This window comes from Pseudomonas sp. DrBHI1 (genome assembly GCF_002205115.1).
In the GTDB taxonomy this organism is placed as follows: domain Bacteria; phylum Pseudomonadota; class Gammaproteobacteria; order Pseudomonadales; family Pseudomonadaceae; genus Aquipseudomonas; species Aquipseudomonas mosselii.
The window spans coordinates 1-56,725 of the sequence record NZ_NIBE01000102.1 but is presented as its reverse complement, the minus strand read 5'-3'; the positions used below and the strand labels follow the sequence as shown (position 1 = coordinate 56,725).

Genomic DNA, 56,725 nt, shown 5'->3' with positions numbered 1-56,725 from the left:
TCATGCAGGCCATAGGCCATGGCCGCGGCGGTCGGCTCGTTGATCAGCCGCTGGACCTTCAGCCCGGCCAGCTCGGCGGCGAAGACCGTGCGCTTGCGCTGCTCGTCGCTGAAATACGCCGGTACCGAAATCACCGCCTCGCTGACCGCGCAGCCCAGGTGCGCCTCGGCATCCTGCTTCAATGCGCCCAGCACCAGCGCCGACAATTCTTCAGGCGTGAATCGATGCTCGCCTAGCGCATAGCGCTTGTCGCTACCCATGAAGCGCTTGAACGCCGCCGCGGTGCGCTCGGGGTGCGTGGTCAATCGCGACCGGGCAGCCTGGCCGACCAGGATCGAGCCGTCGTCATCGACACTGACCACCGAGGGGGTGAGCACTTCACCCACGGCATTAGGGATCAGCCGAGCTTCGCCGTCCTGCCAGACGGCAATCAGGCTGTTGGTGGTGCCGAGGTCGATACCGAGCAGTGGCGTGGAATAGGTGGGGGGGTTGGAGAGGCTGGCATCCTGCATGATCGGTCTCTGGCTTGCGATAGGAACCGACGCGGGGCCTGCTGGCCACATGCGGCGGACAGGGGCATTCTGGCGTAATGCCAGAAACAAAAAAAGCGACCCTAAGGTCGCTTTCTCTGTTGCTTCCGGGTGTTCAGTGGGCCCTGGAAGCTAAATATGGCGCGGCGGACGGGACTCGAACCCGCGACCCCCGGCGTGACAGGCCGGTATTCTAACCGACTGAACTACCGCCGCGCTATACATCGAGTGGTGGGTGATGACGGGATCGAACCGCCGACCCTCTGCTTGTAAGGCAGATGCTCTCCCGGCTGAGCTAATCACCCTTCGTCTCGGTGTGGCGCGCATTCTACGGAGGACCTCCTACCCTGGCAAGCACTTTTTTCAAATTTTTTGAAAAAAAATTCCAGGCCTTTCAAAGACCTAGCCGCGCCGCGATTTTCTTCCTCTATATAGGACTGCTGGCCCTATGACAGGGTTGGCCTGGAAGCGCCCCTCGGAGAATAATGCCCGCCTTATGTATTAAGGAGAGATTCCCCCTCATGTGGTTCAAGAACCTGCTGTCCTATCGCCTGACCCAGGAAGTACCGTTCGAGGCCGAGGCGCTGGAGGCCGCCCTGGCCAGCAAGCCGGCCCGCCCCTGCGCCAGCCAGGAACTGACCACCTACGGTTTCGTCGCGCCGTTCGGCAAGGGCGAGGACGCGCCCCTGGTTCACGTCAGTGGCGAGTTCATGCTGATCGCCGCACGCAAGGAAGAACGCATCCTGCCCAGCAGCGTGGTCAACGACGCGGTCAAGGAGAAGGTCGAGGAGATCGAGACCGAGCAGATGCGCAAGGTCTATAAAAAGGAACGCGACCAGATCAAGGACGAGATCATCCAGGCCTTCCTGCCGCGCGCCTTCATCCGCCGCTCGATGATCTTCGCCGCCATCGCCCCGCGCCTGGGCATGATCCTGGTCAACTCGGCCAGCGCCAAGCGCGCCGAAGACCTGCTGTCGACCCTGCGTGAAGTGATCGGCTCGCTGCCGGTGCGCCCGGCCACCGTAAAGATCGCGCCAAGCGCGACCATGACCGACTGGGTCAAGTCGCAGCAGGCCGCCGAAGGCTTCTTCGTTCTCGACGAGTGCGAGCTGCGCGACACCGCCGAGGACGGCGGCATCGTGCGTTGCAAACGCCAGGACCTGACCAGCGAGGAAATCCAGCTGCACCTGAGCACCGGCAAGCTGGTCACCCAGCTGGCCCTGGCCTGGCAGGACAAGCTGTCGTTCGTGCTCGACGACAAGATGGTGATCAAGCGCCTGAAGTTCGAGGAGCTGCTGCAGGAGCAGGCCGAACAGGATGGCGGCGACGAGGCCCAGCAACAGTTCGACGCCAGCTTCCAGCTGATGATGATGACCTTCACCGAGTTCCTGCCGGTGCTGTTCGAAGCCCTGGGCGGCGAAGAGATCCCGCAGGGGGTGTGAGGGTCAGGCCGGCGCGGCCCAGCGGCGCCGGCTGAACTTCAGGCGCACCCGCAGTCGCCGGTGCGCCTCACGATCCAGTGCGTCCCTGGGGATGCACTGGCTCTGGCTGAACATGCGCCCCTTGCGCACGAACCGCAACACCACCATGGCCGGCAGGGCGACGCTGTCTCGGCACAGGCGCGCCGGCTGCCAGCCCTGGGCGCGGCTATAGAGGTGCCAGCCACGCAGGTCGCGGCGCAGGCCGGTGATGGCCTCGGGGTGGGTGAGCAGGACGCGCCGGGGAATAGCCCAGCAGGCGTGGGCAAGACAGACGACGGCCAACAGGCCGCGCAGCCACCCGGGCAGCGCCATCAGCGCGAGGGTAAGCAGTGCCAGCGCCAGGCTGGCGAGGTAGGCCGTCAGCAGCAGGCGCGAGCCTTGCCAACGGCACTCGAAAACTTCACTTGGGCTGAACACGGTCCAGGATGATGCGGACCATGCGCTGCAGTTCCGGATCCTCGGACTCGCTGCGCTCCATGAACCAGCCGAACATGTCCTGATCCTCGCAGGTCAGCAGGCGACGGTACAGCTCGCGGTCGGCTTCGCTCAGGCTTGGGTAGACCTCCTGGGTGAAAGGGACCAGCAGCACGTCCAGTTCCAGCATGCCGCGACGGCTATGCCAGAAAAGCCGGTTGAGTTCAGTTTGTTCGACCATGGGGCCCTCCTCGAGTGGTCGCGCAGTATACCGCGCAGCGAACGAAGCGGCACAAGGCGTTGGTCTAGTCACCTACCTATTTTGTTACCGGCGTTCTATGATGGCCGCCAGTCTTTAGCTACCGCGATGACCCATGGCCGATTCCGCTTTCTTCTGTACCCTCTCCCATGAGGGCATCCTCGCCGTCCGCGGCTCCGACGCCGGCAAGTTCCTGCAAGGTCAGCTGACCTGCAACATCGGTTACCTCAACGACGAGCACGCGAGCCTTGGCGCCCGCTGCATGGTCAAGGGCCGCATGCAGTCGAGCTTCCGTATCCTGCCCGAGGGCAATGGCTACCTGTTAGCCATGGCCAGCGAGCTGCTCGAGGCGCAACTGGCCGACCTGAAGAAATACGCGGTGTTCTCCAAGGCCACGCTGAGCGACGACAGCGCCGCCTGGACGCGCTTCGGCCTGCAGCAGGGCGACGCCGCCCTGCAGGCGCTGAGCCTGTCCGTGGCGGAAGAGGCCGGCGCGACCGCCCGTCATGAGGGTCTGATCGCCGTCCGCGCTTCGGCCGGCCGTGTCGAACTGTGGGCGCCTGCCGAGCAGGCCGCCGCCGTTACCCAGAAACTGGCCGCCTCGCTGCCCGAGGGCACGCTCAACGACTGGCTGCTGGGCCAGGTCCGCGCCGGCATCGGCCAGGTCATGGGCCCGACCCGCGAGCTGTTCATCCCGCAGATGATCAACCTGCAGGCCGTCGATGGCGTGAGCTTCAAGAAAGGTTGCTACACCGGCCAGGAAATCGTCGCCCGCATGCAGTACCTGGGCAAGCTCAAGCGCCGGCAATATCGCCTGGCGCTGGCCGAGACAGCGGTACCCCAGCCGGGCGCCGAGATCTTCTCGCCGACCCACGGCTCGTCGGTCGGCGAAGTGGTGATCGGGGCCAGCACCGGCAGCGCCGTCGAACTGCTGGCCGTGCTCAGCGCCGAGGCGGTGGCGGACGACAACCTGCACCTGGGCAGCCTCGAAGGCCCGCGCCTGTCGCTGCTCGACCTGCCTTACGAACTGGACCGCGACCGGGAAATCCAGCGCTGACCAGCCCGCCCCGGCGACATGCCGGGGCTGCACCACCTTTGCCGTAGAGAAGTCCATGAACAAGCTGGCCGAGAAGGTCCAAGCGCAACTGCTCGCCGCCATCGACCGGGACGACCTGGTCCTGCCGACCCTGCCGGAAGTCGCCCTGAGCATCCGCGAAGCCGCCGAAGACAGCGAGATTAGCGTTTCCGCCCTGAGCAAGGTGATCGGCCGCGACGCCGCGCTGTCGGCCCGCCTGATCAAGGTGGTCAACAGCCCGCTGATGCGCGCCGCCGTCGAAGTCACCGACCTGCACACCGCCATCACCCGCCTGGGCATCAACTACAGCTGCAACCTGGCCATCGGCCTGGTGATCGAGCAGATCTTCCATGCCCGCGCTCCGGCGGTGGAACACAAGCTGCGGGATATCTGGGCCAACAGCCTGGAAGTCGCGGGCATCAGCTATGAACTGTGCCGCCGCTACACCCAGCTCAAGCCCGACCAGGCCACCCTCGGCGGCCTGGTGCACCAGATCGGCGCCCTACCGGTGCTGATCTATGCCGAGGAGCACAACGAGCTGCTCTCCGACCCGATCTGCCTGCATTTCGTCATTGAGCAGATCCAGCCGGTACTGGGCGACAAGATCCTCAGCGCCTGGGAATTCCCCGAGCAGTTGGTCAACGTGCCCAGCCAGGTGCAGGACCTGGACCGGCGCACCGACCAGATCGACTACATCGACATCGTGCAGATCGCCCGCTGCATCAGCCAGCGCGAGCGCAGCCGACCGCTGGCCGCCCTGCCCGCCTACCGCCACCTGGGCCTGCCCTATGGCACCGAGCTGGATATCACCGAGCTGCTGGATGCGCGGGGCATGCTGCGCTGAATCGACAGGCCCCACGATGACCTTCAGTCCGCGATAAAACTCACCCGCACCTTCAGCCCGCCCCGCTCGCCGTCGTGCAGGCTGATCTGCGCCAGATGCGCCCGGCAGATCTCGCCGACGATCGCCAACCCCAGGCCGCTGCCCTGGGCGCTGCGTCGGTAGAAGCGCTCGAACACCCGCTCACGCTCGTCCTCGGGAATCCCCGGCCCGTCGTCCTCGACTTCGAGCACGGCCGGCGCCAATACCCGCAGGACCACATCGCCGCCGGGCGGGGTGTGGGCAAGGGCGTTGTCCACCAGGTTGCTGAGCAGTTCGTTGAGCAGGGTCGGCTCGCCCTTTAGCCACACCGGCGCCTCGGCCTCCAGCGCCAAGGCGACGCCGCGGGCATGGGCCAGGGGCGCCATGGCCATGCCCAGTTCACGGGCCAGCTGGCTCAGGTCCAGGCGCTGGGCGCCGCCCTCGGCGATGGCGCGGGCGCCGTTCTCCACCCGCGCCAACGACAGCAATTGGTTGGCCAGGTGGGTGAGCCGGTCCGTGCCCTGGGCGGCGGCTTCGAGGGTCTTGCGCCATTCGTCCGGCTCCCGTGAGCGCAGGCCCAGTTCCACCCGCGCCTTTAGCGCCGCCAGCGGCGTGCGCAGTTCGTGGGCGGCGTCGGCGATGAACTGCGCCTGGCGTTCGAACTGGCCCCGCAAGCGCTCGGTGAAGTGATTGAGCCCGCGCACCAGCGGCCCCAGTTCACGCTGCACCTGGACCACCGGCAAGGCGCGCAGGTCGTCCGGCTGGCGCTCCTCCACCGCCGTGCGCAAGCGCTCCAGCGGGCGCAGCGCGGCACTCACCGCGAACCACACCATCACCAGCGCGCCGAAGGCCAGCATGCCCAGGCGCAGCAGGGTGTCGGCCATCAATCCGCGGGCCATGCGCACCCGCGCCTCCTCGGTCTCGGCCACGCGGATCTCGGCCATGCCGTTCATGTTCGGTTCGCTCACCGCCTTGAGCAGGCTGACCACGCGCACGTCCTGGCCCAGGTAGGTGGCGTTGTAGAAGCGCGCCAGCGCCGGATAATCGTCGGTGCGCGGCGTGCCCGCAGGCGGAGGCGGCAGGTTCTCGTAGCCGGAAATCAGCTTCTGGTGAATGTCCAGCACCTGGTAGTAGATGCGCCCGGCGCTGTCGTAGGCGAACGTATCCAGGGCCACATAGGGCACGTCGGCGCTGAGGGTGCCGTCGCGCTGCGACAGGCCGGCGGCGATGGTCCGCGCCGACGCCAGCAGGGTCCGGTCATAGGCGGTGTCGGCGGCTTCGCGACCGTTCCAGTAGGCGCTCAGGCCGCTGGCCAGCATCAGCACCACCAGCAGCAGCGCCAGGTTGCCCAGCAAGCGCCCGCGCAGGCTGCCGTTGTCACGCATCGCGGTGCTCGAGCAGGTAGCCCAGGCCACGGAAGGTGACGATGGCCACCGGGTGGCCGTCGAGCTTCTTGCGCAGGCGGTGGATGTAGATCTCGATGGCGTCGGGGCTGGCCTCCTCGTCAAGGCCGAACACCTGGGCCGCCAGCTGTTCCTTGCTCATCACCCGACCAGGGCGAGCGATCAGCGCCTCTAGCACGCTCTGCTCGCGCTGGGTCAAGGTCAGCGGCTCGCTGCCCAGGCTGAAGCGCCGGGTATCCAGGTCGTAGACCAGCGGGCCGCAGCGCTGCTGGCGCTCGCCACCAAGCACGCTGCGACGCAGCAGGGCCTTGACCCGCGCTTCCAGCTCGGTCAGCTCGAAGGGCTTGGCCAGGTAGTCGTCGGCGCCGAGGTTCAGGCCGTGCACGCGGTCCTTCACATCGCTGCGGGCGGTGAGCATCAGCACCGGCAGGGTCTTGCCGCGCCCGCGCAGACGCGCCAGCACCTCGAAACCGTCCAGCCGCGGCAGGCCGACATCCAGCACCGCCACGGCGTAGTCCTCGCTGGCCAAGGCCAGGTCGGCGGCCACGCCGTCATGCAGCACGTCCACGGTCAGGCCCTGGCTCTTGAGGGCCTGGGCCACGCTTTCGGCCAGTTGCAGATGGTCTTCGACCAGCAGCACACGCATCGGATTCTCCCTGTTCGGCTGGGCTTTTTGCGCGGAGTGTAACGCCGTGGCGGGCGCTGTGAAGCCCTCGCCGGAAACCTTTCACGCTGAAAGGTTAGCGAAAGGTTGGTTGCCTAGCATCGCACCACGGTCGCCCCGTGCGCCGCAAAAAGCACCAGCAAGGTGCAACACATAAGAACAATAAATGGAGTCACCGACGATGCTGTCCATGCAGCCGCAGGCGTTCGCGCCTATCCGTTCGTTCGCCGCCCGACCTTCCGCCCTCGCCAGCGCCTTCGCCCTTGCCGGTGTCGCGCCCATCAGCCAGGCCGCCTTCTTCGAAGACAGCACGGCCACCTTCGAAACCCGCAACATGTACTTCAACCGCGACTTCCGCGACGGCACCAGCGCGCAGCAATCCAAGCGCGACGAATGGGCCCAGGGGTTCATGCTCAATTTCGAGTCCGGCTACACCGAGGGCACCGTGGGCTTCGGCCTGGACGCGCTGGGCATGGTCGGGGTCAAGCTCGACTCCAGCAAGGACCGCACGGGCACGGGCCTGCTGCCCACCCACGACGACGGCAAGGCCGCCGACGAGTACTCCAAGCTGGGCCTCACCGGCAAGGTCAAGGTCTCGCAGACCGAGCTGAAGATCGGCACGCTGATCCCCGAACTGCCGACCCTGCAGCCCAACGACGGGCGCATCCTGCCGCAGACCTTCGAAGGCGGTCTGGTCACCTCGAAGGAGATCAAGGGCCTGACCTTCACCGGCGGGCGCCTGGAAAAGGCCAAGGACCGCGACGACAGCAACTGGGAAGACCTGGCCCTGAACAACAAGAACGGCCGCTTCGGCGGCACCTTCAGCGCCGACAACTTCGACATGGGCGGCCTGGACTACCAGTTCACCGATCGCATCACCGGCAGCTACCACTTCGCCCAGCTCGACGACATCTACCGCCAGCACTTCATCGGCCTGCTCGCCACCCAGCCCTGGGGCCCTGGCACCTTCGGCGCCGACCTGCGCCTGGCGATCAGCGACGACGCCGGCGCGGCCAAGGCCGGCAAGATCGACAACACCACCGTCAACGGCATGCTCAGCTATACCCTGGGCGGACACAAGGTCAGCGGCGCCTGGCAGCAGCTGTCCGGCGACAGCGCCTTCCCCTACGTCGATGGCGCCGACCCGTACCTGGTCAACTTCGTCCAGATCAACGACTTCGCAGGCAGAGACGAACGTTCCTGGCAGGCGCGCTACGACTACAACTTCGCCGCCCTCGGCATCCCCGGCCTGACCTTCATGACCCGCTACATCAGCGGCGACAACGTCAGCCGCGCCGCCGGTGGCGAGGGCAAGGAGTGGGAACGCAACACCGAACTGAAGTACGTGGTACAAAGCGGCCCGTTGAAGAACGTCGCCGTGCGCCTGCGCAACGCCACCTTCCGCTCCAACTTCACCCGCGACGCGGACGAGGTGCGGCTGCTGGTGAGCTACAGCGTGGCCCTGTGGTAACCCATAACAACAACGCTCACGGAGATAGACGATGACCTTTTCACTGCGCCGCCTCGTCCTGGCCACCGGTTGCCTGCTGCTGGCCGGCAACGCCCTGGCCGCCGAACCGAAACGCCCCGAATGCATCGCCCCGGCCTCGCCCGGCGGCGGTTTCGACCTGACCTGCAAGCTGGTGCAGAGCGCCCTGGTCAACGAGAAGATCCTCAGCAAGCCCATGCGCGTGACCTACATGCCCGGCGGCGTCGGCGCGGTGGCCTACAACGCCGTGGTCGCCCAGCGCCCGGCGGATGCCGGCACACTGGTGGCCTGGTCCAGCGGCTCGCTGCTGAACCTGGCCCAGGGCAAGTTCGGCCGCTTCGACGAGAACGCGGTGAAATGGCTCGCCGCGGTCGGCACCAGCTATGGCGCCATCGCGGTGAAGAGCGACTCGCCCTACAAGACCCTCGACGACCTGGTCGCGGCGCTGAAGAAAGACCCGAGCAAGGTGGTGATCGGCTCCGGCGGCACCGTCGGCAGCCAGGACTGGATGCAGACCGCGCTGATCGCCAAGGCCGCCGGGATCAACCCGCGCGACCTGCGCTACGTGGCACTTGAAGGCGGTGGCGAGATCGCCACCGCGCTGCTGGGCGGGCACATTCAGGTTGGCTCCACCGACATTTCCGACTCCATGCCGCACATCCAGAGCGGCAACATGCGCATCCTCGCGGTGTTCTCCGACAAGCGCCTGGACGAGCCGGAGATGAAGGACATCCCCACCGCCAAGGAGCAGGGCTACGACATCGTCTGGCCGGTGGTGCGCGGCTTCTACCTGGGGCCAAAGGTCAGCGACGAGGACTATGCCTGGTGGAAGGCTTCGTTCGACAAGCTGCTGGCGTCCGAGGACTTCGCCAAGCTGCGCGACCAGCGCGAACTGTTCCCGTTCGCCATGACCGGCGAGGAGCTGGACGGCTATGTGAAGAAACAGGTGGCGGACTACAAGGCGCTGGCCCGTGAGTTCGGGCTGATCCAGTAAGCCTCCCCCGCTCCTACAGGGGGCCGCGCCGTGTCGAACATTACCGAGGATTCTCCCATGATCCTGCAACGCCTCTTCGCCCTGGTCCTGCTGGCGGTATGCGCCGCCCTGGCAGTCATGGCCTGGCCCTATCAGGCCGCCTTCTCCTATGAACCGGTCGGCCCGCGCGCCTACCCACTATTGATGCTCGGCCTGATGAGCCTGGGCCTGCTGTACCTGGCGATCCGCCCCACGCCCATCGTACGCAAGGACGACGAACCGGAGCTGGACCGCGAGACCCTGATCAAGATCGCCGCCTGCGTCGGCCTGCTGATCGTCTTCGCCAGCACCTTCGAAGCCCTGGGCTTCATCCTCAGCGCCATCCTGGCCGGCGTGCCCATGGCCCGCCTTTATGGTGGCCGCTGGCTGCACAGCGCCCTCGTGGTGGTGGGCATGAGCCTGTTCCTCTACTGGCTGTTCGACCGCGTGATGGACGTGCCCCTGCCCCTCGGCCTGCTCGACGTACTGGAGAACTGACATATGGATACCTTGAGCTACCTGGGCCAGGGCTTCGGCGTCGCCCTGAGCCCGTACAACCTGGTCACCGCCCTGACCGGCACCCTGATCGGCACCGTGGTTGGGCTGCTGCCGGGCCTGGGCCCGATCAACGGGGTGGCCCTGCTGATCCCCATCGCCTTCGCCCTCGGCCTGCCGCCAGAGTCGGCGCTGATCCTGCTGGCCGCGGTGTACCTGGGCTGCGAATACGGTGGGCGGATCAGCTCGATCCTGCTGAACATCCCCGGCGAAGCCTCCACCGTGATGACCACCCTCGACGGCTACCCCATGGCCCGCCAGGGCCTGGCCGGCGTGGCCCTGTCGCTGTCGGCCTGGAGTTCGTTCATCGGCGCCTTCATCGCCACCTGCGGCATGGTGCTGTTCGCCCCGCTGCTGGCGAAATGGGCGATCGCCTTCGGGCCGGCGGAGTACTTCGTGCTGATGGTGTTCGCCATCGTCGCCCTCGGCGGCATGGCCGGCGACAAGCCGCTGAAAACCTTTATCGCCGCGCTGATCGGCCTGTTCCTCTCGGCGGTGGGCATCGACGCCAACAGCGGCGTGTACCGTTTCACCGGCGACAGCGTGCACCTGGCCGATGGCATCCAGTTCGTGGTGCTGGTGCTGGGCCTGTTCTCCATCAGCGAGATCCTCCTGCTGCTGGAAAAGACCCACCACGGTCATGTGGCGGTCAAGGCCACCGGGCGCATGCTGTTCAACCTCAAGGAAGCGGCCTCGGTGTTCTTCGTCAACATCCGTTGCGGCCTGCTGGGCTTCTTCATGGGCGTGTTGCCGGGTGCCGGCGCGACCCTGGCCAGTGCCGTGGCCTATATGACCGAAAAACGCATCGCCGGCGACAAAGGCAAGTTCGGCAAGGGCGACGCCCGTGGCCTGGCCGCGCCTGAAACCGCCATCGGCGCTTCCTGCTGCGGCGCCCTGGTGCCGATGCTGACCCTCGGCGTGCCCGGCTCGGGTACCACCGCAGTGATGATCGGCGCGCTGACCCTGTACAACATCACCCCCGGCCCGCTGCTGTTCGAGCAACAGCCGGACATCGTCTGGGGGCTGATCGCCTCGCTGTTCATCGCCAACCTCATGCTGATCATCCTCAACGTGCCGATGATCCGTGTGTTCACCCGCATCCTCGCCGTGCCGAACTGGGCGCTGGTGCCGGTGATCGCGATCATCACCGCGATCGGCGTGTACGCGGTGCATGCCACCACCTTCGACCTGTTCCTGATGGTCGGTATCGGCATCATGGGCTACATCCTGCGCAAGCTGGACTTCCCGCTTTCGCCGATCCTGCTGGGCTTCATCCTCGGCGGGCTGATGGAACAGAACCTGCGCCGCGCGCTGTCGATCTCCAACGGTGAACTGGGCATCCTCTGGTCGAGCCCGATCAGCATGGGTGTGTGGGTGCTGGTGGTGTGCATGCTGAGCCTGCCGCTGCTGCGCAGCTGGCGCAAACGTGCCCTGCAACGCCGGGCCATGGCCGATGCCTGATCGCTCGGTGCCACTGTTCTGGGCCACCGGACTGGTCGGCCTTGCCGGCGGATTTCTCGCCAGCAAGGTCGGCTGGCCCTTGCCGTGGATGATCGGCTCGTTGCTGGCGATCATCCTGGTGCGCTGCCTTACCCCCTGGCAACTCAGTGAAATCCCCAATGGTCGCAAATGCGGGCAATGGATCATCGGCATCGGCATCGGCCTGCACTTCACCCCGGCGGTGATCGAACAGGTGGCCAGTCACTTCGCGCTGATCTTCTTCGGCGCGCTGTTCACCACCCTCTCCAGCGTGATCAGCGTGTGGCTGTTGCGGCGCACCGGTGAGGACCGCGCCACGGCGTTCTTCGCCAGCATGCCGGGCGGTTCGGGCGAGATGGTCAACCTCGGCGCGCGCAACGGCGCGGTGCTCAGCCAGGTGGCCGCGGCGCAGAGCCTGCGGGTGCTGGCGGTGGTGCTGTGCGTGCCGGCGCTGTTCAAGTTGCTGCTTGGCGATGGCGCGCCGCTGAACCATGCCGGCAGCGTGAGCTGGGGCTGGCTGGTATTGATCGCGCCGCTGGGGGTGCTGATGGCGCTGCTCTGGCAGCGTCTGCGCCAGCCCAACCCCTGGTTGTTCGGACCGTTGCTGGTGGCAGCCAGCGTGAGCCTGGCGGGCAACCTGCAGATCGGCCTGCCCAACGGCGCCAGCCAGATCGGCCAGTGGCTGATCGGCAGCGGCCTGGCCTGTCACTTCAACCGCGCATTCTTCCGCCGGGCGCCGTCGTTCCTTGGCCGGACATTGCTGGCCACGGCACTGTGCATGCTGATCGCCGCAGGCGCGGCCTGGGCGTTGAGCCTGCTGACGCACCTGGACCTGCGCTCGCTGACGCTGGGGATGATGCCCGGGGGCATCGCCGAGATGAGCCTGACGGCGGAGACCCTGCAACTGTCCGTGCCGCTGGTGACGGCGCTGCAGGTGATGAGGCTGTTGTTCGTGCTGTTCCTGGCCGAGCCGTTGTTCAGGCGCTGGGCCAGGACATGAAATCAAAGGGCCGCGAAGCGGCCCTATGATTTCATGTCACAACGGCGGCAACGCCCAATCGATCGGCGCCATCCCGCGTTGCTCCAGGAAGCTGTTGGTACGGCTGAAATGCCCGCAACCAAAGAACCCACGGTAAGCCGACAGCGGCGAGGGATGCACCGACTTGAGCACCAGGTGCTTGCTGGCATCGATCAGCTTCTGCTTGCTCTGCGCATGGGAGCCCCACAGCAGGAACACCACGTTCGGGCACTGCTCGCTGACCACCTGGATGATCCGGTCGGTGAAGAACTCCCAACCTCTCTTCGCGTGGGACGCGGCATTGGCACGCTCCACGGTCATGGTGGTGTTGAGCAGCAGCACGCCCTGCTCGGCCCAGCTCTGCAGATAGCCATGCGCGGGGATCGGCAGGTTGAGATCGCGCTGCAGCTCTTTGTAGATATTGACCAGCGATGGCGGCGTGGGGATACCCGGCTGCACCGAGAAGCACAGGCCATGGGCCTGGCCGGGACCGTGGTATGGGTCCTGGCCGAGGATGACCACCTTGACCTGCTCCAGCGGTGTGGAATTCAGGGCGTTGAAGATCAGCGGCCCAGGCGGGTAGATCTCCTTGCCGGCGGCGTGCTCCGCACGCAGGAACTCGCGCAGCTGCTGCATGTAGGGCTGGTCGAACTCGGCGCGCAACGCGGCCTTCCAGCTGGGTTCGAGTTTGATGCGATCGTCGTCGGTCATGGGGGCATCCAAAAGCAAAGTGCCGCGACACTAGGAAAGCCGGGCCGGCTTGTCAATCGATCCGACCGACGACCGGCAGCTTCGCCGCGGCAGGCCATACTGAGGGGATGACCTGCGCGAGGTAGTCCATGTCCATTCAATGCGAGGTACTGACCGGCGCCGACGGCGCCCGTATCGGCATCGCCACCCTGGATGCGCCCAAGGCGCTCAACGCCCTGACGCTGCCCATGATCGAGGTGCTCGACGAACGGCTGCGCGCCTGGGCCAGCGACCCCGGGATCGTCTGCGTGCTGCTGCGCGGCAACGGGCCGAAGGCCTTCTGTGCCGGCGGCGATGTCCGCGCCCTGGTCGAGGCCTGCCGCCAACACCCCGGCAGCGTGCCGCCGCTGGCCGCTGCGTTTTTCGCCAGCGAGTACCGCCTCGACCACCGCCTGCATACCTACCCCAAACCCTTGTTGTGCTGGGGCCACGGCCATGTGCTGGGCGGCGGCATGGGCCTGCTGCAAGGCGCCGCGGTGCGTATCGTCACCCCCAGCAGCCGCCTGGCCATGCCGGAAATCAGCATCGGCCTGTACCCGGACGTCGGCGCCAGCTGGTTCCTCGCCCGACTGCCGGGCAAGCTCGGCCTGTTCCTGGGGCTCACCGGCGCCCCGCTCAATGCCCGTGACGCACTGGACCTGAACCTGGCCGATCGCTTCCTGGGCGAGCACCAGCAGGAGGCGCTGATCGAGGAACTGCTGCAATTGAACTGGCAGGAGCAGACCACCCTGCAGCTCAACAGCCTGCTCAAGGCCGAGCAGCACCGCGCCTGCGCCGAACTGCCGCAAGGCCAGTGGCTGGCGCGCCGCGGCGTGATCGACGAAGTGCTCGACGTGGCCGACCCGGTAGCGGCCTGGCGGGCCCTGGCCGGCCTGGCCACGCACGCCGATCCCGTGCTGGCGGCGGCCGGCCAACGCCTGCACGAGGGCTGCCCGCTGACGGCGCACCTGGTGTGGGAGCAGATCCGTCGGGCGCGGCACCTTTCGCTGGCGCAGGTATTCCAGATGGAATACACCCTGAGCCTGAACTGCTGCCGTCACCCGGAGTTCAGCGAGGGGGTGCGCGCCCGTCTGTTGGACAAGGACAACACCCCGCACTGGCACTGGCCGGATGTGGCGCAGGTGCCGGCGGCGGTGGTGGAGGCGCATTTCAGCAAGGTCTGGGAGGGGCGGCATCCGTTGGCGGAACTGGGATGACGTCAGTGCCCTGTCACCGCGACCAGCCCCGCTCGCCACCGCGGCCCACATCGGGTCGACGGTCACGGTTGCCCTGCCCGTTGGAGTGCCAGCGATCGCCCCGACGGTCGTCATTGCGGTAGTCGTGGCGGTCGCGATCCCGACCGTAGTCGTAGCGCTGGCGGTTGCCGTAGTCATAACGCGGATTCCCGTGCCAGCGCGGTTGCATGCCGGGCGCCGGATAAGGGCGGTACTGTGGCACCGGCGCCGGCCCGTAGTAACGCGGCGCAGGCTGGTAGTAGTAGCGGGTCTGCGGTACCACGTAATAGCGGTCCTGGCGGTAATAGCCTGGGTAAACGTAGCGATCGCTGGTGTAGTAGTCGCTGCGGTAGTAGCCACCGCTCTCGTAGTAAGGGGCGCAGGCGGAGGTCAGCAGTCCGAGCAGGACGACGAGCAGGATTCGTGGGTACATGGCGGCCTCCTGGACCGCAGGGGTGCCCGGCACAGCGACGCTGGCGGGCGTCGACGACAAGCAGTTGGTCGACACAGGATAAGACCGTGGCAACAGGGTTCAGTGCCATTTGCGCAACAAATTGAAACAGGTCCTATAACCCTGAAAAACATGCAGTCATTTTTCGGTCATCTCACTAGAATGTGGCCACCGGCACACTTCACGGGAAGATCATGCCTTCGCCTTCCGCCCTGTTCTCGCAACGCTCGCTGCTCGTCGCCCTGCTGCTGCTGCTGGCCGGCGGCTTCCTGGCCACCTCGCTGCTCGGCTACTACGCCTCGCGCGGGGCGATCCGCGACGGCATCGTCAACACCGAGTTGCCGCTGACCTCCGACACCGTCTACTCCGAGATCCAGAAAGACCTGATCCGCCCGGTGCTGATCGCCTCGATGATGGCCCAGGACACCTTCCTGCGCGACTGGGTGCTGGCCGGCGAGCAGGACACCGGGCGCATCACCCGCTACCTGGGCGCCGTGATGGGCAGTCAGGCCACCTGCACCAGCTTCTTCGTCTCCGACCGCAGCCTCACCTACTACCAGGCCAAGGGCGTGCTCAAGCAGGTGCGGGCCGACGCCTGGCGCGACGCCTGGTACTTCCGCCTGCGCCAGTCGGGCAAGCCCTATGAGATCAATGTCGATGTGGACATGGCCAACCAGGACAAACCCACCGTATTCATCAACCACCGCGTGCTCGATTATCAGCAGCGCTTCATCGGTGCCGCCGGCGTGGGCTTGAGCGTGGAGTCGGTGGTCCGACTGATCGACGAATACCAGCGACGCTACCAGCGCTCGGTGCTGTTCACCGACGCCGGTGGAAAGGTTTTGCTGACCGGCTCCGACGGTGGCCCCCATGGCCTGCGCGCCGGCCAGCAACTGGCCGACAGCAGCCAGTGGCACGACCTGCTGGCACGCATGCCGACACCGGCCAGCGGCAGTCACGAGTACACCGACAACGACGGCCACAGCCACTTTCTCAATGTGCGCCTGCTGCCGGAACTGGACTGGTACCTGCTGGTGGACAAGCGCGAAAGCGGCGCCCTGGACCGCATCCGCCAGTCGCTGTACCTGAACTTGGCTATTTGCGCCATGATTACCCTGGTAGTCCTGTCACTGCTCAATGCCATGATCAAGCGGCACCAGGACAACGCCGAGGCACTGGCCACCCTCGACAGCCTCACCGGCCTGCCCAATCGCCGCAGCTTTGACCTGCTGGCCGGCCAGGCGCTCATCGAAGCACAGCGTGACAGCGCGCCGCTGGTCGCCCTGCTGATCGACCTCGACCACTTCAAGACCCTCAACGACACCCATGGCCACCTGGCCGGCGACGAAGTGCTGCGCCAGTTCGCCAATGTGCTGCAGGGCAGCCTGCGCCAGTCCGATATACTGTGCCGCTGGGGCGGCGAGGAGTTCATCGTGCTGCTGCGCGAAGCCGAAGGCCGCCAGGCCATCGAGGTGGCGGAAAAGATCCGCCGGCGCACCGAGCAACTGACCTTCAGCCACGCCGACCAGCCTCTGCGCCTGACCGTGAGCATCGGCCTGTCCGCCCTGCGGCGCGACGACAGCCTGCACAGCCTGCTGACCCGGGCCGACCATGCGCTCTATCGTGCCAAACAAGGCGGACGCAACCGCGTCTGCAGCGAAATGCCCGGACCCGACCATGCCTGAACTTCAACGCTGCCCCGCCTGTGGCGCCCTCAACCAGTGCGGCCTGGCCGACCCGCGCAACGCCGCGCAAGGCTGCTGGTGCTTCGACGTGGCCATCGACCCGACGCTGATCGAGGCCCTGCCGGCCGAGCTGCGCGACAAGGCCTGCCTGTGCCCGCGCTGCGCGCAGGTGGACGCGCAGCTCAAGGCAGCGCCAGCGCGCACGATCCGCTAGACTGCGCGCCGATTTCCCGCAAGCGACCCGCCCCATGCGCCTCGACCGATTCCTCGGCAACCTGCCCTGCTACAACCGCCAGCAAGTGCGCCTGCTGCTGGCCCAGCGGCGCGTGCGCGTGGATGGCCTGCCGACCGGCGACCCGCTGCTGGAGGTGCGCGAGTTCAACCGCGTCGAGGTCGACGAGCAGCTGCACCAGGCCGGGCGTCCAGCGCGCTACCTGATGCTGCACAAGCCCGCCGGGTGCGTCAGCGCCACCCAGGATCCGCAGCACCGCACCGTGCTCGACCTGCTGCCGGCAGCGCTGCGCGATGACCTGCACATCGCCGGACGTCTGGACTACAACACCACCGGGCTGCTGATCCTGACCAACGATGGTCAGTGGTCGCGGCGCCTGACCCAGCCACGGACCAAGCAGCCCAAGACCTATCTGGTGCACACCGAGGACGAAATCGGTGCACATTACATCGATCGGTTCCGCGAAGGGTTCTACTTCGCCTTCGAAGACCTCACCACCCTGCCCGCGCAGCTGGACATCCTCGGCCCGCGCAGCGCGCGCCTGGTCATCGTCGAGGGCCGCTATCACCAGGTGAAGCGGATGTTCGGACACTTCCAGAACAAGGTCGTGGGACTGCATCGGGAAAGCATGGGGTCGATCACACTGGACCCGATATTGCATCCGGGAGAATTCAGGGCGCTGACCGCCGAGGAAATCGCCTCGGTCTGAACGAACTCGCCATTCGGCAGTTTCCCACGAAAGATTGCCTCAACGGCACTTGCGCGATCCCGGCCTCGCTGCTTGACTGCTAACTCGTCGGTCTGCATGTGACTCATTGGTCACAACCGCAGTCCAAGACGCCCTTTACCGGCCACCCGGGGTCTCGATGCCCTGGGGCACGGTAATCGCCCGCACAACAATACCGTCGTCTACAAGCGTCAAGGATCGACACAAGGGCCTACCGGTTTCAGTTCCAGGCGAATGCCTACCTGTCATAAAGCACGTGCACCCTAATGGCCTGTCCGGTCGATTCGGCGCCCAACCCGCCTGCCGATCGCACACGCCACCAGGTGACGCGAATACCCTTTTTGCGCCAGGAGTCGATGACATGAGGCCAGAAATCGCTGTACTTGATATCCAAGGGCAGTACCGGGTTTACACGGAGTTCCATCGCGCGGAAGGCGCCGAAAAGACGATCATCCTGATCAATGGCTCATTGGCCACCACGGCGTCCTTTGCACAGACAGTGCGCAACCTGCACCCACAGTTCAACGTGGTGCTGTACGACCAGCCCTACGCCGGCAAGTCCAAACCCCACAACCGCCATGAACGGTTGCTGACCAAGGAAGCCGAGGCACACATCCTGCTCGAGCTGATTGAACACTTCCGTGCCGACCACGTGATGTCGTTCTCCTGGGGCGGCGCCTGCACCCTGCTGGCGCTGGCGCACCAGCCGCGGCTGGTGAAGAAGGCCATCGTCAGCTCGTTCTCACCGGTGATCAACGAACCGATGCGCGACTACCTGGAGCGCGGTTGCCAGTACCTGGCCGCCTGCGACCGCTACCAGGTGGGCAACCTGGTCAACGACACCATCGGCAAGCACCTGCCGTCGCTGTTCAAGCGCTTCAACTACCGGCACGTCAGCAGCCTGGACAGCCACGAGTATGCGCAGATGCACTTCCACATCAACCAGGTGCTCGACCACGACCTGGAGCGGGCACTGAAGGCCGCGCGCAACATCGACATCCCGGTGCTGTTCATCAACGGTGACCGCGACGAGTACACCACCGTGGAGGATGCCCGCCAGTTCAGCCGGCATGTGGGGCGTAGCCACTTCAGCGTGATCCGCGGCGCCGGCCACTTCCTGGACATGGAGCACAAGACTGCCTGCGAGGATACCCGCAATGCGATGCTCGGTTTCCTCAAACCGGCGCTGCGCGAACCCCGCCACCGCTACACACAGGAAACGGGGCAGCATGCACTGGCCATCTGAGCGCATCGGCGTCCTGTAGCCCTCGACAGCCGCAGGCTACGGGCCGCCGACAGGCTTTTTTACAGCCTTGGGCTTCTCATTCAGGGAGGGTTCTGGTAAAAAGTCGTGCTTCGAAGCGGGTATAGTTTATTGGTAAAACTATAGCTTCCCAAGCTATTGAGGAGGGTTCGATTCCCTCTACCCGCTCCAACTCGCATTCCCCGCCCGACGTTCCAATAGCGTCGTCGCTGTCAAAAGGAGCCTCGGCTCCTTTTTTCGTTTCCAGTGTTCCTTTGTTGATCTGGCCCATGGCCATGGCCGCGCCGATTGGCTTGAATGCCCAGTGATTCGCGGTGCATAACCGCTACGCTTTGTGAAACATTTCCAAAGGACTGCGCATGTTTCTCTCCCGCTGGCTACCGGGCCTGGCCAACCTGTTGCACTACCGCCGCGAGTGGTTCCACGCAGACCTGCAAGCCGGCCTGTCGGTGGCCGCGATCCAGATCCCCATCGCCATCGCCTATGCGCAGATCGTCGGCCTGCCACCGCAGTACGGCTTGTACGCCTGCGTGCTGCCGATGATGGTCTATGCCCTGGTCGGCAGCTCACGCCAGTTGATGGTCGGCCCGGACGCCGCCACCTGCGCCATGATCGGCGGGGCCGTGGCGCCGCTGGCCATGGGTGATGCGCACCGCATCGCCGAGCTGTCGGTAATCGTCACCGTGCTGGTGGGCGTGATGCTGATCGCCGCCGGGGTGGCGCGGGCCGGTTTCATCGCCAGCTTCTTCTCGCGGCCGATCCTCATCGGCTACCTCAATGGCATCGGCCTGAGCCTGCTTGCCGGGCAGTTGTCGAAAGTGGTGGGCTTCAGGATCGAAGGCGATGGGTTCATCCTCAGCCTGATCAACTTCCTCCAGCGCCTGGGCGAGATCCACTGGTTGACCCTGGCCATCGGCCTGGCCGGGCTGGGCCTGCTGATCTGGCTGCCGCGACGCTACCCGCGGCTGCCGGCGGCACTGGTGACGGTGGTGGTGTTCACCGCCCTGGCCGGGTTGTTCGGTCTTGACCGTTATGGGGTGGCGATCCTCGGCCCGGTACCGGCGGGCATCCCGGAGCTGGCCTGGCCGCAGAGCACCCTGGCGGAAACCAAGAGCCTGCTGCGCGATGCCCTGGGTATCGCCACCATCAGTTTCTGCAGCGCAATGCTCACCGCCCGCAGCTTCGCCGCCCGCCACGGCTACGCGATCAACGCCAACCACGAGTTCCTCGCCCTGGGCGTGAGCAACCTGGCCGCCGGCATCTCCCAGGGCTTCGCCATCAGCGGCGCCGACTCGCGCACCGCGGTCAACGACATGGTCGGCGGCAAGAGCCAGCTGGTGGGCATCATCGCCGCCCTGGTGATCGCCTTGATCCTGCTGTTCTTCACCGCGCCCATGGCCTGGATCCCCCAGGCCGCGCTGGGCGCGGTGCTGCTGATGGCCGGCTGGGGGCTGATCGACGTGAAGTCGCTAAAGACCATCCGCAAGCTCAGCCGCTTCGAGTTCTGGCTGTGCCTGCTGACCACGGTCGGCGTGCTCGGCCTGGGCGTGTTGCCGGGCATCGTGTTCGCCGTGACCCTGGCCATCCTGCGCCTGCTCTACAGCATCTACCAGCCCACCGACGCCGTGCTTGGCTGGGTGCCGGGCATCGAAGGCCAGGTGGACGTGCGCCAGCACAAGGACGCCCGTACCGTGCCGGGCCTGGTGGTGTACCGCTTCGACGACGCGATCCTGTTCTTCAACGCCGACTACTTCAAGATGCGCCTGCTCGAGGCCGTGCAAGGCGTGGAGAAACCCCAGGTGGTGCTGTTCGACGCAGAAGCCGTGACCAACATCGACGTCAGTGGCGTGGCAGCCTTGCGCGAAGTCCGCGACACCCTCGCCGCCCAGGGTATTCATTTCGCCATCGCCCGTGCCCGTGGCACCTTCCTGCGCATGCTGGTGCGTTCCGGGATGGCCCGGGAGATGGAGGAAAAATTGCTGTTCGGCTCGGTACGGGCGGGGATTCGGGCGTATCGGGTATGGCGCAACAGGGCTCGCCGGGAGGGTACCGCGGAGTGAGGGAGGGGACTACCCCCCCACGACGTCCCTTGAACGGGACGTGGGCTCGGTATCACGGCACAGCCTGTGTCCCCTGCCGATCATGTTGCCGTTCAGTAACCCAGCTTGCGCAGTAACTGGCCTTCGCTCTGTGGCATCGGTCGTTTATAGAAACGCATCAGCTCACCGGCACGGTTGGTGAAGATGCCATCGACGCCGGCCTTCATCGCCTTGTCGAAGTCCACCGCCTCGTCGAGGGTGTAGACGTGCACCAGCAGGCCTTTGTCATGACTGGCCTGGTTCATCCAGGGCTGAATCAGGTCGGAATAGCTCTGCTCGCCCAGGTGGGTGCGGATCGCCGAAGGGCCGGTGCCGATGGCGCCGCCGGCCTTGGCGTAGTCGAGCCAGCGCTCGAACTCGGCGCGGTCCTTGGGCTGCTGGCGGGCGTAGAAGGCCGACTTGTCCTGCTCGCCGGACTCGGCGAAGTCCTGCCCGGAGGCCGGTTCGATGCTGCCCTTGGCCACCCAAAGCAAGAGGATCTTCGGTACCTGCGGCATGGCTTCGTGCAGCAGCTTGAGGCTGTTGCGGTCGAAGGTCTGCAACACCACCCGGCCCGGCTTGTCGAGCCAGCCACGGGCTTCGAGGCGCTGCTTCAGATCTTGCTCGATGCCGGGGAACTGGGCCGGTTCCTTGGTCTCGATGTACAGGCCGGGGTGACGCTCGGGATTGCCTTCGGCGATGTCGATCACCTCGTCCAGGGTCAGGATGCGCTGGCCCTTGAACGCATCCCGGGCACGCTCGGGGTAGGCCTTGTTGAACCAGCTGCCGGCATCCAGCGCCTTGAGCTCGGCCAGGGTGAAGGCGCTGACCGGGCTGGCCTTGCGCTCCGGGTAACGTTCGGCGACGTCGCTGGTGCGCGCCAGCACATCGTCGTGGACCACCACCAGCACGCCATCGCGGGTGCGCTGCAGGTCCATTTCCAGGTAGTCGGCGCCCAGTTCACGGGCCAGCAGGTAGGCAGGGGTGGTGGACTCGGGCGCGTCGAACGAGGCGCCGCGGTGGGCGATCACGGCCGGGTGAGGGATGTCCTGGGCATTGGCAAGGTCCTTGCCATCAGTGGCATGGGCGGCAGTGCTCGCCAGCAGGGTGGCCAGGAGAAGGGTCTTGTACATGGGTAGTCCTTTGCAGATCGGGGCCGGCCTCTGGAAGCGCCGGCAAGGTCAACGGTGCAGTCCTTGAAGGCGCAAGCCTCGCACACTCTGCATGACATGCTAAAGTCCCTGGCGTTTCCGCCCCACCCAACGGACCACCCATGCCCGCACTCGACGCCCACCTGCCCTCCTGGGCCGACCTCAACCAGCGCCACCCCTGCACCGCCCTGCTGCTGGGCAACGGCGCAAGTCGCGCGCTGTGGAAGCCGTTCGGCTACTTCTCGTTGTTCGAGCAAGCCCAGCAGGTACGGCACAAGGCGCTGGGGGTGAGCGACCAGGCGCTGTTCAAGGCTTTGGGTAGCGAGCTGTTCGAGCCGGTGCTCAGCACCCTGAACACCACGGTACGGGCCAATGCCGCGCTGGCGATCAACTCCACCGCACCGCTGAACCGCTACTACTCGATCAAGGAGGCGCTGATCCACGCGGTGCGCGCCGTGCACCTGCCCTGGCCGCTGTTCCCCGCCGCGACGCGCACGGCCATCAACCAGGCGCTGCGCCAGTACCGTACCGTCTACACCAGCAACTACGACCTGATCCTGCCCTGGGCCGTGGCCCAGGATGCGCAAGGTTTTGCCAGCCTGTTCGACGAACAGGGTTTCTTCGATGTGCGCCGCAGCGAGGTAGAAGGCATCCGCGTGCTGCACCTGCATGGCGGCATGCACCTGCTTAAACTACCCGACGGCAGCACCCGCCAGCGCGGCGCGGAACAGGCCGAGCTGCTCGAAGGCTTCGCCGTCAACATCCCTGGCGAAGTGCCGCTGTTCGTCAACGAGAGCCGCAGTGACGACAAGCTACGCGCCATCCGCCACTCGGACTACCTGTCCTGGAGCCTGGGCCAGCTGGCCCGCGAACAGGGTGGCCTGTGCCTGTTCGGCCAACACCTGGATGCCAGCGACCAGCACCTGCTCGAGGCCATCCGTCAGGCACGGCGATGGCACTTGTCAATCGCCATCCGACCATTGAGCGAGGCGTCGATCATCAACCAGAAGCAACACTTTATCGACCGTTTCGCCGACCTTGACCAGGTTTCACTGCATTTCTTCGATTCAACCAGTCATCCCTTGGGGTTGGCTGAGCTGGCGATTGCCGTACCCGCCAGCCACGCTCGTCGGCATTGAATCGGTCACTTTGCAAATGTAAATAATTCTCGATAAGATCCGCACCCTTTCCTCCACGCCAGCCCGGAAAGCGTGCATGCAGCGCCCCAAGCCCGACCCTGTCGCCCACGGTTTCTATGCCGACATCCTGCATTTCCTGCGCAAGCGCATGAACAATGCCAGCGATGCCGCAGACATGACCCAGGATGTGTTCGCCCAGTGGCTGGGCTATCGGGACCGGGCCAAGGTGGAACAGCCGCGCGCGTTCCTGTTCCAGGTGGCGCGCAACCTGCTGAGCGACCATTGGCGACGGCAAAAAGTCCGCCACGCGGTTTTGGCCGACGACACCCTGCCCGAGGCCCATGACACGTCCGCCAATGACCCGCTGGATCACGCCCAGCAGCAGCAACGACTGAATCAATTGCGCCAGGTGCTCGCCGAACTCTCGCCGCGACGCCGCGAAGCCCTTATGCTCCACCGTTTCGAAGGCCTGACCCAGGCCCAGATCGCCGAACGCATGAACATTTCCGTCAGCATGGTCGAGAAGCACATCGCCGCCGCCCTGCTGCAATGCAAGCAACGCCTGGACAGTGACAACGGCACGGAGCAGTTCCCATGACCCCCACCGACGAGCTCGACCCGCGCCCGATCGACGCCCAGGCGGCGAGCTGGTTCAGCCGCAACCGCAACCAGCCGTCGCGCCAGGAGCGCAAGGCCTTCGCCCTGTGGATGCAGACGCCCGAGCACACCCGTGCCTATCGTCAGTTCGAACAGTTGTGGGATGACCTGGCCGCGCTCAAACAGGCCAACCGCCCCGTGCCCTTGCCGGTGCGCCGCACGCCACGCTGGCGCCCGGCCCTGGCAGCCGCGGCGGCCCTGCTCTGTGCGGTGCTGGCGGGCAATCTGGGGGCGGGCAGCACCGCCTTCAGCCAGTACATCGCCGCCGGCCAGGCCCTGCAGCCCCTGCAACTGCCCGACGGCAGCCAGCTCTTCGTCAACGCCCAGACTCGCCTGCGCCTGGACTTCAGCGCCGAGCGCCGACTGATCCATCTCGACCACGGCCAGTTGTACATCGAGGTGGCACCCGACAAGGAGCGCCCCCTGTTCGTCGACGCCGGCAGCGGCCAGGTGCGCGTGGTCGGTACCGGCTTCGACCTGCGCCGTGGCGAGCGCGAACTGGTGGTGGCGGTCGCCCACGGTCAGGTGGCGTTCGATACGCCGGGTGAGCGACAACCACCCGTGCTGCTCGGTGCCCGACAGGGCGTCACCTACGACCTGGCGCGCGGCAGCCTGACCCGCCACGAACTCGGTGAGCAGCAGGTCGCCGACTGGCGCGAAGGCCATGTGAGCTTCCGCAACCGCGAGCTGGCCAGCCTGGTCGACGAGCTCGGCCTGTATCGCCAGCAGCCGGTGGTGCTGGCCGATCCGGCGCTCGGCCGCTACAAGGTGTCCGGCAACCTCGACGTGCGCGATCCGGACGCCCTGCTCAATGCCCTGCCTGCGCTGTTGCCGGTCAAGACAACCTTGCTCGCCGATGGGCGCCTGCGCATCGAGCGGCGCTAAAAAATAATTTGAGAATTTTTATCATTCGCAGGTGAGGTTTTGTCGCAACGCCGCGTCTTCCTCCCCGCCTGCTGTTTGATGGCGGGCTTTTTCCGGCCTTTTGCCGTTTGGGGGAATCCATGTTGTCCGCGTTGCGTCCATTGCACTGCCTGCCTGCCCGACCCACCCTGCTGGCCCTGTGCCTGGCCATGAGCCTGGCCGCTGAAGCCGCGCCGGTACCCTTCGACCTGCCTGCACAACCGCTGGCCCGTTCGTTGAGTCAGCTGGCCCAGCAGGCCAAGGTCCAGTTGCTGTTCGACGAGGCCCTGCTCGGCAGCGCACAGGCACCGGCACTCAAGGGAGATTTCGAGGCCGAGGCGGCCATCGGGCGCCTGCTGGTGGGCAGCCGCTTCAGTGTCGTGCGCATGGGCAACACCTACGTGGTACGCCTGCGCGAGGACGCCCCGAGTGCCGACAACAGCATCCAGCTCGGCGCCTTGAGCATCGTCGGCGACGGCAAGCAGGTGGAGCCCGGCAACGTCGGACGCTCGACCCTCGACCAGGAACAGATCGACCGCTACCAACCGAACAACATCCCCAGCGTACTGGCCACCTTGCCCGGCGTGAACATGGGCGGCTCGGCCAAACCCGGCGGCCAGACCATCAACATCTGGGGCCTGGGCGACGCCGAAGACGTGCCGATGACCCTTGATGGCGCGCCCAAGAGCGGCTTCGAGCGTTACCAGCAAGGCACGGTCTTCATCGAGCCGGAACTGATCAAGCACATCGAGGTGGACAAGGGCCCACATTCGGTGAAGACCGGCAACGGCGGCTTCGGCGGCAGCGTCAACATGCAGACCAAGGACGCCGGCGACCTGCTGCAGGAAGGTCGCGACAGTGGCGCCATGCTCAAGTATGGCTACGCCAGCAACGACCATCAGCAGATCTACAGCTCGGCGCTGTTCGGCCGCAGCGATGACAGGCGCTTCGACGGCCTGGTCTATTACACCAAACGCGACGGCGGCAACCTGAAAATGGCCGACAACCTGCCGGACCCGAACAACCAGTGGCCGGTCAACCCCAAGCGCGTGCCCTACAGCGCCTTGGACCTGGACGGCATGCTGCTCAAGGGCAACGTCCACTTCACCGACGAGCACAGCCTGGGCCTTTCCTACTCGCGCTCCGAAACCGACCGCTGGACCACCTTCGCCGCCACCGCCTACCCGGCGCCACCCTCGGCCGCGGACATCAAGAAGTATGGCTACGAAGGCTCTCTCAAACGCTTCCTGGCCTATCGCACCACCATCGACACCACCTGGTCGGCCACCTACAAGTACCAGCCCATCGAGAATCCGTGGGTCGATTTGCAGGTGAAATACTCCGAGTCCGACACCAAGCAGACCGACGAGCGTGAAGCCACGGCGTTCTTCCAGCCGGCCACCGGTGGTCGCAAGATGGACACCGAGTACAAGGACCGCATGCTCGATGTGAAGAACACCAGCACCTTCCTTACTGGACCGCTGGAGCATGCGCTTACCGCTGGCGTACAGCTTCGTCGCCACGATCGCGACACGCAGATGTAGATGCCCGGCAAGACCTATGAAGTGCCCAAGTACAACTATGGCCACTACCAGCCCTACTTCATGCCCAGCGGCCAGGTCCACAGCCAGGGCTACTACCTGCAGGACGCCGTCACCCTGGGCAGCGTGACCATCACTCCGTCATTGCGCTATGACCACGTCACCAACGAGGGCAAGCCCAACCAGGCGCCCTACTACAACAACCCGGCCGCCGGCCACGACTACAGCGACAAGACCTACAGCGGCTGGTCGCCACGCCTGTCGCTGTTCTGGAAGGCCACCGAACAGACCGTGCTGTTTGCCGACTACAGCAAGACCTGGCGCGCCCCCGTGCTGGATGAGCAGTACGAGGTGCAAGGCGTGGGAAGCCGCACGTCCACCAGCCGCGACCTTGACCCGGAACGCATTACCGGCGTGCGCGTGGGCAGCATCAGTGATTTCTCCAACGTGTTTGTTCAGGGCGACAGCGCCCAGGTACGCACGACCTTGTTCCGCAACAAGATCACCGACGAGATCTTCAAGGCCACTGGCGTCGGCTGCCAGGAGCAACTGGTCACTGGCGGCAGCATCGCCAACACCTGCGGCGGTGGCCTGATGGGCAACTACCGCAACATCGGCGACGTGGAGTACAAGGGCTTCGAGATCGAGACGTTCTACGATTCCACCTACCTGTTCGGCGCGGTATCGTACGCCTGGATGGAAGGTCGCCATGAGGGCGCCTATACCAACCCTTGGGGCCCCGACGTATGGGCCAAGGATGTGCCGGCGCCGAAATGGATCACCACCCTGGGGGTCAAGATTCCTTCCTGGGACGCCCGTGTCGGCTGGACCGCACAGTTCGTCGGCGCCACCCGCCACCTGCCCAGTGACAAATACTTCGAGGGCCCGGCCAGCGCCCTCGGTGACCGCTACTACGACAACTTCGGCAACGAGAAGTACGAAATTCACGGCCTGTTCGCCAACTGGAAACCCCAACAGCCGTACCTCAAGGGCACCGAGGTCAACCTGACCGTGGACAACCTGTTCAACAAGGCAATCCGACCGGAATTGTCAGGCGAGAACGCCTATACCCAAGGGCGCAATGCCAAGATCAGCGTGACCCGGTTCTTCTGAATCTGTCCAACGGCGATGATGCAAAGGACTGCATCACCTGCCACTCGCCACCCGTTCCTGGGCCCTGGCGACATTCACCTGCATCGCCACGACAGCCAGTTCGTGAAGCGCCTGGCCCACGGCGTGGGTACCACGTTCCTGCATCCAGGCCAGGATGTCGGCCAGGTGCCAGAGCGAAAGGCTGCCGTCATGCACCGGGGCCGGGAAAGTGCGGTGATGCGTGAGCATGAGCTTGCGCATGTTCTGTCGGGACACCCCCACCAGCGTCGCCACATCGGTCAGGCCGACCAGGTCAGGACTGGCTTCGATCAGGCGGGCCTCCGGCAAGACCTGCCGGACATTCTCCAGGGCGCTGTGCACCGCTTCCCGCGCAGTCTTGCCCTCGCGGGAGAAAGCCAGGGCCAGGCGTCCGGGCTGACCGCTACCGACCACCGCGTCATCGCAACCGGCCTCTCCCAGAAGCTCGATCAGTGCATCGACGTCCACACCGTCGTGCAATTGGTACTTGAGGGTGAATTCGTACTCCATCACTTTCGCTCCACTGGCTGTTTGACGATTCCGCGCATCGATGTGCAGTTGTCCACGACCCGGCGCAACTGGCGAGCGAAGGTGCCCGGATTTCTGGGTGTGCTCCACACGCTGGTGATGCAGAACTCGCCACAGCGGCATTCGCGGTCGTTGTTGGGGCAATAGATCCGCCCCCAGCAGTGGCCGTCCCGCACCGTGACTTTCCAGCCCTGCGCCTCAGCGTGTGCCAAGGACTGCTCGACTTCCTTGTTTGGATGGAGGGGACGGGCCATCGATTGAGCTCCAGTATGGGCATGGGAAGAAGGTTGTCAAGTGACAACCCAGTAACGCCGACGGGCGTCACCACAAGCCAGACTAGGTGCCAGGAAGGCTGCAACAGACTCAGAAAAGCTCTTTCGGAAACGGCCTAACCGAAACGGGGAAGGTGCTGTAGGTCCAGGCGAGGTCGATCACCCAGCGATCAGGCCATCCGCCTGCAGCAGGGTTTCCAGGCAATGCTCGCGTACCCCATAGAACGCCTTGAGCTCGGCGATCTTCTCCAGCAGCGCCGCATTGTCCTGGGGCTGTCGGCGCTTGACCGCAAGAATCATCTTGTTCTTGTTGGTGTGCTCGAGCGAGATGAATTCGAACACCTTGGTCTCGTAGCCACAGGCCTCAAGATAGAGTGCCCGCAGGCTGTCGGTGAGCATTTCAGCCTGCTGCCCCAGGTGCAGCCCGTATTGCAGCATCGGTTGCAACAGGCCGGGGCTGCGCAGTTGCGGACGAACCTGCTTGTGGCAACACGGCGAGCACATGATGATCGCGGCCTTGCAGCGAATGCCGGTATGGATGGCGTAGTCGGTGGCAATGTCGCAGGCATGCAGGGCGATCATCACGTCGATGGCTTCAGGCACCACGCTGCGCACATCACCGCATTCGAACACCAGGCCCGGATGCTCCAGGCGAGCGGCGGCGGCGTTGCACAGCTCGACCATGTCCGCGCGCAATTCGACACCGGTGACCTGCGCCTCACGCCCTAGGGTATTGCGCAGGTAATCGTGCATGGCGAAGGTCAAGTAGCCCTTGCCCGAGCCGAAGTCGGCGACCTTGAGCGTCTGTTGCGCACTCACCGGCGCGCTGCTCAAGGCATGGTCGAAGACTTCGATGAACTTGTTGATCTGCTTCCACTTGCGCGACATCGAGGGGATCAGCGCACCTTGACCGTCGGTCACCCCCAGGTCGCGCAGGAACGGTCGCGACAGTTCCAGGTAGCGCTTCTTTTCGCGGTCGTGCCCGCCAGCCCCGGTCTCGCGTGGCGTCGGCTGGGCCAGGTGGCGGCGCAGCATCGGCTTGCCCTTCTTGCTGAATTCCAGTTGCACCTCGCCGGCGGCGGTGAACAGGTGCGCGTTGCGAAAGCTTTCCGGCAGCAGCTCGGTCACCAGTGCCAGCGCCGGGTCCAGCCCCAGGTTGCGGGTGATGTCGCGGGTCTGATGACGGTAGACCAGCGACAGGCAGGCCTGCCCCTTGATCTGCACCGGTTTGGCGATGATCCGCTGCAGGGTCTGGTCGGCGCCGACATGGCGGGCCAGCACCAGCTTGCTCAGGCTGCCATCGGCCAGGGCGTCGGCGAGCAGGTTCAGGAACTGGGCACGCGCGTCCGGCGCGGTGGGGGCTGAAGAAGGGGACGACATGGGAACGGGTGCCTCGGAATGCGGGGGCGCAATGCGCAATGCCCGGCATTCTACGTCGATGGTGATCCTCACGAAACCAGCACCCGGCGGAATGCACCGGCTTCACCGGTGTTTGCGGGGCAAGCCCGCTGCGACTCGCCTCCGGTCTGATCAGACTCAGTCGAGAATCACCAGGCGGTTGGGCAGCTCGTTGCGCGCATGGGTGGGCGGCACGTGTTCGCTGAGCAGCTCGCCGCAGGCCTCGATGCATTCGACGAAACCCTGCAGGGTATGACCCAGGCGCACCTGCTCGGTGAAGCGGGCAACAATCGCCTCGCGTGCCTGCTCCGGCAGGTGTCGGGCAATGCCTTCGTCAACCAGGATCTCGACATGACGCTCGGCTTCGCTGACGAAGATCAACACCCCGGTGGCACCGGCGGTACGCTGCAGATTGAGTTCAAGAAACTGCTGGCGGGCCAGGCCCGAGGCACGTCGGCGCCGCAGCACCGACGGCACCACCCAGGCCGCCAGACGTGGATGGCGCAGCAGCAGGCACAGGCTGATGAAGGTCAGCATCTGCGCCAGCAGCAGGCCATTGACGCCGATACCGCCCAGCCACAGGTGCAATGCGCCGGGGATCAGCAAGGCCAGCAGGGCGGCCCAGAGTAACGGCAGGTAGGGAAAGTCGTCGGCGCGGCGGGCCAGCACGGTCACCAGCTCCGCATCGGTACGCCGCTCGGCGCGGGCGATCGCCTCGGCGATCTGGCGCTGTTCGTATTCGGTCATGCCATCGTCTCTCGAGCGTTCTTATCGTTGTTATCCCGGCAATCGGGTGGGCGTGAGTGTATCTCAACAAGCGCTTCATATAAGGCATAATCCGCGACTGCGCTGGATCATGGATGAATGATCCACAGAACCGCCAGCGGACGCGACAGCTACAAGCGTACGAAACGTCTCGACCAGCCGCTTATCACTCGACAACGGAATTGATGATGAAACTGTCTTTGCTGGGCCTGGCCATGGGCCTTGCCAGTCAGGCGGCCCTTGCCGCCCCCACCGCCGCGCCCCTGCAAGACAAGCAGGCGTTCATCGACCACCTGGTCGGCCAGATGACCGAGGCCGAGAAAATCGGCCAGTTGCGCCTGATCAGCATCGGCCCCGAGATGCCCCGCGACAAGATCCGCGAGGAAATCGCCGCCGGACGCATCGGTGGCACCTTCAACTCGCGCACCGCCCCCGAGAACCGGCCGATGCAGGACGCGGCCATGCGCAGCCGCCTGAAGATCCCGATGTTCTTCGCCTACGACACCATCCACGGCGAGCGCACCATTTTCCCGATCGGCTTGGGCCTTGCCTCGTCCTGGGACATGGATGCCATCGCCAAGGTCGGCCGCACCTCGGCCATCGAGGCCGCCGCCGATTCCCTGGACATGACCTTCGCGCCGATGGTCGATATCGCCCGCGACCCGCGCTGGGGCCGCACCAGCGAGGGCTTCGGCGAGGACACCTACCTGACCTCGAGGATCGGTCAGGTGATGGTCAAGTCGTTCCAGGGCTCGAGCCCGGCCAACGCCGACAGCATCATGGCTATCGTCAAGCACTTCGCCCTCTACGGCGCGGTCGAGGGCGGGCGCGACTACAACACGGTCGATATGAGCCTGCCGAAGATGTACAACGACTACTTGCCACCCTACCGCGCAGCGCTCGACGCCGGTGCCGGCGGGGTAATGGTCGCGCTGAACTCAATCAACGGCGTGCCGGCCACCTCCAACACCTGGCTGATGAACGACCTGCTGCGCAAGGAGTGGGGCTTCAAGGGTGTGACCATCAGCGACCACGGCGCCATCCAGGAACTGATCCGCCATGGCGTGGCCCGCGACGGCCGGGAAGCGGCCAAGCTGGCGATCAAGGCCGGCATCGACATGAGCATGAACGACACGCTCTACGGCGAAGAGCTGCCGGGGCTGCTGAAGTCCGGCGAAGTCAGCCAGGCCGAGCTGGACCAGGCAGTGCGCGAAGTGCTGGGCGCCAAGTACGACATGGGGCTGTTCAAGGACCCCTATGTACGCATTCCCAAGGCCGATACCGACCTGAAGGACTATTACGCCGAAGACCGCCTGCACCGTGACGCCGCTCGCGACGTGGCACGCCGTGGCCTGGTGCTGCTGGAAAACCGCGAGCAGACCCTGCCGCTGAAGAAGTCCGGCACCATCGCCCTGGTCGGCCCCCTGGCCGACGCGCCGATCGACATGATGGGCAGCTGGGCCGCTGACGGTAAACCGCAGCATTCGGTCACCGTGCGCGAGGGGCTGCGCCGCGCAGTCGAAGGCAAGGCCAAACTGGTCTACGCCAAGGGTTCGAACGTGACCGGCGACAAGGCCATGTTCGACTACCTGAACTTCCTCAACTTCGACGCGCCGGAAATCGTCGATGACCCACGTCCCGCCGCCGTGCTGATCGACGAAGCGGTCAAGGCGGCCAAGCAGGCGGATGTGGTGGTGGCCGTGGTCGGCGAGTCCCGTGGCATGTCCCACGAATCGTCGAGCCGTACCACCCTGGAAATCCCAGCGGTACAACGTGACCTGATCAAGGCGCTGAAGGCCACCGGCAAGCCCCTGGTGCTGGTGCTGATGAACGGCCGCCCGCTGTCGATCGCCTGGGAGCGCGAACAGGCCGATGCCATCCTCGAGACTTGGTTCAGCGGTACCGAGGGCGGCAACGCCATCGCCGACGTGCTGTTCGGCGACTACAACCCGTCCGGTCGCCTGGCCATCACCTTCCCGCGCTCGGTCGGGCAGATCCCGATGTACTACAACCACATGCGCATCGGCCGCCCGTTCACCCCGGGCAAGCCGGGCAACTACACCTCGCAGTACTTCGAGGAGCCGAACGGCCCGCTGTACCCGTTCGGCTACGGCCTGAGCTACACCCGTTTCGAGCTGTCGGGGCTGGCGCTGTCGCAGAAGGCACTCAAGCGTGGCGACACCCTGCAGGCCAAGGTGACGGTGAAGAACACCGGCAAGCGTGACGGCGAGACCGTGGTGCAGCTGTATATCCAGGACCAGAGCGCGTCGATGAGCCGCCCGGTCAAGGAATTGAAGAACTTCCAGAAACTGATGCTCAAGGCAGGCGAAGCGCGAACCTTGACCTTCGACATCAGTGAGCAGGACCTGAAGTTCTACAATGGCCAACTGCAGCACGTCGCCGAGGCTGGCCAGTTCAATGTCCAGATCGGCCTCGACTCGCAGGCGGTACAGCAACAGAGCTTCGAGCTGCGTTAAGCAGGATCGGCCCCTTCGCGAGGCAAGCCGGCTTCCACAGGACCCTCTGCAATCCTGTGGGAGCGGGCTTGCCCCGCGATAAGGCTGGCACAGACAACCGAGATCCCGGATCCGCCCCATGCCCTCATCCTTCCGCGCCCTGCGCCTGGGTTTGATCATCCTGCTGATCCTGGTCGGCACCACCCTCAGCGCCGGCTGGGCCATGCACCAGGCCAAGCGCCAGGCCATGGAAACCGACGCCCGCCGGGCCAGCGAACAACTGGGGTTGTACGCCAACGCCCTGCACACTCTGATTGAGCGCTACCGCGCCCTGCCCGCAGTGCTGGCGCTGGATCCAGAGCTGATTGCAGCCCTGCGCGGCCCAGTCACCGAGCCGGTGCAGGACGCCCTGAACCGCAAGCTCGAACGCATCAACGGCGCCGCCAACTCCTCCACCCTGGAGCTGCTCGACCGCACGGGCCTGGCCATCGCCGCCAGCAACTGGCGCCTGCCGACCACCTATGTCGGTTCCAACTACGGCTTTCGCCCCTATTTCAAGCAGACCCGCAGCCAGGGCAGCGGCCGCTTCTACGCGGTCGGCGTGACCAGCGGCGTGCCGGGCTACTTCCTGTCCAGCGCGGTAGACGACGAACACGGCCGCTTCCTCGGCGCCATGGTGGTCAAGCTGGAGTTCCCGGAGCTCGAGCGCGAGTGGCGCCAAGGCAGCGATATCCTGCTGGTCAGCGATGCCCGCGGCATCACTTTCATCGCCAATCAGGACGGTTGGCGCTACCGTGAGCTGCAACCGCTGTCCGGCGCCGACCGCGCCGAGCTGGCCGAAACCCGCCAGTATGACAAGCAACCGCTGGTGCCCCTGCAGCACCAGGTCCTGACCCGCTTCACCGACACCAGCCACCTGACCCGCGTCCAGGGCCCGGATGGCACCGCCGAGTACCTGTGGGAGCGCCTGCCGCTGGAGGCCGAAGGCTGGACCCTGCACCTGCTGCGCAAGCCACAGGTCGCCGAGGACGGGCGCAACGCCGCCCTCGCCGCCGCGGCCATCTGGCTGAGCCTGGTGTTCGCCGCACTGTTCGTCAGCCAGCGCCTGCGCCTGGCCCGACTGCGCCAACGCAGCCGACAAGAGCTCAAGCGCCTGGTCGAAGAGCGCACCCGCGAGCTGCATACCGCCCAGGAAGGCCTGGTGCAGTCAGCCAAGCTGGCGGCGCTGGGGCAGATGTCGGCAGCCCTGGCCCATGAAATCAACCAGCCGCTGACCACCCAGCGCATGCAATTGGAAACCCTGCGCCTGCTGCTCGACCATGGCCGCCATGACGAAGCGCGCCAGGCCTTGGAGCCTCTGGAGCAGATGCTGAGCCGCATGGCCGCGCTCACCGGCCACCTGAAGACCTTCGCCCGCAACAGCCCCGGCGGCCTGCGCGAGCGCCTGGACCTGGCCACGGTGGTCGACCAGGCGCTGCACCTGCTGGACACTCGCATCCGTGCCGAAGGCGTCGAAGTGGCGCTGTACCTGGCACGCCCGGCCTGGGTCCGCGGCGACGCGATCCGCCTGGAGCAGGTGCTGATCAACCTGCTGCGCAACGCCATCGACGCCATGGCCGACAAGCGTTACAAACGCCTGGAGATCCGCATCGAGGCCGACGATGCGCAGTGGCGCCTGAGCGTGCTTGATTCCGGTGGTGGTATCCTCGACTGCGACCTGGACCGGGTCTTCGATCCGTTCTTCACCACCAAGCCGGTCGGTGAGGGGCTGGGGCTGGGCCTGGCCATCTCCTATGGCATCGTCATCGACGCCGGTGGTCGCCTGCAGGTCGAGAACCTGCCGGGCGGTGCCCGCTTCAGCCTCACCCTGCCGCGCGACCTGGAGCCTGTATGTTGAATTCGGTGATCGTCGTCGACGACGAAGCGAGCATCCGCACCGCGGTGGAACAGTGGCTGAGCCTGTCGGGCTTCAACGTGCAGTTGTTCGCCCGCGCCGAGGACTGCCTGGACAGGCTCGAGCCGCACTTCCCCGGGGTGATCCTCAGCGACGTGCGCATGCCCGGTATGTCCGGCTTGCAGCTGCTCGAACGGTTGCAGGCAAGCGATCCCGACCTGCCGGTGATCCTGCTCACCGGCCATGGCGACGTGCCCATGGCGGTGGAAGCCATGCGCAATGGCGCCTATGACTTCCTGGAGAAACCGTTCACCCCGCAACACCTGATGGGCAGCCTGCGCCGGGCCCTGGAAAAGCGCCAGCTGGTCCTGGAGAACCGCCGCCTGCATGAACAGGCCGACCTCAAGGCACAACTGGAGAACACCCTGCTGGGCATGTCCCAAGGCTTGTTGCAACTGCGCCGTCAGGTGCTTGAGCTGGCCGGCCTGCCGGTCAACGTGCTGATTCGTGGTGAAACCGGCAGCGGCAAGGAGCGCGTGGCGCGCTGCCTGCACGACTTCGGCCCGCGCGCCGACAAGCCCTTCGTCGCCCTCAACTGCGCGGCCATTCCCGAGACGCTCTTCGAAGCCGAGCTGTTCGGCCATGAGAGCGGCGCATTCACCGGCGCCCAGGGCAAGCGTATCGGCAAGCTGGAGTACGCCAATGGCGGCACCGTGTTCCTCGACGAAATCGAGAGCATGCCGCTGGCCCAGCAGGCCAAGCTGCTGCGGGTGATCCAGGAGCACAAGCTCGAGCGACTGGGCGCCAACCAGAGCATCAGCGTCGACTTGCGCATCATTGCCGCAACCAAGCCGGACTTGCTGGAGGAAGCCCGCGCCGGGCGCTTTCGCGAAGACCTGGCCTACCGCCTGAACGTCGCCGAACTGAGACTGGCGCCCCTGCGCGAGCGGCGCGAGGACATCCCGTTGCTGTTCGAGCATTTCGCCCGCGCCGCCGCCGAACGCCTCGGACGCAGCGCCCCGCCGCTGACCGGCGTGCAACTGGCGCGCCTGCTGGCTCACGATTGGCCGGGCAATGTGCGCGAGCTGGCCAATGCCGCCGAACGGCATGCCTTGGGGCTGGGCTCGCCGGCCCTGGAGATCGAGTCCGGTGGGCAATCACTGGTCGAGCAGATGGAAGCGTTCGAGGCCCAGTGCCTGCGCGCGGCCCTGCGCCAGCACAAGGGTGAGATCAAGGGCGTGATGGAGGCCTTGCAACTGCCGCGGCGCACACTCAATGAAAAGATGCAGCGGCATGGGTTGGTGAGAGAGGACTTTCTTGAGCGCGAATGAGCGGATTATTGCTCAGTATTTCAGGCCAACAAGCGGAAAACCGCCTATCCGTTGCCGTTGTTTCACACCTCATCGCGGGGCAAGCCCGCTCCCACGAAGGTCCTTGAAACGCAGGCGGCACAGGCTTTGCGTGGGAGCGGGCTTGCCCCGCGATGCCCTCGAATGGATCACCACGCACTCATCTGGCACACCTCCTGCAAAACCCTTCTCAAGCTGCGCCTCGAGCGCGCTCCACAAAAACAACGAGAAGGTATCCCTGATGGATAACGCCAGCACTCTGCCCACCGGGGCGGCCGTTGCGCCCGCCGCGCAAAAGTCCACCGCCAACCGCCTCAAATCGATCTTCAGTGGTTCCATCGGCAACATGGTCGAATGGTACGACTGGTACGTCTACGCCGCATTCTCGCTGTACTTCGCCAAGGCCTTCTTCCCCGCCGGCGACACCACCGCCCAACTGCTCAACACCGCCGCGATCTTCGCCGTGGGCTTCCTCATGCGCCCGATAGGCGGCTGGCTGATGGGCCTGTACGCCGACCGCAAGGGCCGCAAGGCGGCACTGATGGCCTCTGTACTGCTGATGTGCGCAGGCTCCCTGGTCATCGCCCTGACGCCGGGCTACGAGACCATCGGCGTCGCCGCGCCGATCCTGCTGGTCATCGCCCGCCTGATGCAGGGCCTGTCGGTAGGTGGTGAGTACGGCACCTCGGCCACTTATCTCAGCGAGATGGCCAGCAAGGAACGCCGTGGCTTCTTCTCCAGTTTCCAGTACGTCACCCTGATCTCGGGCCAGCTCATCGCCCTGGCGGTGCTGATCGTCCTGCAGAACACCCTGACCACCGAGGAGCTGTATGCCTGGGGCTGGCGCGTACCGTTCGTGATCGGCGCGCTATGCGCGGTGGTCGCCCTGTACCTGCGCCGCGGCATGGAAGAGACCGCCTCCTTCACCAAGAAGGAAAAATCCAAGGAAAGCCTGATGCGTACCCTGCTGCGCCATCCCAAGGAGCTGATGACCGTGGTCGGTCTGACCATGGGCGGTACCCTGGCCTTCTACACCTACACCACCTACATGCAGAAATACCTGGTCAACACCGTGGGCATGAGCATCAGCGACTCGACCACCATCTCGGCGGCCACGCTGTTCCTGTTCATGTGCCTGCAGCCGGTGATCGGCGGGCTGTCCGACAAGATTGGCCGACGCCCTATCCTGATCGCCTTCGGCGTGCTCGGCACCCTCTTCACCGTGCCGATCCTCAGCACCCTGCACACCATCCAGACCTGGTGGGGCGCGTTCTTCCTGATCATGGCCGCGCTGATCATCGTCAGCGGCTACACCTCGATCAACGCCGTGGTGAAGGCCGAACTGTTCCCGACCGAAATCCGCGCCCTGGGCGTCGGCCTGCCGTACGCGCTGACCGTGTCGATCTTCGGCGGCACCGCCGAGTATGTGGCCCTGTGGTTCAAGAGCATCGGCATGGAGACCGGCTTCTACTGGTACGTCACCGCCTGCATCGCTTGCTCGCTGTTGGTGTACGCGACCATGAAGGACACCAAGCAGCATTCGCGGATCACCACCGACTGATCCCTCCTCGCAGAACTGAAAAGGGGCGCTGCGGATGACCGTGCGCCCCTTTTTAAGGATTGTGAGCCGAATAATAGCGCCATTCGGCTCACACAATGAGCCGAATGGCGCTATTATTCGGCTCATGAACCCAAAAGCGCATACGGCTGCCGACACCGTCTGGGTCTGGCAGCAGGCCGACTGGCCCGACTTTCGTTGGGACGCATCACAACTGGCAACCTTGCTCAGAGACTGCGTCCAGGCGCAGGGCTGCCTGCTGGGCAGAGCGGGGGCAGTGACCGAGGCCAATGCCAACCTCGATACGCTCGATACCCTGCTGCAGAACATTGTCACATCCTCGGCCATCGAGGGTGAGCAGCTCAATGTGGAGTCCGTCCGCTCTTCCCTGGCCCGCCGGCTCGGCATCGCGGAGCCGGGTACGACCACGACACGCAGCGAGGGCCTGGCCGAACTGATGGTGGATGCGGCCATGGGCTATGTTCGGCCACTGGATCAACAGCGCCTGTTCCTGTGGCACCGCTGGCTGTTTCCCGAACCTGACGATTCACTCGCACCGCCCCTGCCAGTCGGTGAATGGCGCGACGATGCTCCAATGCAAGTGGTATCGGGGCGTATCGACAAACCCAGGGTGCATTTCGAAGCACCGCCGCGTGCCGGCCTGGAGCAGCGGGTGCGGCAGTTCATCGACTGGTTTGAAAATAGCCGCAGCGATCGGCAACTCGACCCCCTGCTACGCGCGGGGCTCGCCCATTTCTGGTTCGTCACCTTGCACCCCTTCGCCGATGGCAACGGCCGCCTGGCGCGCGCCATCACAGACCTGGCATTGGCCCAGGGCGAGCAGCGTGCGGTCCGTTTCTACGCCATGTCCAGCAGCATCCTGGAAGACCGGGCAGGCTACTACGCAGTCCTTGAAAGCAGCCAGCGCGGCGACCTGGACGTCACACAATGGCTGGCCTGGTTCCTGTCCACCTTGCTGCGCAGCCTCCAGCAAGCGCTGGTGCGCATCGACCGGGTGCTGGCCAAGGCGCGCTTCTGGCTGATCCATCGTGACGATGGCTTGTTGCCCGAACAGGTCAAGGTGCTCAACCGCCTGCTCGATGGTGGGCCTCGCGGGTTCGAGGCCGGTATCAGCGCCAGCCAGTACCAGGCGGTGGCCAAGGTCTCCAAGGCCACGGCCACCCGGCACCTTGTCGACCTGCTGGACAAGCATTGCCTGGTTCGTCTGCCCGGCGGCGGGCGTAGCACCCGATACAGGGTGAATACCCAAGAGACCTGAGCAGGGCTGGTCAACGAGCGCCCTGAACAGCTCGCTCCCCGCTGTACCTCGCGTCACTGGTAACAGGTCGCTATCTCATGGAAAGCCGCTTCTTCCCTTAATTCCCAATTAACTGCCTGGGCCCATTCTGAAATGGCCCTGCCACTGACCTGCCCTTCCGAAACCGATGGGAACGGCGTTGGACGGTGGCTGGGGCGCCAATGGCAGCTTCCTGACATTACCCGCGCCACTATCAATCGATTTAATCGATTCTAATTTGCTATTTTTTGCGCTTTTTAATCAATTTAATGGGCGTAGCATTGAACCCATAGAAACAACAACCCCAAGCAACCCACCGGAGCAACGACCATGAAAAACCAACTGATCCTCACCCTCGCCCTCTCTGTTCTGGCCACTGGCGCCTTCGCCGAAGACGGTTTCGACCGTACCGGCGCCCACACCTTCGCTGCCGTACAGAGTCAGTCGGCCACCTACGCAGAAGATGGCTTCGATCGTACCGGCGGCCAGCGCTTCGCTGAAGATGGCTTTGATCGCACCGGCGGCCAGCGCTTCGCAGAAGACGGCTTCGATCGCACCGGCGGCCAGCGCTTCGCCGAAGACGGCTTTGATCGCACTGGCGGCCAGCGCTTCGCAGAAGACGGCTTCGACCGCACCAACGGCCACCGCATCAGCTGATCGCTGATGCGCGCTACCAGCCCGGCTTCGGCCGGGCTTGATTATTTGCAGCCGGGCCAAGCCTTGGCACACTAGGCGTCTTGTCCCCCACCAGGAAGGGCCTCGCGGCCTTGCGCAGATGTACTACTACGAACCCGCCAAAGGCCACGGCCTGCCCCACGACCCGTTCAACGCCATCGTCGGCCCACGGCCCATCGGCTGGATCTCCAGCCACGACCGCGAAGGCCGCCTGAACCTGGCGCCCTACAGCTTCTTCAACGCCTTCAACTACATCCCTCCGATCATCGGTTTCTGCAGCGTCGGGCGCAAAGACAGCCTGAACAACATCGAGCAGACCGGAGAGTTCGTCTGGAACCTGGCCACCCGTCCACTGGCGCAGCAGATGAACCAGAGCTGCGCCGCCGTGGCGGCGGATGTCGACGAGTTCGCGCTCAGCGGCCTCACCCCGACCGCCTCGAATGTGGTCAAGGTGCCGCGTGTCGGCGAAAGCCCGGTGAGTTTCGAATGCAAGGTCAGCCAGATCGTCCAGCTCAAGCGTGCGGACCAGGAGGTGGTGCCCAGCTGGCTGATCCTCGGCGAGGTGGTGGCGGTGCACATTGCCGAGCACCTGCTGAAAGACGGTATCTACGACACCGCCGCCGCCGAACCGATCCTGCGTGGCGGCGGCCCGGCCGACTACTTTGCGCTGGGCGAGCTGTTCAAGATGGCTCGGCCACAGGCCTGATCAGAAGATCAGCTCACCTTCCTCGCCCACGCCCTGCAGGCGTTCGAGTTCGGCACAAGCGGCCTCGTCGGCCGCGATCGCCGACTGGAACACCTGCCCGTCCAGCACTTTGTGAAAGCGCGGCGCGCCGCCCATGACCAGGGCCTTCACGGCAATCGCCGCGTGGTAGCCGCCGCCTTGTACCGGGACCATTGCCGAAACCGCTTCGAAGTGGGGGAATTCTCTACGTGCCATGTCGCTCTGCGCCTGTGTGATCGAGGGACGACATTTTACACGCTAGGCGAACGTATGCAGGTCGAGGCTGCTGACCACCTGCTCCTGCACCAGCTCACCAAATACGTCGAGGGTGGGCGAGGCGAAATAGCCACTCATCGCCTGCTGGTCGCACCAGCTGCCGCTGAGCAGCCACAGGTCGGCATCGACCTGCGAGCGCTGCACGCTGAAGCTCAGGCAGCCCGGCGCACGCCGCGACGGCTCGAGCAGGTCGCGCAGGCGCACGCCAAGTTCCGCGGATCGACCGTTGCTGGCGCGGATGAAAGCCAGGTGTGTGACCGGTTGCTGCTGGCTCATGAACGATCTCCTTGAAGCGCTACGGACGGGAAAACCAGGCTGCCAAGGTTAGGGGGTCGCCCACGCGGAACGTTAGGCCATTACTGCCGGCCGATTGCCTGATCCTGCAACGGAGCAGGATCAGGCAATCGATCTGCAGCTTTCGACTAGCGCCTGCCATTGCCCAAACCTATGCTGCGTCCGTCAGCAGAGGAATACCGCCATGAGTTCATCCACGTCCCTCGATCCGCTTCTGGAGCAGCAACGCCAGGAGCTGGCCGGACTGATCCGGCGTCACGCCCAAATCCCCCATGGCTCGGTGTCGGCCATCGAAGACCTGTACCTGACCCGCTACGAAGAGGATGTACGCGGCATGCCGGCCCTGGCACAACCGGCCTTGTGCATCCTGGCCCAGGGCAGCAAGACATTGTTCCTGGGCGACGAGCGCTATACCTACGACCCGCTGCACTACATGGTGGTCTCGGTGACGCTGCCCATTACCGGCGCCCTGCTCGAGGCCAGCCCGGAGAACCCCTGCCTGGGTTTGCGCCTGGATATCGACCCGGCACAGATCAGCCAGCTGATCGCCGAGAGCGGGCCGATACTGGTCCCCGGCCAGGCTTCCGGCCGTGGACTGTTCGTGGAGAAAAGCGATCCGCAGTTGCTCGACACGCTGCTGCGCCTGGTGCGCTTGCTCGACAGCCCGCGGGATATCGCCGTGCTCGCCCCACTGGTGCGCCGCGAGCTGATGTATCGCGTGCTGCGTGGCCCCCAGGGCTGGCGTCTGTGCGAGATCGCCCTGTCCAGCAGCCAGACCCACCGGGTATGCCAGGCCATCGCCTGGCTCAACCGGCATTACCAGGAGCCCTTGCGCATCGAGGACCTGGCACGCGAGGTCAACCTCAGCACCTCGACCCTGCACCACCGTTTCAAGGCGGTGACCTCGATGAGCCCGTTGCAGTACCAGAAGCAGCTGCGCCTGCAGGAGGCGCGGCGACTGATGCTCAATGACGGGCTGGAGGCCGCGGTGGCTGGCTACCGGGTGGGCTATGAAAGTCCGTCGCAGTTCAGCCGCGAGTACAGCCGCTTGTACGGAGCACCGCCGATTCGCGACGTGGCGCGCCTGCGCGCCAGCGCCAGCTGAAAAGAGACAAACATTGGACGACCGTAGGATCGGGCTTGCCCCGCGATCGACGGCAAAGCCCTCGCTACTGCGCTCAGGCTAGTACCGCCTGCTGCCACCGACCTTGATCCACCTGGATCAAGGTCGGTCCCTGACGCTCCACTGCCCGGCCCAACGCCGCCTGCAACTGCCCCACATCGCCCACGTCCTCTGCCTCGGCCCCCAGCGCCAGCGCCACGCCAATGAAGTCCGGGGTATGGATGTCCACGCCAACCGGCTCGATCGCCCGGTTGACCATGTACTTCTTGATTTCCTCGTACCCCTGGTTGTTCCACAGCAGCACGATCAGCGGCACCTGCGCCTCGACCGCGCTGGCCAGCTCGGGCAAGGTGAACTGCAACCCGCCGTCACCGATAAGGCACACCACCGGCGCGCGTTCGGCGGGCGACTCGGCGCTGCCCAACCAGGCGCCCATGGCGGCCGGCAACGCGTAGCCCAGCGTGCCGTAACCGGTCGAGGCATTGAACCAGCGGCGCGGCCTGGCCATGTCCAGGGTCAGGTTGCCGGTATAGACCGGCTGGGTCGAATCGCCCACCAGGATGGCGTCCGGCAGGGTTTGCAGGATGCTGGTCAGCAGGCGGGTCTGGCTCAGGGTCGGCTGGTCCCAACTGGCCGCGTTGTCCTGGCGCAGGCGGGCGGCCCGCGCCGCTCCCCAATCGCTATCACGCGGCGGTTGCGCCTGCAGGTTCAGGGCTACCAGCAGCGCTTCGGTGGCCTGGGCGGCATCGCCCACCAGGGCCAGTTCTGGCAGGTAATTGCGTACTGTCTGGTCAGGGTCGATATCGATCCGCAGCAGGCTGCCGGGAATCTCGAAACCGCCCTTGAAGGTCACGTCGTAGTCGGTTTCGGCCAGTTCGGTGCCGATGGCCAGCACCACGTCGGCCTCGGCCACCAGCGCGCGGGTGGCAGACAGGGTCTGGGTCGAACCGATCTGCAGCGGATGGTTGGCGGGCAACAACCCCTTGGCGTTGATGGTCAGCGCCACCGGCGCCTGCAGGTGCTCGGCCAGTCGCGCCAGCGCGGTGCCCGCCTCCAGCGCACCGCCACCGGCCAGGATCAGCGGACGCCGCGCCTTGGCCAGGCGCACGGCCATGCGCTGCACGGTCTGTGGCGCGGCGCCGGCACGGGTGGTACGCACCACGCGGCCCGGCAACAGGTGATCGGCGGGTTCCACCAGCACATCCAGCGGGATCTCGATATGCACAGGGCGAGGCCGGCCACCGTCGAACACGGCGAAGGCCCGGGCCAGCACCTCAGGCAGGTCATCGGCGCTCATCAGCGTGTGCGAGAACGCCGCCACCCCCGCTACCAGCCCGGCCTGGTTGGGCAGCTCATGCAGCTTGCCACGGCCGCCGCCCAGCTGGTTGCGCGATTGCACGCTGGAAATCACCAGCATCGGAATCGAGTCGGCATAGGCCTGGCCCATGGCGGTGGTGATGTTGGTCATGCCCGGGCCGGTGATGATGAAACACACGCCAGGCTTACCCCGGGTACGCGCGTAGCCATCGGCCATGAACCCGGCACCCTGCTCGTGGCGGGGGGTGATGTGACGGATCGAGGAAGCGGCCAGGCCGCGGTAGAGTTCCACGGTATGCACGCCGGGAATGCCAAAGACATGATCGACGCCATAGCCTTCGAGGAGTTTGACCAGCACTTCACCACAGGTTGCCATCATCGAGTACCCGATTCTTGTTAAGACCTGTGCTCATGGAAACAAGCGCCGACTACCGCCACAATGCAAAAAAACACATACTAGCCATGACCCCATATCATGGCTTGTCACAATGAAACGCCTGCCGCCCCTCCCCGCCCTGCACACCTTCCTGGTGACCGCCCAGCACTGCAACTTCACCCGCGCCGCGCACCATCTGCATATCACCCAAGGCGCGGTCAGCCGGCAGATCGCCGGGCTCGAGGAGCACCTGGGCTACGCATTGTTCCAGCGCCAGGCCCGAGGCCTGGCGCTGACCCGCGAAGGGCAGGACTGGCTGCCCCGGGTGCAGCAGATCTTTGCCCTGATCGAGCAAGGCGTGCGCGAGGTCGGCGGACGCAGCGCGACACTGCAGCTCAAAGCGCCGACCTGTGTGATGCGCTGGCTGCTGCCACGCTTGCTGGAATGGCAGGCACTGCGCCCAGATGTCCCGGTGGAGTTGACCACCACGGTGCAGCATGGCGTGGATTTTCGTCGCGAGGGCTTCGATGCGGCCGTGGTCTATGGCGCGGCGCCGAACCAGGGGCAGCAGGTACGCAAGCTGTTCGACGAACAACTGACGCCGGTCTGCGCGCCATCGGTGTCTAGCGGCCCCTTGCAGTTGCAGGACCTGGCACGGCAGATGCTGCTGCACCCCTCGCGGGACGAACATGACTGGCGGTTGTGGTTGCAGGCGGCCAATGCCGGGTTCGAGCCCCAGGGGCCGAAGCAGCATTTCGAGACGTTGGACATGGCCATGGCCATGGCCTCCCAAGGGACGGGGATCGCCATTGGCGATTTCTCGCTGATCGGCGACGACCTGCACGCAGGCCGGTTGTGCATGCCGTTCGAGCTGAAGGTGACGACCGGGAAGGGGTATTACCTGGTGACACCTTCGAAGACCATGCCCGCGGGGCTGGTCGAGTTGATGGAGTGGCTGCAGGCACGTGCCTCAAGCCTTGCACAATCCCTGTAGGAGCGGCCTTGTGTCGCGAAAGGGGCGCGCAGCGGCCCCAGGATCGTGGCCATGGCATAGATCGCCGGGGCCGCTTGCGGGTGCTTTCGCGACACAAGGCCGCTCCTTGTACCGTGCGACTCAGTAACCGACTGTGAACCTTGCCCGCGAGTGTGCCGGCTTTTCCAGCTCGTCGAGCATGGCGATGGCGTAATCGGCAAAGGTGATCCAGCTCTTGCCGTCTGCGCCGATCAGCAAGTGGTCCTTGCCCAGGGTGTAGTGCCCGCTGCGCTCGCCTTCGACGAACTCCGCCGACGGCGACAGGAAGGTCCAGTCCAGGGTCGGTTCGCGGCGCAGCGTATCGAGAAAGCGCACCCCGGCGCTGGCCTCGGCCTTGTAGGCCTCGGGGAAGTCCGGGCTGTCGATCACCCGGTGCCCGGACGGCAGCAGCAGGCTGCCGGCCCCGCCCACCACCAGCAGGCGCTTGACCCCGGCCCGCTTGACCGGCTCGATGATCGCGCCCGGCTCGAGAGTGGAAAAATGCGCCGCGCTCAGCACCGCGTCGCAGCCCGCCACGGCCGCCTGCAGGGCGGCGCTGTCCTTGGCATCCAGCGCCTTGACCGTCACGCCGTCACGGCCTTGCAGGCTGCCCGGATCACGGGCGATCGCCACCACACTGTGACCACGACGCAGGGCCTCTTCCAGTAACTGGCTGCCGGCGCGCCCGGTGGCGCCGATGATTGCGATCTTGCTCATGGGAAACACTCCAACAGGTTGAAAGGGATTACCACTTCATCTCGCCCTTGGCGACCTTGGCCCCCAGTTCCAGGGAACTCTCGTCGCCAAGGTTCGGGTAGCGTTGCTTCATCGCTGCGATCAGCGCGGCGGAGTCGGCGGCCTTGGCGGCTTCGGTATCGAAGTCACGAATGTAGCCGGCGGTGAAGCGCACCGCGTCCAGCGAGCGGCTGCTGTCGCCCAGGTAATGCCCAGGGATCACCGTGCGCGGGGCAAGCTGCTCGATCTTCGCCAGGGTGCTCAGCCAGTCGGCGTGGGATTGCGCGGTCTGGGTGTCGGCCATCCACACGTGGATGTGCTCGGAAACCACCACGCCACCGACCACTGCCTTGATCGAGGGAATCCAGACGAAGCTGCGGTCCGGCTGTGGACCGTCCAGGCCGACAACCTCCAGTGCCTGGCCTTCCAGCTCCAGGCGATTGCCCTCGAGGACCTGCGGCACCACCAGGCGTGCCGGCTTGTCCGCGCCCATCTGCGGGCCCCAGTAGGCCAGCTTGGCGTCCATGGTCTTGCGAATGTGTTCGACAGTGGCGGCCGAGGCGACCACCCGGGCCTTGGGAAACGCCTGGGTGATGGTGTCCAGGCCAAAGTAGTAGTCCGGGTCGCCATGGCTGACATAGATGGTGGTCAGCTGCTTGCCGCTGGCACGCAGGCGTTCGACCACCTGCTCGGCCTGGCCTTTGCCGAACTGGGCGTCGACCAGGATGGCCTCATGGGCGCCACTGACGATCACCGAACTGACCGGGAAGATCGCCGCGTGGCCAGGGTTGTAGGCTTCGAGCTTTAGCGGTTCGCTGGCCATGGCCTGGCCGCCGAGGGTGAGACAGGCCAGCAGCAGGCCGCGCAGGGGAGTGAGAAGAGACATCGCAAGATCCTGTGAGTGGGACGATGCAGACAAGCTTAGTTGCCCGAACCAATACAAAAAATGCGATGCTTCGACATAGTTTGTTTCTAAAATCGGACAGATCATGGACCGTCTCAACGCCATGCGCGTATTCGTCACCGTCGTCGACCTGGGCAGCCAGTCCGCCGCGGCGGATCATCTGGAGCTTTCCAGGCCCGTGGTATCGCGCTACCTGGCGGAGCTGGAGGACTGGGTGGGCGCACGCCTGATGCAACGCACCACGCGCAAGCTAAGCCTGACGGCGGCGGGTCTCGAAACCCTGCCCCGCTGCCGCCAGTTGCTGGAGCTGGCCGGCGACCTGCAGAACGCCGTGCGCCAGCCGGACGACGCCCCCCGCGGTGAACTGCGCATCAGCGTCAGCACCTCGTTCGGCCAGGCCCAACTGGTGGATGCGCTGGCCGCCTATGTCAAATGCTACCCTGGGGTGAAAGTGGAACTGCAAATGCTCGACCGCACCGTCAACTTGGTGGACGAGCGCATCGACCTGGCCATCCGCACCAGCAACGACGTCGACCCCAACCTCATCGCCCGGCGCCTGAGCGTGTGCCGCTCGGTGGTCTGCGCCAGCCCCGCCTACCTGCGCGAGCACGGTACGCCGCGCCAGGTCGAGGAACTGAGCCGGCACAACTGCCTGACCCACGCCTACTTCGGCCACAGCCTGTGGCATTTCGAGGTGGACGGGCAGAACGTCGCCGTGCCGGTGCAGGGCAATATCAGCGCCAACGAGGCCATGACCCTGCAGAAAGCCGCCCTGGCCCACGCCGGGATCGCCATGTTGCCCACCTACCAGGCGGCGGCCGCGTTGCGCAGTGGCGAGCTGGTGCGGCTATTGCCGCACGCCAGGCCACGGGAGCTGACCCTGAATGCGGTGTACACCTCGCGCAAGCACATGCCGGCGACGCTGCGCAGCATGCTCGACTTCCTGGCGCAGCGGTTCGGCGACGAGCCGGAGTGGGACAAGGGATTGAGCTGAGTCCAGGCGATGCAGATTCGTGCACAAGGCCTATGCTTGAAGGTATGACCTGTTGCACCAACAGGAGGTCCGCACCATGAGCATCAAATCCAGGCGTTGCGCCCTCGTCTTCGCCCTGGTCGCGGTGGCCGGGCTTTATGGCTCGGCCTGCTGGCGGGTCGAGCTGTTGCGAAGCCAGCCCAACACGGCGGCCAGTTGCGTCCACGAACACTGCGTTCCCCACAGCGCCACCCTGAGCGCCGTCAGGTAGAGAAAATCACTCCTCGACGCTCATGTACTCTTTCGCCCAGCGGATGTAGTCCTCGGGCTGGGTGTAGGTGTGCGAAAGCTCGGTGGCGCCGAGGCTGTCCGACTTGTGCTGCTGGCCACGCTGCTGGCGCAGGCAGTCGTAGGTGGCCTTGATCGCGGCGAAGTAGGCGGCATGGCCATCGACCACGATGCGCACGCCCAGGCGCGCCAGGCGCTCGTCGTCGCGCAGGTTCGGGTTGGCGTAGGTGACCAGCATCAGCGGCACGCTCAGGTGCTCGGCGATCTGCTCCAACTGCTCGAAGTCCTTCACCCCCACCATGCAGATGCCGTCGGCGCCGGCCTTCTGGTAGCTCTGGGTGCGGACGATGATTTCCTCGGTGGTGAGCACACCGGCATTGGTCCGGGCGATGATCGCCAGCGCCGAATCGACACGTGCCTCCAGCGCCGCGCGAATCTTGCCCACGCCCTCCTCCACCGAGATCAGGTCGGTGGACTTGCGGCCGAACTGGGCCGGCAGCAAGGTGTCCTCGATGGTCAGCGCGGCCACGCCGGCGCGCTCCAGCTCGATGACCGTGCGCATCACATTGAGCGCATTGCCATAGCCGTGGTCGGCGTCGGCGAGCACCGGCAACTGGGCCACGCGCCCGATGCGGGTGGCCTGCTCGACGAACTCGCTGAGGGTGATCAGGGCGAAGTCCGGCGCGGCCAGGACCTGCAACGAGGCGACCGAGCCGCCGAGGATGCCGACTTCGAAGCCCAGGTCCGCGGCGATACGGGCGGACATCGGGTCGAAGACCGAAGCGGTGTGATAGCACGAACCTGAAGCAAGCAGTTCGCGAAAGGCAAAACGCAGATCGTGGTGGGAAGCCTTGGGCATGATCACTCCGCTTGTAATGAAATTTGTGAACGGCTGACAACCGACCCCTGTATCGGGTCTACCTGACTGTTCCAACCGTCGCCATCAGGGCGGTCATGCTCGACATGCAGGCAGAGGAATAGAAGGTGTGGACATACAGCGACGCGAAACCCTGCGGCAAACAGCTGCACCATGCTGGTGCAGCCCCCGGATTTCAGCCTCTGCGGCCCTGCCACGATATCACGCGGTCATGCATCGCTGGATGAATGCGCTAATGCCGATCTTGCATAGGGGATGCATGGAGTACATAGGTAGCTATGTAACTCAGGCTACAATACGCCCCCATTGACGATCCCATCGCACGACAAGCCCACGACGCCTCGCGCTCGTGCCAGCTCTGACCACAAGGTATCCACCGTGACTGCCGCCCTGCCCCCCACCGTCCTGCGTAGCGTCCTGACCGCCCTGATGCTGGCGATCTTCCTCGGCGCACTCGACCAGACCATCGTCGCCGTGTCCATGCCGGCGATCTCCGCGCAGTTCAATGACGTCGGGCTGCTGGCCTGGGTCATCTCCGGCTACATGGTGGCCATGACCATCGCGGTGCCGATCTACGGCAAGCTCGGCGACCTGTATGGTCGGCGGCGCATGATCCTCACCGGCACTGCCCTGTTCACCCTGGCCTCGCTGGCCTGCGGCCTGGCCCAGGACATGCCGCAGTTGGTGCTGGCGCGGGTGCTCCAGGGCATCGGCGCCGGCGGCATGGTGTCGGTGAGCCAGGCGATCATCGGCGACTTCGTGCCACCGCGCGAGCGCGGACGCTACCAGGGCTATTTCAGCAGTATGTACGCCCTGGCCAGTGTCGCCGGGCCGGTGCTCGGCGGCTGGCTGACCGAGTACCTGTCCTGGCGCTGGGTGTTCTGGATCAACCTGCCGCTGGGACTGGTCGCCCTGTGGGTCATCCATCGGGCGCTGGACGGGTTGTCGGTCAAGCGCCGCGAGGCCCGGGTGGACTACCTGGGCGCTGTGTTGATGATCGTTGGTCTGGGCAGCCTGCTGCTGGGCATCACCCTGGTCGGCCAGGGGCATGCCTGGCTGTCGTCGCAGGTGCTGGCGCTGCTGGGTTGCGCGCTGCTCGGGCTGCTGGCGTTCATCGCCCACGAGCGCCGTTGCCGCGAGCCGCTGCTGCCGCTGAGCCTGTTCGGCAATCGGGTGGCGGTGCTGTGCTGGTGCGTGATCTTCTTCGCCAGCTTCCAGTCGATTTCGCTGACCATGCTCATGCCCCTGCGCTACCAGGGCATCACCGGTGCGGGTGCCGACAGCGCGGCGCTGCACCTGCTGCCACTGGCCATGGGGCTGCCCGTCGGCGCCTTCACCGGTGGACGCATGACCAGCCGCACCGGCCGCTTCAAACCGCAGATCCTGACAGGAGCACTGCTGATGCCGCTGGCCATTGCCGCCATGGCGCTGACACCACCACAGTCGGGCTTGCTCGGCGCGGTGTTCATGCTGCTGACCGGCATCGCCTGCGGCCTGCAGTTCCCCACCTCGCTGGTGGGCACGCAAAGCGCGGTGGACAGCAGGGACATCGGCGTGGCGACCAGTACCACCAACCTGTTCCGCTCGCTCGGCGGGGCGATGGGGGTGGCGTGCATGTCGAGCCTGTTGCTGGCGCTGCTGCATCAGGGCGGTTTCGAAATGCTGGGTAACCCGCTGCTGGGGAGCCTCAAGGCCGGCGAGGCGGATCCGCAGACCCAGGCGCGCTTGCTGGAAACCTTCCGCGACCTGCTGCTGGTCAGTGCCGGCGCTTCGCTGATCGGGCTGCTGGCGGCGCTGGCCTTACCCGACCGGCAGTTGCGCGGGCGCTAGCTGTCTGCGCCCACAGGGGGTATTAACGCCCCCTTAATCGCAAAGGAGTAACACTTCCTCACAATCCTTAACAAAGTGTCATTTGCGCAAGCCTGGGCTCAAGCGCAGCATATCCAGCCCGGTATCGACCCATTTTTCGACATCGGCCAACAGGTCGAAGCTGTCCGGCAGCAGCAGCCAGCGGCCGATCAGGCCATCCACATAGGCAAACATGGCCACGGCAGCCCGATCGATATCGAGCTCCCCGGGCAACTGGCCACGACGTACCGCATTGCCCAGGGCCAGGGCGATGCTCTGATGGCAGTCCAGCACCGCGCCCTGGCGTTGCTGGCGAATCTCACACATGTCGTCGGTGAACTCGCACTTGTGATGCAGGATTTCATTGATACGCCGGGTACGGGCATCGAGCACCAGCTCGTTGAACACTTGCAGCAAGAGCTTGCGCATGCAGCCGAGCGGGTCGAGTTCGTCCTCGCTTTCACTGGCCCGGGCCAGGTGGTCATGGGTTTCGTGCAGGCTATCGAGCAGCGCCTGCACCAGCTCCGCCTTGTTGCTGAAATGCCAGTAGATCGCCCCGCGGGTCACCCCCGCGAGCTCGGCGATGTCGGCCAGGGTGGTACGCGCGACACCGCGCTTGTAGAAGGCCTTTTCCGCCGCCTCAATGATCTGGGCACGGGTTTCCTGGGCTTCTTCTTTGGTTCGACGGACCATGGCAGTACAACCTCATCAGGCCCCGCCCGCACATCTGGCGGACGGGAATCGGGCCGGGGCGAGCATTTTATGGGCCACTCCCGGGTGCATGTGGACGATCCGCGGCGACTCACCGACGGTATTTACAAACAACCATGAATGTAAGTATATTCCTTAGCAAGCTATTTATCCACCGGATAGCGTTTTTCTCTTAAGACTCTTCCACTATATTCTTGAGCTCCCTTGCTCCTGCGACCCGAGGATCCTCATGCAATTCAAGCCAGCCGTAACCGCCCTGGTTTCCGCCGTGGCCCTGGCAACCCTGCTCAGTGGCTGTAAGAAAGAGGAAGCAGCGCCTGCGCCGCAGGCTCCTCAGGTCGGCGTCGTGACCGTGCAACCGCAAGCCTTCACCCTGACCTCGGAACTGCCGGGGCGCACCAGCGCCTACCGTGTGGCCGAGGTTCGCCCGCAGGTGAACGGCATCATTCTCAAGCGCCTGTTCAAGGAAGGCACCGACGTCAAGGAAGGGCAGCAGCTCTACCAGATCGACCCGGCCGTCTACGAGGCGACCCTGGCCAACGCCCAGGCCAACCTGCAGGCTACCCGCTCGCTGGCCGAACGCTACAAGCAGCTGATCGACGAGCAAGCCGTCTCCAAGCAGGAATACGACGACGCCAATGCCAAACGATTGCAGGCCGAGGCCTCGCTCAAGAGCGCCCAGATCGACCTGCGCTACACCAAGGTACTGGCCCCGATCAGTGGCCGCATCGGTCGCTCCTCGGTCACCGAAGGCGCCCTGGTGAACAACGGCCAGACCAACGCCATGGCCACCATCCAGCAGCTCGATCCAATCTACGTCGACGTCACCCAGTCCACCGCCGAGCTGCTCAAGCTGCGTCGTGACCTGGAAAGCGGCCAACTGCAGAAGGCCGGCGACAACGCCGCCCAGGTGCAGCTGGTGCTGGAGGACGGCAGCCTGTTCAAGCAACAGGGTCGCCTGGAGTTCTCCGAAGTCGCCGTCGATGAGACCACAGGCTCGGTCACCCTGCGCGCGATCTTCCCCAACCCCGACCACACCCTGCTGCCTGGCATGTTCGTGCATGCGCGGCTCAAGGCCGGGGTCAACGCCAACGCCATCCTGGCCCCGCAACAGGGCGTGACCCGCGACCTCAAGGGCGCGCCGACCGCGCTGGTGGTCAACCAGGAGAACAAGGTCGAACTGCGCCAGCTCAAGGCCAGCCGCACCCTTGGCAGCGACTGGCTGATCGAGGAAGGCCTGAACCCGGGCGATCGTCTGATCACCGAAGGGCTGCAGTTCGTGCGACCGGGCGTCGAGGTCAAGGTCAGCGAAGCCACCAACGTCAAGAAGCCGGCCGGCCCTGCTCAGGCCAACACGGCCAAAGCCGACGCCAAAGCGGAGTAAACCATGTCGAAGTTCTTTATCGATCGCCCGATCTTCGCCTGGGTGATCGCCCTGGTGATCATGCTGGTCGGCGCCCTGTCGCTCCTGAAGCTGCCGATCAACCAGTACCCGAGCATCGCCCCGCCGGCCATCGCCATCTCCGTGACCTACCCGGGCGCCTCGGCGCAGACGGTGCAGGACACCGTGGTGCAGGTGATCGAGCAACAGCTCAACGGTATCGACAACCTGCGTTATGTGTCGTCGGAAAGTAACTCCGACGGCAGCATGACCATCACCGCCACCTTCGAGCAGGGCACCAACTCCGACACCGCGCAGGTCCAGGTCCAGAACAAGCTGAACCTGGCCACCCCGCTGTTGCCGCAGGAAGTGCAGCAGCAAGGTATCCGCGTCACCAAGGCCGTGAAGAACTTCCTGCTGGTGATCGGCCTGGTGTCCGAAGACGGCAGCATGAGCAAGGACGACCTGGCCAACTACATCGTCTCCAACATGCAGGACCCGATCTCGCGGACCGCGGGCGTCGGTGACTTCCAGGTGTTCGGTGCGCAGTACGCCATGCGTATCTGGCTGGATCCGGCCAAGCTGAACAAGTTCCAGCTGACCCCGGTCGACGTGCGCACCGCCGTGGCCGCGCAGAACGTCCAGGTCTCGTCCGGCCAGCTCGGCGGCCTGCCAGCACTGCCGGGCACCCAGCTCAACGCCACCATCATCGGCAAGACCCGCCTGCAGACCGCCGAGCAGTTCGAGAAGATCCTGCTCAAGGTCAACAACGACGGTTCCCAGGTACGCCTGGGCGATGTCGCCACGGTCGGCCTGGGCGGCGAGAACTACGCCATCAGCGCCCAGTACAACGGCAAGCCGGCCTCGGGCCTGGCGGTCAAGCTGGCCACCGGCGCCAACGCCCTGGACACCGCCAAGGCGCTGCGCACCACCATCAGCGACCTGGAGCCATTCTTCCCGCCGGGCGTGAAGGCCGTATTCCCGTATGACACCACGCCAGTGGTCACCGAATCGATCAGCGGGGTGATCCACACCCTGATCGAGGCCGTGGTCCTGGTGTTCCTGGTGATGTACCTGTTCCTGCAGAACTTCCGCGCCACCATCATCACCACCATGACCGTGCCGGTGGTGTTGCTGGGTACTTTCGGCATCCTTGCCGCCGCAGGCTTCAGCATCAACACCCTGACCATGTTCGCCATGGTCCTGGCCATCGGCTTGCTGGTGGACGACGCCATCGTCGTGGTGGAGAACGTCGAGCGGGTGATGTCCGAGGAAGGGTTGCCGCCCAAGGAGGCAACCAAGCGCTCCATGGAGCAGATCCAGGGCGCCCTGGTGGGTATCGCCCTGGTCCTGTCGGCGGTACTGCTGCCGATGGCCTTCTTCGGCGGTTCCACCGGTGTGATCTATCGCCAGTTCTCCATCACCATCGTCTCGGCCATGGGCCTGTCGGTGCTGGTGGCGCTGATCTTCACCCCGGCCCTGTGCGCCACCATGCTCAAGCCGCTCAAGAAGGGCGAGCACCATGTGGCCAAGCGTGGCTTCTTCGGCTGGTTCAACCGCAACTTCGACCGCAGCGTCGCCGGCTACGAACGCAGCGTCGGCACCATCCTGCGCAACAAGATCCCGTTCCTGCTGGCCTACGCCCTGATCGTGGTCGGCATGATCTGGCTGTTCGCGCGCATCCCCACCGCGTTCCTGCCCGAGGAAGACCAGGGCGTGCTGTTCGCCCAGGTGCAGACCCCGGCCGGCTCCAGTGCCGAGCGCACCCAGGTGGTGGTCGACCAGATGCGCGAGTACCTGCTCGACAAGGAAGCCGATACCGTGGCTTCGGTGTTCACCGTCAACGGCTTCAACTTCGCCGGTCGTGGCCAGAGCTCGGGCATGGCCTTCATCATGCTCAAGCCGTGGGGCGAGCGCTCGAAGGAGAACAGCGTGTTCGCCCTCGCCCAGCGCGCGCAGATGCACTTCTTCAGCTTCCGTGACGCGATGGTGTTCGCCTTCGCCCCGCCGGCGGTACTCGAACTGGGTAACGCCACCGGCTTCGACGTGTTCCTCCAGGACCGCGCCGGCGTCGGCCACGCGAAACTGATGGAAGCGCGCAACCAGTTCCTGGCCAAGGCCGCGCAGAGCAAGATCCTCAGCGCCGTGCGTCCGAACGGCCTGAACGACGAGCCACAGTACCAACTGACCATCGACGACGAACGCGCCAGTGCCCTGGGCGTGACCATCGCCGACATCAACAACACCCTGTCGATCGCCCTGGGCGGTAGCTACGTCAACGACTTCATCGACCGCGGTCGGGTCAAGAAGGTCTACATCCAGGGCGAGCCAAACTCGCGGATGAGCCCGGAAGACCTGCAGAAGTGGTACGTGCGCAACGGCAAGGGTGAAATGGTGCCGTTCTCCTCATTCGCCAAGGGCGAATGGAGCTACGGCTCACCGAAGCTGTCGCGCTACAACGGCGTGGAAGCGGTCGAGATCCTCGGTACCCCGGCCCCGGGCTACAGTACCGGTGAGGCCATGGCCGAAGTCGAGCGCATCGCCGGCGAACTGCCAACCGGCATCGGCTACTCCTGGACCGGCATGTCCTACGAGGAAAAACTCTCCGGCTCGCAGATGCCGGCGCTGTTCGCCCTCTCGGTACTGTTCGTGTTCCTGTGCCTGGCGGCGCTGTACGAAAGCTGGTCGATCCCGATCGCGGTCGTGCTCGTGGTACCGCTGGGCATCATCGGTGCCCTGCTCGCCACCAGCCTGCGTGGGTTGTCCAACGACGTGTACTTCCTGGTCGGCCTGCTGACCACGATCGGCCTGGCGGCGAAGAACGCCATCCTGATCGTCGAGTTTGCCAAGGAACTGCACGAGCAAGGCCGCAGCCTGTACGACGCGGCGATCGAGGCGTGCCGCATGCGTCTGCGCCCGATCATCATGACCTCGCTGGCGTTCATCCTCGGCGTGGTACCGTTGACCATCGCCAGCGGCGCCGGCGCCGGCAGCCAGCACGCCATTGGTACCGGCGTGATCGGCGGCATGATCAGTGCGACCGTGCTGGCCATCTTCTGGGTACCGCTATTCTTCGTCGCAGTGTCGTCGCTGTTCGGCAGCAAAGAGCCGAAAGAACACGCCACCCCTGAAACTCCACGTTATGAGGCTGGGCAATGACCAAGTCTTTGTTGTCCCTGGCGGTAACCGCCTTCATCCTCGGCGGCTGCTCGCTGATCCCCGACTACCAGACGCCCGAGGCGCCGGTGGCCGCGCAGTGGCCGCAAGGCCCTGCGTACTCGCCGACCGAGTCGGCCAACGTTGCCGCGGCCGAGCAAGGCTGGCGCCAGTTCTTCCACGACCCGGCGCTGCAGCAACTGATCCAGACGTCGCTGGAAAACAACCGCGATCTGCGCGTCGCGGCGCTGAACATCGACGCCTACCGCGCCCAGTACCGCATCCAGCGCGCCGACCTGCTGCCGGCGGTATCGGCCAATGGCAGCGGTAGCCGCCAGCGGCTGCCGGCGAACATGTCGCAGACCGGCGAGGCATCCATCAGCAGCCAGTACTCGGCCACCCTGGGTGTCAGCGCTTATGAACTGGACCTGTTCGGCCGTGTGCGCAGCCTGACCCAACAGGCCCTGGAAACCTACCTGTCCAGCGAGCAGGCGCGTCGCTCCACGCAGATCAGCCTGGTGGCCAGCGTGGCCAACGCCTATTACACCTGGCAGGCCGACCAGGCGTTGCTGAAGCTGACCGAAGAAACGCTCAAGACGTACGAAGAGAGCTACAACCTGACCCGCCGCAGCAATGAGGTGGGCGTGGCTTCGGCGCTGGACCTGAGCCAGGCCCGCACCGCCGTCGAAGGAGCGCGGGTCAAGCTGTCGCAGTACCAGCGCCTGGTCGCCCAGGACCTGAACAGCCTCACCGTGCTGGTAGGTACCGGCGTGCCGGCCAACCTGCCCAAGCCGCTGGAGCTCAATGCCGACCAACTGGCCGAAGTGCCGGCGGGCCTGCCGTCCGACATCCTGCAACGTCGTCCGGACATCCAGGAAGCCGAGCACCTGCTCAAGGCCGCCAACGCCAACATCGGCGCCGCCCGCGCCGCGTTCTTCCCGAGCATCAGCCTGACCGCCAACGCCGGTACCCTGAGCCCGGACATGGGCGGGCTGTTCAAGGGTGGTTCGGGCACCTGGCTGTTCCAGCCGCAGATCAACCTGCCGATCTTCAACGCCGGTAGCCTCAAGGCCAGCCTGGACTACTCGAAGATCCAGAAGGACATCAACGTCGCCAAGTACGAAAAGACCATTCAGACCGCCTTCCAGGAAGTCGCCGATGGCCTGGCCGCACGCAAGACGTTCGAGGAGCAGCTGCAGGCGCAACGTGACCTGGTGGCCGCCAACCAGGACTACTACCGCCTGGCCGAGCGCCGCTACCGCATCGGAATCGACAGCAACCTGACCTTCCTCGACGCCCAGCGCAACCTGTTCAGCGCCCAGCAGTCGCTGATCGGCGATCGCCTGTCGCAGCTGGTCAGCGAGGTCAACCTGT

The 56,725-nt window shown here is 65.2% G+C and carries 51 protein-coding genes, 3 tRNA genes and 1 pseudogene (1 of these 55 cut by a window edge); 34 read left to right on the top strand and 21 right to left on the bottom strand.

Going from position 1 to position 56,725, the window contains the following annotated elements; genetic code table 11:
* The 3 genes from CC207_RS20315 to CC207_RS20305 all read right to left on the bottom strand — a co-directional run.
* Positions 1–512, bottom strand: partial view of a molecular chaperone HscC gene (locus CC207_RS20315; protein ID WP_088852657.1) — the beginning only. The gene continues 1,195 nt to the left of window position 1, outside the view; 512 of the gene's 1,707 nt are visible here — the first part of the coding sequence; it begins with the start codon at positions 510–512; its stop codon lies off the left edge, out of view.
* A 157-nt stretch (positions 513–669) separates the two neighbouring features.
* Positions 670–746: transfer RNA gene (locus tag CC207_RS20310), tRNA-Asp, on the bottom strand.
* A gap of 13 nt (positions 747–759) precedes the next feature.
* Positions 760–835 (bottom strand) — tRNA-Val (locus tag CC207_RS20305).
* Between the two features lie 216 nt (positions 836–1,051).
* Here CC207_RS20305 and rdgC point away from each other — a divergent pair.
* Complete coding sequence (gene rdgC, locus CC207_RS20300) at positions 1,052–1,972, top strand: recombination-associated protein RdgC (protein WP_028690157.1); 921 nt, start codon at positions 1,052–1,054, stop codon at positions 1,970–1,972.
* A 3-nt stretch (positions 1,973–1,975) separates the two neighbouring features.
* Here rdgC and CC207_RS20295 read toward each other — a convergent pair whose 3' ends face one another.
* The gene (locus CC207_RS20295; protein ID WP_088852656.1) at positions 1,976–2,428 is read right to left on the bottom strand and encodes a protein YgfX; all 453 of its coding nucleotides are present in this window, start codon (positions 2,426–2,428) and stop codon (positions 1,976–1,978) included.
* On the bottom strand, positions 2,412–2,666 hold the full coding sequence (locus tag CC207_RS20290) for a succinate dehydrogenase assembly factor 2 (RefSeq protein WP_028690159.1): 255 nt from the start codon (positions 2,664–2,666) through the stop codon (positions 2,412–2,414). Before CC207_RS20290 ends, CC207_RS20295 begins: the two co-directional genes overlap by 17 nt.
* A gap of 133 nt (positions 2,667–2,799) precedes the next feature.
* On the opposite strand from CC207_RS20290, the gene CC207_RS20285 reads away from it, so the two are divergent.
* The gene (locus CC207_RS20285; RefSeq protein ID WP_069016076.1) at positions 2,800–3,741 is read left to right on the top strand and encodes a folate-binding protein YgfZ; all 942 of its coding nucleotides are present in this window, start codon (positions 2,800–2,802) and stop codon (positions 3,739–3,741) included.
* A gap of 55 nt (positions 3,742–3,796) precedes the next feature.
* Entirely contained in the window at positions 3,797–4,603 is an 807-nt protein-coding gene (locus CC207_RS20280) for an HDOD domain-containing protein (protein ID WP_028690161.1), read from the top strand.
* 23 nt (positions 4,604–4,626) lie between these two features.
* Here CC207_RS20280 and CC207_RS20275 read toward each other — a convergent pair whose 3' ends face one another.
* The gene (locus CC207_RS20275) at positions 4,627–6,006 is read right to left on the bottom strand and encodes a sensor histidine kinase (protein WP_028690162.1); all 1,380 of its coding nucleotides are present in this window, start codon (positions 6,004–6,006) and stop codon (positions 4,627–4,629) included.
* Positions 5,999–6,670: a response regulator gene (locus CC207_RS20270; protein ID WP_028690163.1), complete on the bottom strand. Its 672-nt coding sequence runs from the start codon at positions 6,668–6,670 to the stop codon at positions 5,999–6,001. The genes CC207_RS20275 and CC207_RS20270 overlap by 8 nt, the downstream gene beginning before the upstream one ends.
* Positions 6,671–6,869: 199 nt before the next feature.
* Between CC207_RS20270 and CC207_RS20265 the strand changes: the two genes are divergently transcribed.
* The 5 genes from CC207_RS20265 to CC207_RS20245 are packed head-to-tail and all read left to right on the top strand — an operon-like array spanning position 6,870 to position 12,223.
* Positions 6,870–8,159, top strand: coding sequence for an OprD family porin (locus CC207_RS20265; RefSeq protein ID WP_028690164.1), 1,290 nt, complete (start codon positions 6,870–6,872; stop codon positions 8,157–8,159).
* A 31-nt stretch (positions 8,160–8,190) separates the two neighbouring features.
* A complete protein-coding gene (locus CC207_RS20260; protein ID WP_028690165.1) occupies positions 8,191–9,171 on the top strand; it encodes a tripartite tricarboxylate transporter substrate binding protein in 981 nt (326 codons plus the stop codon).
* A 57-nt stretch (positions 9,172–9,228) separates the two neighbouring features.
* A complete protein-coding gene (locus tag CC207_RS20255; protein ID WP_028690166.1) occupies positions 9,229–9,687 on the top strand; it encodes a tripartite tricarboxylate transporter TctB family protein in 459 nt (152 codons plus the stop codon).
* 3 nt (positions 9,688–9,690) lie between these two features.
* Positions 9,691–11,205 carry a tripartite tricarboxylate transporter permease gene (locus CC207_RS20250; protein ID WP_062364151.1) on the top strand — a complete coding sequence of 505 codons (1,515 nt, stop codon included), beginning with the start codon at positions 9,691–9,693 and terminating at the stop codon, positions 11,203–11,205.
* Positions 11,198–12,223: an AbrB family transcriptional regulator gene (locus tag CC207_RS20245; RefSeq protein ID WP_028690168.1), complete on the top strand. Its 1,026-nt coding sequence runs from the start codon at positions 11,198–11,200 to the stop codon at positions 12,221–12,223. Before CC207_RS20250 ends, CC207_RS20245 begins: the two co-directional genes overlap by 8 nt.
* A gap of 36 nt (positions 12,224–12,259) precedes the next feature.
* On the opposite strand, the gene ung is transcribed toward CC207_RS20245, so the two are convergent.
* Positions 12,260–12,952: a uracil-DNA glycosylase gene (gene ung / locus CC207_RS20240; protein WP_028690169.1), complete on the bottom strand. Its 693-nt coding sequence runs from the start codon at positions 12,950–12,952 to the stop codon at positions 12,260–12,262.
* Between the two features lie 128 nt (positions 12,953–13,080).
* On the opposite strand from ung, the gene CC207_RS20235 reads away from it, so the two are divergent.
* Positions 13,081–14,187, top strand: coding sequence for an enoyl-CoA hydratase/isomerase family protein (locus CC207_RS20235; protein ID WP_088852655.1), 1,107 nt, complete (start codon positions 13,081–13,083; stop codon positions 14,185–14,187).
* Between the two features lie 13 nt (positions 14,188–14,200).
* Here CC207_RS20235 and CC207_RS20230 read toward each other — a convergent pair whose 3' ends face one another.
* The gene (locus tag CC207_RS20230; protein ID WP_088852654.1) at positions 14,201–14,638 is read right to left on the bottom strand and encodes a hypothetical protein; all 438 of its coding nucleotides are present in this window, start codon (positions 14,636–14,638) and stop codon (positions 14,201–14,203) included.
* Positions 14,639–14,850: 212 nt separating this feature from the next.
* On the opposite strand from CC207_RS20230, the gene CC207_RS20225 reads away from it, so the two are divergent.
* The 6 genes from CC207_RS20225 to CC207_RS20200 all read left to right on the top strand — a co-directional run bounded on the left by CC207_RS20225 (position 14,851) and on the right by CC207_RS20200 (position 20,624).
* Positions 14,851–16,341, top strand: a complete 1,491-nt coding sequence (locus CC207_RS20225) for a diguanylate cyclase (RefSeq protein WP_069016079.1) — start codon at positions 14,851–14,853, stop codon at positions 16,339–16,341.
* Positions 16,334–16,555: a cysteine-rich CWC family protein gene (locus tag CC207_RS20220; protein ID WP_028690173.1), complete on the top strand. Its 222-nt coding sequence runs from the start codon at positions 16,334–16,336 to the stop codon at positions 16,553–16,555. Before CC207_RS20225 ends, CC207_RS20220 begins: the two co-directional genes overlap by 8 nt.
* Positions 16,556–16,589: 34 nt before the next feature.
* Positions 16,590–17,282: a 16S rRNA pseudouridine(516) synthase gene (locus CC207_RS20215; RefSeq protein WP_028690174.1), complete on the top strand. Its 693-nt coding sequence runs from the start codon at positions 16,590–16,592 to the stop codon at positions 17,280–17,282.
* Between the two features lie 379 nt (positions 17,283–17,661).
* Positions 17,662–18,546 carry an alpha/beta fold hydrolase gene (locus CC207_RS20210; protein ID WP_088852653.1) on the top strand — a complete coding sequence of 295 codons (885 nt, stop codon included), beginning with the start codon at positions 17,662–17,664 and terminating at the stop codon, positions 18,544–18,546.
* Between the two features lie 115 nt (positions 18,547–18,661).
* Positions 18,662–18,735 (top strand) — tRNA-Gly (locus tag CC207_RS20205).
* Between the two features lie 188 nt (positions 18,736–18,923).
* Positions 18,924–20,624 carry a SulP family inorganic anion transporter gene (locus tag CC207_RS20200; RefSeq protein WP_028690176.1) on the top strand — a complete coding sequence of 567 codons (1,701 nt, stop codon included), beginning with the start codon at positions 18,924–18,926 and terminating at the stop codon, positions 20,622–20,624.
* Positions 20,625–20,716: 92 nt separating this feature from the next.
* Here CC207_RS20200 and CC207_RS20195 read toward each other — a convergent pair whose 3' ends face one another.
* Positions 20,717–21,775, bottom strand: coding sequence for a glycerophosphodiester phosphodiesterase family protein (locus tag CC207_RS20195; protein WP_028690177.1), 1,059 nt, complete (start codon positions 21,773–21,775; stop codon positions 20,717–20,719).
* A gap of 140 nt (positions 21,776–21,915) precedes the next feature.
* Here CC207_RS20195 and CC207_RS20190 point away from each other — a divergent pair, with 140 nt between their 5' ends.
* From CC207_RS20190 to CC207_RS20175, 4 genes and pseudogenes are all read left to right on the top strand, one after another.
* Positions 21,916–22,932: a DUF4917 family protein gene (locus tag CC207_RS20190; protein WP_088852652.1), complete on the top strand. Its 1,017-nt coding sequence runs from the start codon at positions 21,916–21,918 to the stop codon at positions 22,930–22,932.
* Positions 22,933–23,008: 76 nt separating this feature from the next.
* Positions 23,009–23,530: an RNA polymerase sigma factor gene (locus CC207_RS20185; protein ID WP_062364139.1), complete on the top strand. Its 522-nt coding sequence runs from the start codon at positions 23,009–23,011 to the stop codon at positions 23,528–23,530.
* On the top strand, positions 23,527–24,474 hold the full coding sequence (locus CC207_RS20180) for a FecR domain-containing protein (RefSeq protein WP_062364137.1): 948 nt from the start codon (positions 23,527–23,529) through the stop codon (positions 24,472–24,474). Before CC207_RS20185 ends, CC207_RS20180 begins: the two co-directional genes overlap by 4 nt.
* A gap of 119 nt (positions 24,475–24,593) precedes the next feature.
* Positions 24,594–27,146 (top strand): annotated as a pseudogene (locus CC207_RS20175) (TonB-dependent hemoglobin/transferrin/lactoferrin family receptor).
* 33 nt (positions 27,147–27,179) lie between these two features.
* Here the strand turns inward: CC207_RS20175 and CC207_RS20170 are convergent.
* From CC207_RS20170 to CC207_RS20155, 4 genes are all read right to left on the bottom strand, one after another.
* Positions 27,180–27,674 (bottom strand): AlpA family transcriptional regulator, encoded by a 495-nt coding sequence (locus CC207_RS20170; protein ID WP_028690182.1) that lies wholly within the window; start codon positions 27,672–27,674, stop codon positions 27,180–27,182.
* Positions 27,674–27,946, bottom strand: a complete 273-nt coding sequence (locus CC207_RS20165; protein ID WP_088852651.1) for a hypothetical protein — start codon at positions 27,944–27,946, stop codon at positions 27,674–27,676. Before CC207_RS20165 ends, CC207_RS20170 begins: the two co-directional genes overlap by 1 nt.
* A gap of 177 nt (positions 27,947–28,123) precedes the next feature.
* A complete protein-coding gene (locus tag CC207_RS20160; protein ID WP_088852650.1) occupies positions 28,124–29,344 on the bottom strand; it encodes an SAM-dependent methyltransferase in 1,221 nt (406 codons plus the stop codon).
* 156 nt (positions 29,345–29,500) lie between these two features.
* Positions 29,501–30,109: a TPM domain-containing protein gene (locus tag CC207_RS20155; RefSeq protein WP_028690185.1), complete on the bottom strand. Its 609-nt coding sequence runs from the start codon at positions 30,107–30,109 to the stop codon at positions 29,501–29,503.
* A gap of 203 nt (positions 30,110–30,312) precedes the next feature.
* On the opposite strand from CC207_RS20155, the gene bglX reads away from it, so the two are divergent.
* From bglX to CC207_RS20120, 7 genes are all read left to right on the top strand, one after another.
* Positions 30,313–32,604 carry a beta-glucosidase BglX gene (gene bglX / locus CC207_RS20150; RefSeq protein ID WP_028690186.1) on the top strand — a complete coding sequence of 764 codons (2,292 nt, stop codon included), beginning with the start codon at positions 30,313–30,315 and terminating at the stop codon, positions 32,602–32,604.
* 118 nt (positions 32,605–32,722) lie between these two features.
* Positions 32,723–34,480 carry an ATP-binding protein gene (locus CC207_RS20145; RefSeq protein ID WP_028690187.1) on the top strand — a complete coding sequence of 586 codons (1,758 nt, stop codon included), beginning with the start codon at positions 32,723–32,725 and terminating at the stop codon, positions 34,478–34,480.
* Positions 34,474–35,808, top strand: coding sequence for a sigma-54 dependent transcriptional regulator (locus tag CC207_RS20140; RefSeq protein WP_088852649.1), 1,335 nt, complete (start codon positions 34,474–34,476; stop codon positions 35,806–35,808). Before CC207_RS20145 ends, CC207_RS20140 begins: the two co-directional genes overlap by 7 nt.
* A 259-nt stretch (positions 35,809–36,067) precedes the next feature.
* Positions 36,068–37,387 (top strand): MFS transporter, encoded by a 1,320-nt coding sequence (locus CC207_RS20135; protein WP_088852648.1) that lies wholly within the window; start codon positions 36,068–36,070, stop codon positions 37,385–37,387.
* Between the two features lie 124 nt (positions 37,388–37,511).
* Positions 37,512–38,663 carry a Fic family protein gene (locus tag CC207_RS20130; protein WP_088852647.1) on the top strand — a complete coding sequence of 384 codons (1,152 nt, stop codon included), beginning with the start codon at positions 37,512–37,514 and terminating at the stop codon, positions 38,661–38,663.
* 348 nt (positions 38,664–39,011) lie between these two features.
* A complete protein-coding gene (locus tag CC207_RS20125; protein WP_084941911.1) occupies positions 39,012–39,338 on the top strand; it encodes a hypothetical protein in 327 nt (108 codons plus the stop codon).
* Between the two features lie 118 nt (positions 39,339–39,456).
* Positions 39,457–40,062, top strand: a complete 606-nt coding sequence (locus CC207_RS20120; RefSeq protein WP_062364125.1) for a flavin reductase family protein — start codon at positions 39,457–39,459, stop codon at positions 40,060–40,062.
* Here CC207_RS20120 and CC207_RS20115 read toward each other — a convergent pair whose 3' ends face one another.
* Together CC207_RS20115 and CC207_RS20110 are read right to left on the bottom strand one after the other, a co-directional pair.
* Positions 40,063–40,296 carry a hypothetical protein gene (locus tag CC207_RS20115; protein WP_028690193.1) on the bottom strand — a complete coding sequence of 78 codons (234 nt, stop codon included), beginning with the start codon at positions 40,294–40,296 and terminating at the stop codon, positions 40,063–40,065.
* Positions 40,297–40,338: 42 nt separating this feature from the next.
* Entirely contained in the window at positions 40,339–40,632 is a 294-nt protein-coding gene (locus CC207_RS20110) for a putative quinol monooxygenase (protein ID WP_028690194.1), read from the bottom strand.
* Positions 40,633–40,834: 202 nt separating this feature from the next.
* Between CC207_RS20110 and CC207_RS20105 the strand changes: the two genes are divergently transcribed.
* Positions 40,835–41,755 carry an AraC family transcriptional regulator gene (locus CC207_RS20105; protein ID WP_028690195.1) on the top strand — a complete coding sequence of 307 codons (921 nt, stop codon included), beginning with the start codon at positions 40,835–40,837 and terminating at the stop codon, positions 41,753–41,755.
* A gap of 73 nt (positions 41,756–41,828) precedes the next feature.
* Here the strand turns inward: CC207_RS20105 and CC207_RS20100 are convergent, their stop codons facing one another.
* Positions 41,829–43,466, bottom strand: a complete 1,638-nt coding sequence (locus tag CC207_RS20100) for a 5-guanidino-2-oxopentanoate decarboxylase (protein ID WP_069016179.1) — start codon at positions 43,464–43,466, stop codon at positions 41,829–41,831.
* Positions 43,467–43,578: 112 nt separating this feature from the next.
* Here CC207_RS20100 and CC207_RS20095 point away from each other — a divergent pair, with 112 nt between their 5' ends.
* On the top strand, positions 43,579–44,460 hold the full coding sequence (locus tag CC207_RS20095; RefSeq protein WP_028690197.1) for a LysR substrate-binding domain-containing protein: 882 nt from the start codon (positions 43,579–43,581) through the stop codon (positions 44,458–44,460).
* A 120-nt stretch (positions 44,461–44,580) separates the two neighbouring features.
* Here the strand turns inward: CC207_RS20095 and CC207_RS20090 are convergent, their stop codons facing one another.
* Complete coding sequence (locus CC207_RS20090; protein ID WP_062364124.1) at positions 44,581–45,195, bottom strand: NAD(P)-dependent oxidoreductase; 615 nt, start codon at positions 45,193–45,195, stop codon at positions 44,581–44,583.
* Between the two features lie 28 nt (positions 45,196–45,223).
* Positions 45,224–46,099: an MBL fold metallo-hydrolase gene (locus tag CC207_RS20085; protein WP_069016085.1), complete on the bottom strand. Its 876-nt coding sequence runs from the start codon at positions 46,097–46,099 to the stop codon at positions 45,224–45,226.
* Positions 46,100–46,202: 103 nt separating this feature from the next.
* Here CC207_RS20085 and CC207_RS20080 point away from each other — a divergent pair, with 103 nt between their 5' ends.
* Both CC207_RS20080 and CC207_RS27185 read left to right on the top strand, forming a co-directional pair.
* Positions 46,203–47,111 carry a LysR family transcriptional regulator gene (locus tag CC207_RS20080; protein ID WP_088852646.1) on the top strand — a complete coding sequence of 303 codons (909 nt, stop codon included), beginning with the start codon at positions 46,203–46,205 and terminating at the stop codon, positions 47,109–47,111.
* 76 nt (positions 47,112–47,187) lie between these two features.
* Positions 47,188–47,361: a hypothetical protein gene (locus CC207_RS27185; RefSeq protein ID WP_167388398.1), complete on the top strand. Its 174-nt coding sequence runs from the start codon at positions 47,188–47,190 to the stop codon at positions 47,359–47,361.
* 6 nt (positions 47,362–47,367) lie between these two features.
* Here the strand turns inward: CC207_RS27185 and CC207_RS20075 are convergent, their stop codons facing one another.
* Complete coding sequence (locus CC207_RS20075; protein ID WP_028690201.1) at positions 47,368–48,237, bottom strand: oxaloacetate decarboxylase; 870 nt, start codon at positions 48,235–48,237, stop codon at positions 47,368–47,370.
* Between the two features lie 396 nt (positions 48,238–48,633).
* Between CC207_RS20075 and CC207_RS20070 the strand changes: the two genes are divergently transcribed.
* Positions 48,634–50,085 carry an MDR family MFS transporter gene (locus CC207_RS20070; protein WP_088852645.1) on the top strand — a complete coding sequence of 484 codons (1,452 nt, stop codon included), beginning with the start codon at positions 48,634–48,636 and terminating at the stop codon, positions 50,083–50,085.
* Between the two features lie 78 nt (positions 50,086–50,163).
* Here the strand turns inward: CC207_RS20070 and ttgR are convergent, their stop codons facing one another.
* On the bottom strand, positions 50,164–50,796 hold the full coding sequence (ttgR, locus tag CC207_RS20065) for an efflux transport transcriptional regulator TtgR (RefSeq protein ID WP_028690203.1): 633 nt from the start codon (positions 50,794–50,796) through the stop codon (positions 50,164–50,166).
* Between the two features lie 247 nt (positions 50,797–51,043).
* On the opposite strand from ttgR, the gene ttgA reads away from it, so the two are divergent.
* From ttgA to adeC, 3 genes are all read left to right on the top strand, one after another.
* Entirely contained in the window at positions 51,044–52,198 is a 1,155-nt protein-coding gene (gene ttgA / locus CC207_RS20060; RefSeq protein ID WP_028690204.1) for a toluene efflux RND transporter periplasmic adaptor subunit TtgA, read from the top strand.
* Between the two features lie 3 nt (positions 52,199–52,201).
* Positions 52,202–55,354, top strand: coding sequence for a multidrug efflux RND transporter permease subunit TtgB (gene ttgB, locus CC207_RS20055; protein WP_088852644.1), 3,153 nt, complete (start codon positions 52,202–52,204; stop codon positions 55,352–55,354).
* Positions 55,351–56,725, top strand: a 1,375-nt coding sequence (adeC, locus tag CC207_RS20050) for an AdeC/AdeK/OprM family multidrug efflux complex outer membrane factor (RefSeq protein ID WP_088852643.1), incomplete at its 3' end; no start/stop codon positions are given. The genes ttgB and adeC, both read left to right, overlap by 4 nt.

Coding starts and splice junctions, on each gene's coding strand:
- rdgC (WP_028690157.1), top strand. CDS start 1,052: ATGTGGTTCAAGAACCTGCTGTCCTATCGCCTGACCCAGGAAGTACCG.
- CC207_RS20290 (WP_028690159.1), bottom strand. CDS start 2,666: ATGGTCGAACAAACTGAACTCAACCGGCTTTTCTGGCATAGCCGTCGC.
- CC207_RS20285 (WP_069016076.1), top strand. CDS start 2,800: ATGGCCGATTCCGCTTTCTTCTGTACCCTCTCCCATGAGGGCATCCTC.
- CC207_RS20280 (WP_028690161.1), top strand. CDS start 3,797: ATGAACAAGCTGGCCGAGAAGGTCCAAGCGCAACTGCTCGCCGCCATC.
- CC207_RS20275 (WP_028690162.1), bottom strand. CDS start 6,006: ATGCGTGACAACGGCAGCCTGCGCGGGCGCTTGCTGGGCAACCTGGCG.
- CC207_RS20270 (WP_028690163.1), bottom strand. CDS start 6,670: ATGCGTGTGCTGCTGGTCGAAGACCATCTGCAACTGGCCGAAAGCGTG.
- CC207_RS20265 (WP_028690164.1), top strand. CDS start 6,870: ATGCTGTCCATGCAGCCGCAGGCGTTCGCGCCTATCCGTTCGTTCGCC.
- CC207_RS20260 (WP_028690165.1), top strand. CDS start 8,191: ATGACCTTTTCACTGCGCCGCCTCGTCCTGGCCACCGGTTGCCTGCTG.
- CC207_RS20255 (WP_028690166.1), top strand. CDS start 9,229: ATGATCCTGCAACGCCTCTTCGCCCTGGTCCTGCTGGCGGTATGCGCC.
- CC207_RS20250 (WP_062364151.1), top strand. CDS start 9,691: ATGGATACCTTGAGCTACCTGGGCCAGGGCTTCGGCGTCGCCCTGAGC.
- CC207_RS20245 (WP_028690168.1), top strand. CDS start 11,198: ATGCCTGATCGCTCGGTGCCACTGTTCTGGGCCACCGGACTGGTCGGC.
- ung (WP_028690169.1), bottom strand. CDS start 12,952: ATGACCGACGACGATCGCATCAAACTCGAACCCAGCTGGAAGGCCGCG.
- CC207_RS20235 (WP_088852655.1), top strand. CDS start 13,081: ATGTCCATTCAATGCGAGGTACTGACCGGCGCCGACGGCGCCCGTATC.
- CC207_RS20230 (WP_088852654.1), bottom strand. CDS start 14,638: ATGTACCCACGAATCCTGCTCGTCGTCCTGCTCGGACTGCTGACCTCC.
- CC207_RS20225 (WP_069016079.1), top strand. CDS start 14,851: ATGCCTTCGCCTTCCGCCCTGTTCTCGCAACGCTCGCTGCTCGTCGCC.
- CC207_RS20220 (WP_028690173.1), top strand. CDS start 16,334: ATGCCTGAACTTCAACGCTGCCCCGCCTGTGGCGCCCTCAACCAGTGC.
- CC207_RS20215 (WP_028690174.1), top strand. CDS start 16,590: ATGCGCCTCGACCGATTCCTCGGCAACCTGCCCTGCTACAACCGCCAG.
- CC207_RS20210 (WP_088852653.1), top strand. CDS start 17,662: ATGAGGCCAGAAATCGCTGTACTTGATATCCAAGGGCAGTACCGGGTT.
- CC207_RS20200 (WP_028690176.1), top strand. CDS start 18,924: ATGTTTCTCTCCCGCTGGCTACCGGGCCTGGCCAACCTGTTGCACTAC.
- CC207_RS20195 (WP_028690177.1), bottom strand. CDS start 21,775: ATGTACAAGACCCTTCTCCTGGCCACCCTGCTGGCGAGCACTGCCGCC.
- CC207_RS20190 (WP_088852652.1), top strand. CDS start 21,916: ATGCCCGCACTCGACGCCCACCTGCCCTCCTGGGCCGACCTCAACCAG.
- CC207_RS20185 (WP_062364139.1), top strand. CDS start 23,009: ATGCAGCGCCCCAAGCCCGACCCTGTCGCCCACGGTTTCTATGCCGAC.
- CC207_RS20180 (WP_062364137.1), top strand. CDS start 23,527: ATGACCCCCACCGACGAGCTCGACCCGCGCCCGATCGACGCCCAGGCG.
- CC207_RS20170 (WP_028690182.1), bottom strand. CDS start 27,674: ATGGAGTACGAATTCACCCTCAAGTACCAATTGCACGACGGTGTGGAC.
- CC207_RS20165 (WP_088852651.1), bottom strand. CDS start 27,946: ATGGCCCGTCCCCTCCATCCAAACAAGGAAGTCGAGCAGTCCTTGGCA.
- CC207_RS20160 (WP_088852650.1), bottom strand. CDS start 29,344: ATGTCGTCCCCTTCTTCAGCCCCCACCGCGCCGGACGCGCGTGCCCAG.
- CC207_RS20155 (WP_028690185.1), bottom strand. CDS start 30,109: ATGACCGAATACGAACAGCGCCAGATCGCCGAGGCGATCGCCCGCGCC.
- bglX (WP_028690186.1), top strand. CDS start 30,313: ATGATGAAACTGTCTTTGCTGGGCCTGGCCATGGGCCTTGCCAGTCAG.
- CC207_RS20145 (WP_028690187.1), top strand. CDS start 32,723: ATGCCCTCATCCTTCCGCGCCCTGCGCCTGGGTTTGATCATCCTGCTG.
- CC207_RS20140 (WP_088852649.1), top strand. CDS start 34,474: ATGTTGAATTCGGTGATCGTCGTCGACGACGAAGCGAGCATCCGCACC.
- CC207_RS20135 (WP_088852648.1), top strand. CDS start 36,068: ATGGATAACGCCAGCACTCTGCCCACCGGGGCGGCCGTTGCGCCCGCC.
- CC207_RS20130 (WP_088852647.1), top strand. CDS start 37,512: ATGAACCCAAAAGCGCATACGGCTGCCGACACCGTCTGGGTCTGGCAG.
- CC207_RS20125 (WP_084941911.1), top strand. CDS start 39,012: ATGAAAAACCAACTGATCCTCACCCTCGCCCTCTCTGTTCTGGCCACT.
- CC207_RS20120 (WP_062364125.1), top strand. CDS start 39,457: ATGTACTACTACGAACCCGCCAAAGGCCACGGCCTGCCCCACGACCCG.
- CC207_RS20115 (WP_028690193.1), bottom strand. CDS start 40,296: ATGGCACGTAGAGAATTCCCCCACTTCGAAGCGGTTTCGGCAATGGTC.
- CC207_RS20110 (WP_028690194.1), bottom strand. CDS start 40,632: ATGAGCCAGCAGCAACCGGTCACACACCTGGCTTTCATCCGCGCCAGC.
- CC207_RS20105 (WP_028690195.1), top strand. CDS start 40,835: ATGAGTTCATCCACGTCCCTCGATCCGCTTCTGGAGCAGCAACGCCAG.
- CC207_RS20100 (WP_069016179.1), bottom strand. CDS start 43,466: ATGGCAACCTGTGGTGAAGTGCTGGTCAAACTCCTCGAAGGCTATGGC.
- CC207_RS20095 (WP_028690197.1), top strand. CDS start 43,579: ATGAAACGCCTGCCGCCCCTCCCCGCCCTGCACACCTTCCTGGTGACC.
- CC207_RS20090 (WP_062364124.1), bottom strand. CDS start 45,195: ATGAGCAAGATCGCAATCATCGGCGCCACCGGGCGCGCCGGCAGCCAG.
- CC207_RS20085 (WP_069016085.1), bottom strand. CDS start 46,099: ATGTCTCTTCTCACTCCCCTGCGCGGCCTGCTGCTGGCCTGTCTCACC.
- CC207_RS20080 (WP_088852646.1), top strand. CDS start 46,203: ATGGACCGTCTCAACGCCATGCGCGTATTCGTCACCGTCGTCGACCTG.
- CC207_RS27185 (WP_167388398.1), top strand. CDS start 47,188: ATGAGCATCAAATCCAGGCGTTGCGCCCTCGTCTTCGCCCTGGTCGCG.
- CC207_RS20075 (WP_028690201.1), bottom strand. CDS start 48,237: ATGCCCAAGGCTTCCCACCACGATCTGCGTTTTGCCTTTCGCGAACTG.
- ttgR (WP_028690203.1), bottom strand. CDS start 50,796: ATGGTCCGTCGAACCAAAGAAGAAGCCCAGGAAACCCGTGCCCAGATC.
- ttgA (WP_028690204.1), top strand. CDS start 51,044: ATGCAATTCAAGCCAGCCGTAACCGCCCTGGTTTCCGCCGTGGCCCTG.
- ttgB (WP_088852644.1), top strand. CDS start 52,202: ATGTCGAAGTTCTTTATCGATCGCCCGATCTTCGCCTGGGTGATCGCC.